The organism is Oribacterium sp. HCP3S3_B9, from assembly GCF_052064255.1.
GTDB lineage: Bacteria > Bacillota > Clostridia > Lachnospirales > Lachnospiraceae > Oribacterium.
In genome coordinates, this window is the sequence record NZ_JBQHVY010000018.1 from 1 (window position 1) to 57671 (window position 57671).

At 51.4% G+C, this 57671-nt stretch carries 45 protein-coding genes, 5 tRNA genes, 1 other RNA gene and 1 pseudogene (1 of these 52 running past the window's edge); 6 read left to right on the plus strand and 46 right to left on the minus strand.

From position 1 onward, the window contains the following. Positions 1 to 405: 405 nt before the first annotated feature. The 13 genes from ACTNC3_RS08970 to ACTNC3_RS09030 form a co-directional block, all read right to left on the minus strand. The gene (locus ACTNC3_RS08970; protein WP_441227202.1) at positions 406 to 5835 is read right to left on the minus strand and encodes a SpaA isopeptide-forming pilin-related protein; all 5430 of its coding nucleotides are present in this window, start codon (positions 5833 to 5835) and stop codon (positions 406 to 408) included. A 336-nt stretch (positions 5836 to 6171) separates the two neighbouring features. Further along, positions 6172 to 7176 (minus strand): type II toxin-antitoxin system HipA family toxin, encoded by a 1005-nt coding sequence (locus ACTNC3_RS08975; protein ID WP_441227203.1) that lies wholly within the window; start codon positions 7174 to 7176, stop codon positions 6172 to 6174. After that, on the minus strand, positions 7173 to 7505 hold the full coding sequence (locus ACTNC3_RS08980; protein WP_441227204.1) for a HipA N-terminal domain-containing protein: 333 nt from the start codon (positions 7503 to 7505) through the stop codon (positions 7173 to 7175). The genes ACTNC3_RS08975 and ACTNC3_RS08980 overlap by 4 nt, the downstream gene beginning before the upstream one ends. After that, a complete protein-coding gene (locus ACTNC3_RS08985) occupies positions 7505 to 7708 on the minus strand; it encodes a helix-turn-helix domain-containing protein (protein ID WP_410042224.1) in 204 nt (67 codons plus the stop codon). Before ACTNC3_RS08985 ends, ACTNC3_RS08980 begins: the two co-directional genes overlap by 1 nt. Before the next feature lie 226 nt (positions 7709 to 7934). Then, on the minus strand, positions 7935 to 16847 hold the full coding sequence (locus ACTNC3_RS08990; RefSeq protein ID WP_441227205.1) for a Calx-beta domain-containing protein: 8913 nt from the start codon (positions 16845 to 16847) through the stop codon (positions 7935 to 7937). A gap of 325 nt (positions 16848 to 17172) precedes the next feature. After that, the gene (locus ACTNC3_RS08995) at positions 17173 to 19680 is read right to left on the minus strand and encodes an excinuclease ABC subunit UvrA (protein WP_441227206.1); all 2508 of its coding nucleotides are present in this window, start codon (positions 19678 to 19680) and stop codon (positions 17173 to 17175) included. A 150-nt stretch (positions 19681 to 19830) separates the two neighbouring features. Next, positions 19831 to 20211, minus strand: a complete 381-nt coding sequence (locus ACTNC3_RS09000; RefSeq protein ID WP_410042217.1) for a hypothetical protein — start codon at positions 20209 to 20211, stop codon at positions 19831 to 19833. Between the two features lie 11 nt (positions 20212 to 20222). Beyond that, positions 20223 to 20462: a hypothetical protein gene (locus tag ACTNC3_RS09005; protein WP_410042216.1), complete on the minus strand. Its 240-nt coding sequence runs from the start codon at positions 20460 to 20462 to the stop codon at positions 20223 to 20225. Positions 20463 to 20891: 429 nt separating this feature from the next. Beyond that, positions 20892 to 21257: a winged helix-turn-helix domain-containing protein gene (locus ACTNC3_RS09010; RefSeq protein ID WP_317313357.1), complete on the minus strand. Its 366-nt coding sequence runs from the start codon at positions 21255 to 21257 to the stop codon at positions 20892 to 20894. Then, positions 21238 to 22248 (minus strand): LacI family DNA-binding transcriptional regulator, encoded by a 1011-nt coding sequence (locus ACTNC3_RS09015; RefSeq protein ID WP_441227207.1) that lies wholly within the window; start codon positions 22246 to 22248, stop codon positions 21238 to 21240. Before ACTNC3_RS09015 ends, ACTNC3_RS09010 begins: the two co-directional genes overlap by 20 nt. A gap of 12 nt (positions 22249 to 22260) precedes the next feature. Then, the gene (locus ACTNC3_RS09020) at positions 22261 to 23586 is read right to left on the minus strand and encodes an MATE family efflux transporter (RefSeq protein ID WP_441227208.1); all 1326 of its coding nucleotides are present in this window, start codon (positions 23584 to 23586) and stop codon (positions 22261 to 22263) included. A 173-nt stretch (positions 23587 to 23759) separates the two neighbouring features. After that, a complete protein-coding gene (locus tag ACTNC3_RS09025; RefSeq protein WP_441227209.1) occupies positions 23760 to 24512 on the minus strand; it encodes a YhfC family intramembrane metalloprotease in 753 nt (250 codons plus the stop codon). 27 nt (positions 24513 to 24539) lie between these two features. Then, a complete protein-coding gene (locus ACTNC3_RS09030; RefSeq protein WP_441227210.1) occupies positions 24540 to 25130 on the minus strand; it encodes a TetR/AcrR family transcriptional regulator in 591 nt (196 codons plus the stop codon). 186 nt (positions 25131 to 25316) lie between these two features. Between ACTNC3_RS09030 and ACTNC3_RS09035 the strand changes: the two genes are divergently transcribed. Then, complete coding sequence (locus ACTNC3_RS09035) at positions 25317 to 25730, plus strand: hypothetical protein (protein ID WP_441227211.1); 414 nt, start codon at positions 25317 to 25319, stop codon at positions 25728 to 25730. Between the two features lies 1 nt (position 25731). After that, a complete protein-coding gene (locus tag ACTNC3_RS09040; RefSeq protein WP_274939910.1) occupies positions 25732 to 25941 on the plus strand; it encodes a helix-turn-helix transcriptional regulator in 210 nt (69 codons plus the stop codon). 100 nt (positions 25942 to 26041) lie between these two features. Here ACTNC3_RS09040 and ACTNC3_RS09045 read toward each other — a convergent pair whose 3' ends face one another. The 6 genes from ACTNC3_RS09045 to ACTNC3_RS09070 all read right to left on the minus strand — a co-directional run bounded on the left by ACTNC3_RS09045 (position 26042) and on the right by ACTNC3_RS09070 (position 31588). After that, positions 26042 to 27586, minus strand: a complete 1545-nt coding sequence (locus ACTNC3_RS09045; protein ID WP_441227212.1) for a MobA/MobL family protein — start codon at positions 27584 to 27586, stop codon at positions 26042 to 26044. A 370-nt stretch (positions 27587 to 27956) separates the two neighbouring features. Continuing rightward, a complete protein-coding gene (locus ACTNC3_RS09050; RefSeq protein WP_441227235.1) occupies positions 27957 to 29282 on the minus strand; it encodes a VapE domain-containing protein in 1326 nt (441 codons plus the stop codon). Beyond that, positions 29266 to 30000: a CHC2 zinc finger domain-containing protein gene (locus ACTNC3_RS09055; protein WP_441227213.1), complete on the minus strand. Its 735-nt coding sequence runs from the start codon at positions 29998 to 30000 to the stop codon at positions 29266 to 29268. Before ACTNC3_RS09055 ends, ACTNC3_RS09050 begins: the two co-directional genes overlap by 17 nt. After that, positions 29987 to 30358 (minus strand): plasmid mobilization protein, encoded by a 372-nt coding sequence (locus ACTNC3_RS09060; RefSeq protein WP_441227214.1) that lies wholly within the window; start codon positions 30356 to 30358, stop codon positions 29987 to 29989. Before ACTNC3_RS09060 ends, ACTNC3_RS09055 begins: the two co-directional genes overlap by 14 nt. Then, positions 30330 to 31394, minus strand: coding sequence for a tyrosine-type recombinase/integrase (locus ACTNC3_RS09065; protein WP_441227215.1), 1065 nt, complete (start codon positions 31392 to 31394; stop codon positions 30330 to 30332). The genes ACTNC3_RS09060 and ACTNC3_RS09065 overlap by 29 nt, the downstream gene beginning before the upstream one ends. After that, the gene (locus ACTNC3_RS09070) at positions 31394 to 31588 is read right to left on the minus strand and encodes a helix-turn-helix domain-containing protein (protein WP_441227216.1); all 195 of its coding nucleotides are present in this window, start codon (positions 31586 to 31588) and stop codon (positions 31394 to 31396) included. Before ACTNC3_RS09070 ends, ACTNC3_RS09065 begins: the two co-directional genes overlap by 1 nt. A gap of 202 nt (positions 31589 to 31790) precedes the next feature. On the opposite strand from ACTNC3_RS09070, the gene ACTNC3_RS09075 reads away from it, so the two are divergent. Beyond that, positions 31791 to 32432: a helix-turn-helix domain-containing protein gene (locus ACTNC3_RS09075; RefSeq protein WP_441227217.1), complete on the plus strand. Its 642-nt coding sequence runs from the start codon at positions 31791 to 31793 to the stop codon at positions 32430 to 32432. A gap of 88 nt (positions 32433 to 32520) precedes the next feature. Here the strand turns inward: ACTNC3_RS09075 and guaA are convergent, their stop codons facing one another. The 3 genes from guaA to ACTNC3_RS09090 all read right to left on the minus strand — a co-directional run bounded on the left by guaA (position 32521) and on the right by ACTNC3_RS09090 (position 37356). After that, positions 32521 to 34062, minus strand: a complete 1542-nt coding sequence (gene guaA, locus ACTNC3_RS09080; protein WP_441227218.1) for a glutamine-hydrolyzing GMP synthase — start codon at positions 34060 to 34062, stop codon at positions 32521 to 32523. 113 nt (positions 34063 to 34175) lie between these two features. Beyond that, on the minus strand, positions 34176 to 35570 hold the full coding sequence (gene mgtE / locus ACTNC3_RS09085; RefSeq protein WP_441227219.1) for a magnesium transporter: 1395 nt from the start codon (positions 35568 to 35570) through the stop codon (positions 34176 to 34178). A 421-nt stretch (positions 35571 to 35991) separates the two neighbouring features. Beyond that, a complete protein-coding gene (locus tag ACTNC3_RS09090; RefSeq protein WP_441227220.1) occupies positions 35992 to 37356 on the minus strand; it encodes an NCS2 family permease in 1365 nt (454 codons plus the stop codon). A gap of 440 nt (positions 37357 to 37796) precedes the next feature. Between ACTNC3_RS09090 and ssrA the strand changes: the two genes are divergently transcribed. Continuing rightward, positions 37797 to 38142, plus strand: a transfer-messenger RNA (tmRNA) gene (gene ssrA, locus ACTNC3_RS09095). 373 nt (positions 38143 to 38515) lie between these two features. Beyond that, positions 38516 to 39037 carry a helix-turn-helix domain-containing protein gene (locus ACTNC3_RS09100; protein ID WP_441227221.1) on the plus strand — a complete coding sequence of 174 codons (522 nt, stop codon included), beginning with the start codon at positions 38516 to 38518 and terminating at the stop codon, positions 39035 to 39037. Between the two features lie 13 nt (positions 39038 to 39050). Here ACTNC3_RS09100 and uvrA read toward each other — a convergent pair whose 3' ends face one another. The 24 genes and pseudogenes from uvrA to uxuA form a co-directional block, all read right to left on the minus strand. Next, positions 39051 to 41882 carry an excinuclease ABC subunit UvrA gene (uvrA, locus tag ACTNC3_RS09105; protein WP_441227222.1) on the minus strand — a complete coding sequence of 944 codons (2832 nt, stop codon included), beginning with the start codon at positions 41880 to 41882 and terminating at the stop codon, positions 39051 to 39053. Between the two features lie 72 nt (positions 41883 to 41954). Next, the gene (locus ACTNC3_RS09110; protein WP_441227223.1) at positions 41955 to 42455 is read right to left on the minus strand and encodes a Gx transporter family protein; all 501 of its coding nucleotides are present in this window, start codon (positions 42453 to 42455) and stop codon (positions 41955 to 41957) included. A 176-nt stretch (positions 42456 to 42631) separates the two neighbouring features. Further along, positions 42632 to 42829 (minus strand): cold-shock protein, encoded by a 198-nt coding sequence (locus tag ACTNC3_RS09115; protein ID WP_410042208.1) that lies wholly within the window; start codon positions 42827 to 42829, stop codon positions 42632 to 42634. Between the two features lie 188 nt (positions 42830 to 43017). Next, positions 43018 to 43569, minus strand: a complete 552-nt coding sequence (locus tag ACTNC3_RS09120) for an SEC-C metal-binding domain-containing protein (protein ID WP_441227224.1) — start codon at positions 43567 to 43569, stop codon at positions 43018 to 43020. Between the two features lie 151 nt (positions 43570 to 43720). Continuing rightward, positions 43721 to 44566 carry a 5-dehydro-4-deoxy-D-glucuronate isomerase gene (gene kduI / locus ACTNC3_RS09125; protein ID WP_410042206.1) on the minus strand — a complete coding sequence of 282 codons (846 nt, stop codon included), beginning with the start codon at positions 44564 to 44566 and terminating at the stop codon, positions 43721 to 43723. Between the two features lie 364 nt (positions 44567 to 44930). Next, complete coding sequence (locus ACTNC3_RS09130; RefSeq protein ID WP_441227225.1) at positions 44931 to 46310, minus strand: AI-2E family transporter; 1380 nt, start codon at positions 46308 to 46310, stop codon at positions 44931 to 44933. A gap of 539 nt (positions 46311 to 46849) precedes the next feature. Continuing rightward, positions 46850 to 47605, minus strand: coding sequence for a thiamine diphosphokinase (locus ACTNC3_RS09135; RefSeq protein WP_441227226.1), 756 nt, complete (start codon positions 47603 to 47605; stop codon positions 46850 to 46852). An 8-nt stretch (positions 47606 to 47613) separates the two neighbouring features. Further along, the gene (locus tag ACTNC3_RS09140) at positions 47614 to 48180 is read right to left on the minus strand and encodes a nucleoside deaminase (RefSeq protein ID WP_441227227.1); all 567 of its coding nucleotides are present in this window, start codon (positions 48178 to 48180) and stop codon (positions 47614 to 47616) included. Between the two features lie 77 nt (positions 48181 to 48257). Continuing rightward, positions 48258 to 49037, minus strand: a complete 780-nt coding sequence (gene udp / locus ACTNC3_RS09145; protein WP_441227228.1) for a uridine phosphorylase — start codon at positions 49035 to 49037, stop codon at positions 48258 to 48260. A gap of 143 nt (positions 49038 to 49180) precedes the next feature. Continuing rightward, positions 49181 to 49882, minus strand: a complete 702-nt coding sequence (gene deoD / locus ACTNC3_RS09150) for a purine-nucleoside phosphorylase (protein ID WP_441227229.1) — start codon at positions 49880 to 49882, stop codon at positions 49181 to 49183. A 77-nt stretch (positions 49883 to 49959) separates the two neighbouring features. After that, on the minus strand, positions 49960 to 50388 hold the full coding sequence (locus ACTNC3_RS09155; RefSeq protein WP_441227230.1) for a cytidine deaminase: 429 nt from the start codon (positions 50386 to 50388) through the stop codon (positions 49960 to 49962). 170 nt (positions 50389 to 50558) lie between these two features. Beyond that, positions 50559 to 50639, minus strand: a tRNA-Leu gene (locus tag ACTNC3_RS09160). A 179-nt stretch (positions 50640 to 50818) separates the two neighbouring features. After that, positions 50819 to 50947, minus strand: a complete 129-nt coding sequence (locus ACTNC3_RS09165) for a hypothetical protein (RefSeq protein WP_410044235.1) — start codon at positions 50945 to 50947, stop codon at positions 50819 to 50821. A 117-nt stretch (positions 50948 to 51064) separates the two neighbouring features. Next, positions 51065 to 51370 (minus strand): hypothetical protein, encoded by a 306-nt coding sequence (locus ACTNC3_RS09170; RefSeq protein WP_441227231.1) that lies wholly within the window; start codon positions 51368 to 51370, stop codon positions 51065 to 51067. Positions 51371 to 51422: 52 nt separating this feature from the next. Then, complete coding sequence (locus tag ACTNC3_RS09175) at positions 51423 to 51605, minus strand: hypothetical protein (RefSeq protein ID WP_441227232.1); 183 nt, start codon at positions 51603 to 51605, stop codon at positions 51423 to 51425. A 17-nt stretch (positions 51606 to 51622) separates the two neighbouring features. Then, positions 51623 to 51904 (minus strand): annotated as a pseudogene (locus ACTNC3_RS09180) (DUF2500 domain-containing protein); the annotation flags it as partial. 114 nt (positions 51905 to 52018) lie between these two features. Next, positions 52019 to 52091, minus strand: a tRNA-Lys gene (locus ACTNC3_RS09185). Positions 52092 to 52097: 6 nt separating this feature from the next. Further along, positions 52098 to 52169: transfer RNA gene (locus ACTNC3_RS09190), tRNA-Gln, on the minus strand. Positions 52170 to 52189: 20 nt separating this feature from the next. Next, positions 52190 to 52263: transfer RNA gene (locus ACTNC3_RS09195), tRNA-His, on the minus strand. A gap of 58 nt (positions 52264 to 52321) precedes the next feature. After that, positions 52322 to 52395: transfer RNA gene (locus tag ACTNC3_RS09200), tRNA-Arg, on the minus strand. A 318-nt stretch (positions 52396 to 52713) separates the two neighbouring features. Further along, positions 52714 to 53352 carry a bifunctional 4-hydroxy-2-oxoglutarate aldolase/2-dehydro-3-deoxy-phosphogluconate aldolase gene (locus ACTNC3_RS09205; RefSeq protein ID WP_410044166.1) on the minus strand — a complete coding sequence of 213 codons (639 nt, stop codon included), beginning with the start codon at positions 53350 to 53352 and terminating at the stop codon, positions 52714 to 52716. A gap of 107 nt (positions 53353 to 53459) precedes the next feature. Beyond that, complete coding sequence (rdgB, locus tag ACTNC3_RS09210; protein ID WP_410044165.1) at positions 53460 to 54644, minus strand: RdgB/HAM1 family non-canonical purine NTP pyrophosphatase; 1185 nt, start codon at positions 54642 to 54644, stop codon at positions 53460 to 53462. A gap of 41 nt (positions 54645 to 54685) precedes the next feature. Continuing rightward, complete coding sequence (locus ACTNC3_RS09215) at positions 54686 to 56296, minus strand: mannitol dehydrogenase family protein (RefSeq protein WP_410044164.1); 1611 nt, start codon at positions 56294 to 56296, stop codon at positions 54686 to 54688. Continuing rightward, complete coding sequence (gene uxuA, locus ACTNC3_RS09220) at positions 56293 to 57402, minus strand: mannonate dehydratase (RefSeq protein ID WP_410044163.1); 1110 nt, start codon at positions 57400 to 57402, stop codon at positions 56293 to 56295. The genes ACTNC3_RS09215 and uxuA overlap by 4 nt, the downstream gene beginning before the upstream one ends. A gap of 258 nt (positions 57403 to 57660) precedes the next feature. Here uxuA and ACTNC3_RS09225 point away from each other — a divergent pair, with 258 nt between their 5' ends. Continuing rightward, positions 57661 to 57671, plus strand: the beginning of a protein-coding gene (locus ACTNC3_RS09225) for a GntR family transcriptional regulator (RefSeq protein WP_441227233.1). The gene runs 784 nt beyond the window's last position; the window shows 11 of its 795 coding nt (coding positions 1–11); the start codon lies at positions 57661 to 57663; its stop codon lies off the right edge, out of view.

Consider the following 57671-nt stretch of genomic DNA (forward strand, 5'->3'; position numbering starts at 1 on the left):
AGATGGCTGAAGGCCGGAACCACTATAATGCTCTGGGGCATTGTGCCGGCAAACTCGTCAGAATCCTTTTTAAGATGCTGACGGATGATGTGGCATTCAATCTTGAGTAAGTTCTAACTCGAGATCATAGTAGATTTTGAAAAGCACCCTTTGGGGAGCTCTGTTAGAGTTACCCTTTTATAGCCACTGATAAAAAAGATAATTTTCTGCTAATCTATGCTTGACTTTTCATAGCTGGTCTCCCTTTCTGTCCTCTTCAGACATGGTGTGGTGTTCGTCCTTCTGTTTAAACCACAGATGGTTTTCTTTTGATTCTCTCCTCCGGTCTCTGCCGGAGGAGAGATAAATTCATGTTCCTTCACGTTCTTTCTGGCGCTTCAGTTCTCCAGTGTAGAGGTTTCAATGTTAATTCAAACCGCCTTTCTCCCTGCGTTTCACGAGGATGAGATATCCTAAAGCGATCAGCATGAGTGCCATACCGCTCATCGTCGTCATCAGTGTGCCCATGCCGCCGGTCTCCGGAAGCTGGATTCCCGCCGTGTTGAAAATGGTGATGGTCGTACCGTCTGCACCAAATGCAACAACTCCATTTACATTATTTTTGTCTGTTTCTTGCAGCTTTCCATGAGTAATGGTGAAGCTGATCTTCTGCGTCAGAAGATTGTATCCGCCCGGAGCTATGATCTCTGTGAGCTCGTACTTACCATCCGGAAGGTGTGTTAATGTGGTGCCCTCGCTGGAAACCTCAAACTGCCCTTCTCCATCGGTGATATCGCCAAAGTTTGCAAGCTTTGATTCATCCTTCGTAATTTTGAACGTTGCCTTGATAGATTTTGTATCGTTGTTGGCGTCCTTCTTTTTGAAGATGATCTGCGTCGGTGTATTGGTAATGGCTGTCTTATCGTCAGCTAACGTCGTAACACCCTTTTCTCCGGTGATGGTTACCTTGCCGTCCGCTGCAATAGCTGCTTTGAAAACCGTATCGCTTAATACATATCCAGACGGTGCCTTCGTCTCCTTGATGTAGTAGCTTGTCGTTCCATCCGTTTTGTACGGAAGCTTCTCGAACTTAACCACTCCATTATCATCCGATATTGCGGTCACATCTTTATCCTTCACCTTATAAGCATTCTGTGCCTTTATGTCGGTATACAGACCAAATACTGCACCAGCAAGTCGGTTATCCGAATTTGTCGAATCCACCTTGGTAAATTCCACATCCACAGATGGAGAATTATATTCATTTATGAAGGTCACTGTATTGTCATGATACTGCTGCTCTCCACTAACCTCCTGTAATGTGATATCTCCAGACGCCAATAACGTCTTTCCAGATGTTGTATCAGGATTACATTTTGTCGAAGATATATCACTGCCAATCATGTAACTTGTACTGCTATACGGTGTTGTGTCGTTGCTTCCACCATCGGTTGCTTCGGTGATTTCCTCTACAACTCGATATGTTTTTGTCGGATCAAGCTGCGTAAAGGTTAAAGATTTACTGTTTCCGGTTGAGACTGGGAAAGAAGAATAATGGTTTTCAGAACTCAGGTTTAAATATGTACCATCACTCTGCTTTTCCTGAAGTATGAAATTAGCATTATCAAATTCCGAACTATTCGGCGCATTCGTTGTCTCTTTACCATTAATCAGGAACTTTTTCACAACCTTTAAGGATTTTGTGGCGTTCTCTGCATTATTGGTAACCTCAACCTTTACATGCCCTGCTGAAGTTACTGTTGCATTTTTATCAGCAGATAACGCTGTTCCAGTAGAGTCGTATGCCTGATAACTTACTTCATATATCTTTCCTTGATTCAGCTCCTCAACCTTGACTTCTGTATTTGCCGGGATCTGAGAGAAAACCGCAACCTCATCCGCATGAATCGTAAATTCGCCATTATCATATGTTGTTGCTTCCTGGCCGCTCACTGTATATGACTGATTTGCAGCTGCTTGCCATGAATTATTTCCCGTCTTCGTCGAAAGCTTTAAAGTATACTCTTCCTTTTTCGCCTGCGCTGCATTCAGACCTACGACTTTCTTCTGAATGTTTACACTGCCATCCGGAATCGGAGGAATATTTACTTTAATTTTCAGATTCGAAGCACCTGCGCCTCGTTCCATATAGAACATCTGGAGCTTATGGCTCGTACCATCTGCAAATACCTCTCTCTTTTCAGTCTTACCATCCGGCTTTGTCACCTGGATTTCTTTCCAGCTAGTAGATGTAGACTTTTCCGCCAAGTTGTACTGCTTCTTGATAGTTGTATAGTTCCAATTAACTGCATTACCTGTTGTCTGGTTCGTGTATCCAACCACGCCAGTTGCGAAATTGATGTATCCGCTCTGTGCATCATGGATACCGCCGAGATCCAATACGAGAACGCCATCGATGTATACCACCATGTCGTCATCACCGGTGAATTCAAAAATCATATCCTCACCGTTTACCTGACCTCCTACCGGCTGGTAGAACTCTGCTACACCATACATACCGAAGTAGAATTCATTTCCTTCATTAAATCCATAAAGTGCTTCATTATATCGCGGATCTGACTCAGACAGCCGGGTACCCTGATCATCATATAAATTACGACTCAGGATTTTCCCTGTGTTCAAGCTATTATATGGCATGAAATTACCACGCTTGTAATAGAAGCGATCTTCATCAGAAGGTGTGCCCAGCTGATTGTAAACCGTAAATCTTTTTGGTTTTTCTTCGTTCGTATTCTTTAATGTTGCAAAGTTTTCTGCGCTGTTGTAGTAGAAGTATCCGGTCTCATCATATACGGACTGTAAGAACAGATGATTAACTTCCGCCTTTTCGTTTGCCGGGAACCAGTCTGCGATAGATTTATTGTTATTTCTCGTCAGTGTCGGATAATCGCCGCTTGTAACCCGGGAATAGAGTCCTTGTGTAATCGACCCGTGATTCTCACCGTAGCTTCCGCCACCGATATCTGCCGGATTTCTATAGTTCTTCATATAAAGGTGGAAACCCTTCGCTGCACTATCTACGGTTTCAACTGTTGTAAGCTCAATTTTATTATTGTAGACTACATAAATCGTATCGCCATTTTGGATTAATCCTTCCCGCTTTTTACTTCCCTCCGTCTTCTCTTTGATCGTATACTGCCACTTCTTCTCTCCAGAAGTCTTCTCTCCAGAAGTATCTGTGACTGTGATAACCTTCAGTTTATTATCGATAGCGATAGCTTTCGTTTGGCCATTTTGTAATAACTCAACATGGTTGAACGTATACTCATTCTCTTCATACTTGCCTTTCCTATTCTTTACATAATCTGCTGCATATTTGCTGAGATCCAGTTCATTTGTACTGTCGTTATTCGCACTTATTACTGTCGGAAGACTGGCGTTTGTAGTTATATTTTCATATTTACCTTTACTATTAATTTTAACAAATTTAACTGTTGCGCTCTCTTTATTCGTCCCAAATGTAATGGTGAAGCTTGAGAAGCTGTTTACGGTGAAGGTACTTTCAACTGCAACGGCTTCTTCCGGGAGAACCTTCTTCGATTCTGTCGCGGTTTCTGCGATAGCTGAGGTTTCTTCGTCTGCGTTCTCTGCATCTACGGTCTGGAGCTCGGTAATCTTACCGTCTCCGTCAACCGGCTTGATTGTTCCGTGGTCGGATGCAGCGTCTTCGCGATATTCTGCGACGGTGTCGACATTGACCGCGTCCGTGCTCTTCTCGTCGAGGTGGCGGATCGCCATGGTACTGATGTCCGCATCCTCCGGGAGGGCTTCCTTGTAAACCTTGATTCTTACCTTGACTGCGCTGGAAGGCTCGACTTCCTCGCCGGCTGCGTTTACGAAGCGGATGTCCAGGGACTGAGAGTTCTCATAGACGCCGTCGGCCTTGAGGGCTTCGACCTGCTTCTCCGTGAGGGTATCCTCACCGACGGCCAGGCTGCCATCCTCGGCTTCTTCCGGCTTCGCGAGTTCCTTCAGTTCGAGCTCGACGGCCTCGGTAAATGCGGTATCTTCTGCGAATACATTGACTTCGTAACGATCGGTGATCTCTGCGGACCAGAAGGACTTCGAGAGGTCATCGAGGGTGTACTGGAGGACACGTGCGCTGGCTACGGAGCCATCTACGAGGTCGGCGGCTCTGGTCTCTCTCAAGAGGGCCTTACGATCGTGCTCGAGTGCGATGTCCATGTCGGTCTTCACCGCTGCGGTGGTTTCGATTTCCGCCGCTGCCGTGGTTTTCTCGGTCTTCGGAGCTTCGATTCCGCTATCTGCTGCCGGGGTCTCTTCCGGCTTCGGCGCTTCGTTCTCGGTACCCGCTGCCGGGGTCTCTGCCGGCTTCAGGGTCTCGATTCCGGTTCCTGCTGCCGGAATTTCTTCCGGCTTCGGAGCTTCGTTCTCGGTGCCCGCTGCCGGGGTCTCTGCCGGCTTCTGGACTTCGTTCTCAATGCCTGCTGCCGGGGTCTCTGCCGGCTTCGGGGCTTCGTTCTCAGTGCCTGCTGCTGGGATCTCTTCCTGCTTCGGGGCTTCGGTCTTGGTGCCTGCTGCCGTAGCTTCCTCGGACTTCGGAGTTTCTACGACTGCCTCATCGTTCTCTGCCGCTTCTGCACGGATGACGCCGAGTCTGCGCTCGATCTTCATCATCGTCGCATTTGCATTCTCTGTGATGGTCTCGATGACTTCCTTTATAGTTTCAACGATGCCTGTATTTTCTGCTGCCGCGGTGGTCTTCTCTGTCGCCGGCTGCTCGGTGTTTTCTGTGGATGTCTGTCCTTCCGCCGGGAGCCCGGTCTCAGCATTGGCCTCGTCCTGGGACGGCTGTGCTGCTGCGCTGGTCTCCACTGCTACGGATGTCTCGGTCTCGCCACTCTCGGCTGTCGCACCAGTCTCCGGAAGGATCACGATTGACTCGCCTGCAGTCCCGCTCGCCTCTGTGCTCGGCTCGATCGCGGTCTCAGTGGACGGCTGCGCTGCGGCTTCTTCAGAAGGCTGCGCTGCGGCTTCACTGGACGGCTCGGTCACGGCTGCGGAGGTCTCCGGTGCCGGGGTCTCGAGGGTCTCTTCGATACCGCTCACATCGAGGGTGCTCATCACGCCCTTGATGACGCTCTCGGCCTTCGCGACCTTGATGCCCTTCTCGATGGACTCGCCGTTCAGCTCGAGGTTGAAGGTGCGTCCGGCATCTGCGTGATTTATAAATAAGAAGGTAAGCTTCTCGTCACCGCTCAACTCGTAGGTACTCGGATCCGCGGATGCGATCTCCTTCTCGCTTGCGTTCATCAGCTGATTCGAGAACTGATCGTAGAAGCCTGCGAAGAGGGAATCTGGCTGATAGAGCAGGATTTCCTTTCCTTCGTCCTTCGACGGATCGAAGAACTCGACCTTCGTGCTGGAGCGCTCGATCTCACTCGCGGTCGCCGGCATGAGATTGCCAGCAGCCTCGGCCTGCTTCTGATCCATCTGGATCAGGGCGACGATCTCGACCCCAGCATCCTCGAGTGCCTGCAGCTCTCCATCTGAGAAAAGCGCCAGCTCGTAGAGTGGATTCGAACCATCGGTCAGGGCGCGGTACGCCGCCTGGGTCTTCGCATCCTTGCTGACCGCGATATACGTATCGTCGTAAACATTGGCCTCTGCAAGCGCAGCGCGGGCAGCCTCCATCAGGCTGCCGCCGTTCAGGTTGAGGGTGACCTTCTTTCCGTCCACCTTCACCCCGCCGACCTCGACGCGGTTATCTGCAAAAGCGATTCCCTGTACGTTTGACAGGCACATGCTGACTGTAAGTAAGCCAACAAGACCTCTCTTGGCTATGTCTTTCATTCTTCTTGTCTGTCTTTTCATTGCTTCCTCCGAACCACGCGCGTTGCGTTATGCTTCTAAACTGTATCCAGCAACATTTATCTGAACTACCAACGTTCTGGTGACGTCCTCATGCTTATATTCAGGAGTCGTCGTTTCAGTCTCGATGTAAGTATCTCGTTGGTGATGATTGTATTTTATAACAAAAGACAGGCCTTCGTGAGAATCTCGACACAAGATGTAGAAATCACGACACAAGATGTAAAAAATCGAAATTTGGTTATGGCTGGCATGTTCAGTCATAAAAAAATCCCGGCACGGTGTTTAACCATGCTGGGATTTTAATAATATAAGGGTGAACGGAGGGGGGCGCTGAGGTCAGTCCATATGCTCCAGAGTTTCTGCAGAGGCAGCATCCGGAGTCTTTCGATCTCTCGGCGACAGCATACTGCAACGTTCCTCGATCAGTGCACAGATCTCTTCTTTCATGTGTTCCGGGAGGAAGGATGCAGCGCACAGCTCCAAAAATTTCGGTTTCATGCGCAGGAGCCGGGCAATCATTTTCTCTGCGGCTTTTTCGGGGATTCCGCAGGCAGCTGCGAAGACCAGGAAATCTTTTCGACGAAGGTTCCGCTTCTTCCCATTCATCGTCAGCGCAAACTGCTCCTTATCTTCCGGCATGATGACATTGACAGGAAGAAGATCATACGCCTGCGACAGATGGTAGTCCTCGCTCCCCGCCTCGCTTTCAATCAGCGAAAAGTTCTTAAGATGCATGTCCGAATTTCCGACGATAAACGAGAATACCAGTCGTATAAAGAGTTCACTCATGTCCAGACCGCGCTGCGTGGAGTAGCGTTCGATCACCTTCGCACAGCGCTCATAGGAGCCTCGGTACTTGTCCTGCGTTAGTCGGAGATCCAGCTGGCAGAAATCTTCCATCGCGATCTTACGGATTTTCGCCCTGTCGATGATACGGTCGATGCGCTTCGTGATATATGCAAACTGCCCGTTTGCTCTGATCAGGGCATGTGGCACCGTCGCGATGCGGGCTGCATCTGCCATGCACATGACGAGCTGCTCCGCTTCGGGCAATGCTTCAAACTCCTGGACCTGTGGCTTCAGAATGTACCCATTCGGATAGTTGACCAGTGTCAGCCTCGGCTGCTTTTCATCTGAAAAGAGATGCAGGGACAGTTTCTTCTGCACACCAGTGACCGTGTATCCGTTTTCGGTATTTTCCTTTGTGATCTGCCGGAGTGTTTCTTCATCGAGCCGGATTTCCGGCAGCGTACGTGTGCCGAAAAAACGTCTGATACAGGCCGTATGCCATCCATTCTGATCTTTTTCACGAAGCGGTTTCCCGCAGCATAAACAGTTCATACTCTGGTCTCCATGATCGATACATTTCCAATCGGGTCCTTGCACGCTTTCAGCAGCAGGCCGAAACGATCCGTCGGGAGGAGCTTCCAGTTCCGGCTGATGACATTGAGCAGCCATCCTTCCGGTATCAGGCCGTCAAAAAAGGAGAACAGCGTGCTGGATCTGTAGGGCTCTTCGCGCAGCGGAAGGGTCAGGGAAACCGCCGTGGCGTCAGCGCGCAGCATATACGCGCGGTCATACGAAAAGGTATATCCGCTGTCTGTCTCACTTAAGACGCCGGCATAGGTATCCCGCACGTATACATATGCTTTTCTGAATGTCTCCTCCATCAGGCTTCATCCTTTCTTCCGGGTACGGCTTCCATATCGAACATCGCGAGGGCGACATTCACCTTATCCATGCGGACCGTTTCCTTCCCCTGCTCCAGATCACGCACGAAGCGTAAGCCCAGCCCGGAGCGAATCGCGAACTCCTCCTGCGTAAGCCCTGCCGCACGCCGACTCTTCTTCACAAATTCTGCTATTTTATTCATGTGTGTTTACCTATGCTCTCCCTGATAAAGTTATGCAGACACGTGATAGTCCGCATTCTGCACGCCGTGTTAAAATCATTTTATACCTTTAAGGGTATAATGTCGATAGTTAACGGTGCATTTATACCTTATAGGGTATAAAGTATGAAATGCGGATGCGTTTTATACCCTATAAGGTATAAAGAGTCAATAAAAAGAGACGCCCGGCAAAGGCGTCTCTTTTTTGTTACTGTCCGGTCCAGGCGCCGGTCTCGTCGACGTGGTAGCCGTCCGGTGTGATGGTGTTCCGGAGGAGGGCACCCATGGTGCCGCTGCCTTCGTCCTTCGAGAAGTAGTACCACTTTCCGTCGATCTGCTGCCAGCCGATGAGCATCATGCCGCGGGTGCCGTCCGAGGCAGGATTCAGGTAGTAGATGTTTCCATCGGCATCGGTCACCCAGCCGGTCAGCATCCTGCCGTCCGGTCCGAACTTGAACCAGCCGTAGCGCTTCTGGCGTCTGCGCTCGTCGGCGTACGGATTATAGATACATACCCAGCGATTCGTCATCGGGCTGGTGCCGGTCTGGTAGCTCCAGCTGCCATCCGCATTCTGGATCCAGCGTCCGCCGGTTTCCACCCAGGTCGGGAGGCCGGACGCATAGAGCTCGGAGGCCCGGTCCGCCGCGGTCTTTCGGCTGGAGGATCCAGAGCCACCGCTATGACTGCCGCTTCCCTGGCTGCCACCGCTGACATGGACCGTGATCTCATCCTTCAGCATCAGCTTCGGGCTGTAGACCTCGATCGTACAGCTGCCGTTTCCGACGGCGGTCACCGTACCATTCTCGTCCACGGTCGCCACGCGACTGTCGGAGCTCCGGTAGCGAAGATCCGTACACAGCGCGCCCCACGGTGCACACTTAACCTGCAGCGTCTGCTGCGCCTTCGCCGTGAGGTTCAGGCTTTCCGCGCCGTCCTCGATCTCGAGCACGACCGGCTCCGCGCTGTAGAGGTCGCCGTACGCCGACGCGACACTCGCACCGTCCTGCACGGCCACGAGCTCCAGGCTGATCCGTCCGAAGCCGTCCCAGTCCTCCGTCTCCGGTGTGAAGCGAAGTGTATCCTCCACGGAAGCGCCGGATCCCAGTGCACCGAGGCCAATGCTTCCGACGGCACGTTGTCTCTCCGCGCCATCGAGTACATAGGCCACGATTTCGCCCGCTGACGACGCCGCGTTGCCGATGTTTTCGATTTCAAATGGGATGATCCCCTCCTTTCCGTCAAATGTCAGCTCGCCCATGTCGAGGCGCAGCCGCGCTTCCGACTTCAGCTCGATCTCTGCCGTCGTCTCCGAAGCGGTTGCAGTATCCTTCTCGACGACGCTCAGCAGAATCGATTTTCCGTCGAGGTCCCCGGTCGGCACCGTCCATGGAATCTGCACGGTAGTTTCCTCGTTCGTATCGAGGAGACGGTCGACCTCGCCGCTGTACAGCAGCGTTCTCACGCCGTTTTCCATCAGATATGCCTCGATCGAGAAGCCCTTCGCCTCCAGCAGTCCGGCATTCCGTACATCGAAGCGGATCGTCGAGGTCTCACCGGCGATCATGCTGCTGTCCATATCGATGGACAGCGGGTCGATCTCCAGCGATCCTCCGCGCGCGAAGTCGATCGCCGCGAGGGCGTTCTGACTGAACTGAATCTTCCCGTCCTCGTCGATCCACTGCTCATAGTAATCTGACAGGAGTCGGATGCTGCCATCCGTCGCCATCGTGAGCGTGAAATCATCGATGACCTTTCCGGCATTCGGGTGCGAGGAACCCTTGATCAGCTTATCAAGATTCGTGATGCGGACCGCATCGGTGAAGCCCCATGCGCTGTTGGAGTGATGGCCGTTGCCCTTACTTCCATCTGGGCCGGTCTCTTCATCGCCAGCTGCACTGCCATTTGTGCCGGTGCCTGCATTGCTACCTTCACCGCCGGTCGTGCCGGTGCCTGCATTGCCGCCTTCACCGCCGATCGTGCCGGTGCCTGCATTGCTACCTTCACCGCCGGTCGTGCCGGTGGATGTACCGCCGGTCGCGCCGCTTGTTCCACTGCCGGTGCTTCCGCTCGTATCCTTCGCCATCCGGTAGCGTCGGCCATAGAGCTCGACCGTCGCCTTCTCGATCTCCGGTCCGAAATCCGTATAGAATACATACAGATCGCGGCCATCCCCGGTGATCGTGTAATCATCGATGGAGCTGCTGTGGTCCTCGTCTTCCTTGATGCGGGTCTCTACCGTTCGGAAATCGCCCTGGGCGATCGCCTCGTAGTAGCTGCCTATATATCCAGGTGTGGAACTTTCGTCCGGTACTGTCTCCGGAAGTCCAAGCTCCGCTGCCGATTTCTTATACCAGTCGTAATCCGACGGTCCGCCCTTCACATAGTAAGCACCCTCCTTATTATAAGCGTCACGGATCTTTGTGCTATTATGGAACAGTGCCTCGATCAGTCCGCTGACGTCGAGGAGCTCGAGCAGCTCGCCATCCTCGGTCCAGCTCAGCACGAGATGTCCATTCACCTTCGTGAGCTTCGGCACGGCCTGACACTTATCATCGCTGCCGATCCGGATCGGATAGTAATTCCGGGAATGCGTCACATCGCCGAGTCCGAGGTACAGCTTCCGGTCACCGGTCGTGAGGTCCCCATCCTGATCGAGTGTGTACGCCGTCACGAGGTAATCGGTACCCTCGATCCGGATGCCCTCGGTCTGGTAATCCGTCACGAGCGGATCGATCTTCTTGCCGTCTCGAATCACTACATATTCGTTCTTCACGTTGACCGGGTCAGTGCTTACATCCAGTGTCGCCCGTACAGCCGTGGAATAACCCTTTTTGAGATCCGCCATATCCTCCAACTTCGTCACATCCTTGATATCCCGTGCAACATAGGTGCAGTACACCTTATCGCCTGCGGTGCAGAGCGACGGGGCCTGAAGATAGAACTCATCAAGATTCGATCCGGAAATCCGGAATTCGTCTCCCAGCTTACCATTCCCAGCATCGTACACTCTGCCGTTGATCCTGAATGCGTTAAACTTCTTTCTGTACGCATCCATCGTCTCTTCGTCATTCGTGCCCTCAATCTTGTGCGACGCATCCATCCATGCGATGACGACCTTGTCTCCCACGACGGTCAGCGACGGCATGGAGTCATAGCTTCCATCTTCGTCCAGGGCCACCGGCACGCTCCATGTGCCCACCTTATCACCGATCGTGTAGTAGAGGCGGGAGTTATCGCCGTCATTCGAAGCGGCGATAAAAACTGCAAACGCACGTCCATCCGGAAGCTCGACCATTTCCGGACGCGTCCGTTCCGCCGCATGTTCCAGGAGTAGCTTCATCCTTACCGGCACCGGCTGTGCATTGACGCCACCGGATCTCCGCAGGGACGTTTCCTCGCCGAAGCTGCTCATATCCGCCGAGCCCATGTCGTAGCGCTGGAAGGAGATTTCATCCTCGCCCAGGCCGGCATACGCCTCCTCGTAGGCGTCATTCAGTGAAAATGCAGCGGCCACGTCATCCTCTTCGGCCGCCTCGTCCAGTATCGCACGGAGCGGGAACGTGCCTGTCGCCGATTCTTCGTCATCTGTTCCAGCGTTCAGCGCGAACGCGTGATCATCCACGTCGTCTGCTGAGGCCGCGTTCAGCGGCAGAGTATCGCCATACTCCTTCGTGATGGCGTTGTTGAAGAACTCGACCTTCGTCTGACCGGCATAGTTTCCCCAGCCCTGCTCGATCTTTGCGACATCGAAATTCACTTTGAGGAGGACGAGGTCGAAGCCGAGGCCGCCGGCTGCGTTCAGGATGATGCCATACGGATCGCCGGAGACATTGTCCTTCACCAGCTGCAGCTTCATCTGAATACTGACATAGCCGCGCGCACTCAATACGCCGCACAGACCGGCGCCCACCTGCACCTTCGCCTTCACGACAGAATCCAGCTCGATCAGGAAATCACTTCCCGAGAAGATGTTCTGTACATTTCCGCTGTAGGCGTTAAAATCGCCTTCGCTAAACGCCGCCTTCCCGGCCGCACAGACGCCGCCCATCGTGAGATCGACCTCGACACCACCGGACAGATTCAGGAAGCACGGCACATACCCGACCATCGTATAGAAGGTTTTCGATGCATCCACGGCACCGCCGACGGTGACAGCGGTCGTCGCGAGCACATACTCGTTCTGCACCGGATCCAGCAGGAATTCGAAGCTCAGGTTGAAGATCGCACGCACATCGATGTAACCCTGTGCCTTCGTCATACTCGCCCGTTCGTTCGACGCTTCCGTCATCTTCCGCTCACGAAGCGCTTCGCTCTCTGCTTTCCTCACCTCGTAGTCATTGAGATCTCTCAGCTCCTGCTCCGTAAGCTCCCGGTCTTCCCATATCCTGCTGCGGATCTGATCTGCGCTTTCGCCGGCATTGGCTGCGTCCTCTCCGGCTGCGATGGCTTCCTTTTTCGCCGCCTGCGCTCTCTTGGCAGACGCATGATAGTTTTTCACAGCGTCTGTCTTCTGCTGATTCGTCTTCAAGGAGCCGTCCTTCAGCATCATATCGAAGTTGATGTTCAGCGAGTAACCGCTTTTATCCGGATAGTCGAGACGAGAGAAGTTCAGGATACCACTCTGTGCGGTGCTCTTCGCCGCACCCAGAAGCGGAATGTTTACATCGCCCATCGCCCCGTCGATATTAAATTCCTTCGGTGCGATCTTCTCGTTTTCCACATAACTCACGAGACCGGTGTCGACCGTCGGATAGTTGATTGGGATCGATTGTGCTGTATCGCCCACCGTCACACTGCGCTTTTCCTTATCCACGATATATACCGTGATCCGGTCACCGTTGTGAAGATTTGTGAGCATCGACGGAATCTCCGCCGTGAAGATGTTCGAGCCTTCCAGCGTCGCACGGCCATCGTAATCCGCTGTTGAACCGGTGACCGTCCGCACGGTGAATACCAGCTTCTCGATGCTCCGGCCCTTCGTATCCACGACCGCCGTCAGCTTCAGATTATCATCGAAGCAGCGCACCTGGTTCTTCCGAAGATCCGTCTTCTGACGACTCTCCGACTTATCATAATCATAGGAAATCGACGTCACCACCGGTGCCGTAATCGGGTATTGCACCTCGAGCATGCCGGCATCCACACTATACACCTGTGTGATGCGGTCGAGCGTACCGCTACCGAATACGAAATCCGCCACCTGTGCATCATCGATGCCGTTATCGATCAGGAGACTGACGCGGTCGCCTTCCTTCGCCCTGAGTCCGGCCAGGCTGATGATACCGCTGTCATCCGCCGTCGATGACTGAAGCTGTACGTGACGGCTTCCGTTCATCACGAATTCACCGTTCGCCAGTGAAACAGCATACCCCTCTGCCGGATTCGTCTTCGCCTCCAGCGCGGTTTCACGTATGGACTTTACACGCGTCACGACGGTTCCGCTGAGGCTGTACTCCCTGAGATCGCTCTTCTTCACCTTCTCGATGTCGAGCTTCAGGAGATTATCCGCGGTGTTGCTGCGGAGGATGAAGCTGTAGCCCTGGGTCTGATAGGTCCTGCCCGTCATCTGATCGGTGATCACCGGGCGGTATACATAATTGCTGTCGGAAGGCGTACCGTTCACCAGTACCCGAACGGTGCATGCGGCACCGATCGCCGGCTTCATCATCTCTGCCCATCCGCTCTTTTCCGGATTCAGATTCAGGACATTCTTTCCCTTCAGATAGCTGCCCCCCAGCTGATCCTGCGGAATCAGATTTTCGATGCTGAGATTCTTTCTGGCTTCGTCGGAAGCGAACACGATCTCCACATGGTTATCATTCTTCGCCAGCAGCGGACGAATCACATAGTTCTTCCCTGAACGCAGCGTATAGGACCGGGTATCCCGGATACTGTTGAAGTGTACGCCGCCGTCCTCGGAGATTTCGAAGCCGGTGACGCGGTAATTTGGATCCTCGGTTTTCGCACTGAGATCCAGCGTATCACCTGCGTGGAAGGTCCCGGAAGCGCCAGCCTTCGGAAGCTTAGTGGAGGTAAAGACTGCCTGCGTGCTTCCGCCGCTCGCATCCGGTGGCACCACACTGACCTTGACATCCGTGTACGCTACGGTCGGCTTAAAGTTCAGCTTCTGGTAATAGGATGCGCTCGACAGCACACCGCTCTCCGTATAGGTTTTCTTCTGAAGGCTCTCGATCCAGTTCACGAAATACTTATCCATGACGATGGTGTCGAGATGTGCCGTCGCACGCTCCTTCACCGTCTTCACCGCATCCTTCGAAAGATCGATGGCGTCACTGTTCACACTCTTTCCGGTCATGCGGTCGAGGTAGCTGAGATAATCCTCCGGATAGCTGGCGGTGACCTTCTTATCCTTATCATCTGCAGAGATGGTGATCGTATAACCGGTGATGGTACCGAAATAGCCATCTACACCATTGACCGTGCTTTTATCCAGGGTGAAGACGATGTTCGCATCGTCTGTATCGACATTTGTAAAGATATTCCGGCTGTCGGTTTTTCCCGCTTCGATGATCTGCGCGCCGCACTCCATCTTTACCTGCATCGGCACGGTGTCGGTCGTTCCGAGGAAGCTCATCTTCTCCGGATTCGTCACACTGACCTCATACTTTTTATACATCGCCGCGACACCATAGAAGCGCATATAGCTCTTCGGCGTCTGGGTCTTCGAAGCATCCACTGCATAGACGATGGCCTCGATATTATCGGCGACGTTCTGTACCTTGATCGCTGCACCGCTCGAAAGCTCCGGGGTATCAAATTTACCATTCCTGTCCTTCTGCTCGAGGTCCTTTCCGGCGCCCAGCGCATGCAGCTTGAAGCGGAGCTTATTGCCTCCGCCGTAGCTGCTGATCTGCTTCCAGTGTGGAATCAGATACTGATAGTAGAGTCCGTTGATGGTCGGGCGGCCGGCCGGCGGATTTTCGTTCGAGCTCCATACGGAGCCGGTACACCCGGTGGTCGTATGGAGGTATTCCAGCTTGCCCTCACCCTTATGGAAGTCCGTTTCTCCCTTCGGAAGCAGATAGCAGTTCTGGAGCGTGCCGAGCCCGTTCGGCTTGCTTCCGTGGCGCTGATCCTTTCCATAGGAAAAGATACCGCCGACGTTGGTGCTGGCGGAGAAGAAATACTGTCCGACCTCCAGTGCCGGCTGATAGCTTTCATCGTAGATGTCCGCTACGACATCGCCCTTTTTATACTTTACCTTGTAGGCTTTTCCACCGATCGTGATGTCGAAGGAAAGATCGTCGGAACCATTTGCGACTGCGCCGTTGGAAGCATTGGCCTCCTCGTCCTCATCTGAAAGCACAGCAACGCTGGAGAAGAGCGTCGTTTCCTCTTCCCCGTCGATGACGATCGCGTTCGCCTCCGTCGTGGTGCCGGCCTGCGCAGCCAGGTAATCGCTGAGATACAGTGTGCTGTCCTTCGTGAGGGCGAGCTCCACTTCCTTTTCGGTTTCGTATGGTGCGAAGACGACGGTGCCGTAGACCTGCTCCGCGCCGCTTTCTGCGTCCTTGCCGCGAATGTTCGCAGACGCCATCGAGTATTCGGCGCCCTCGCGCTGCAGGGTCACGAGCGCCTTTCCGTCCTCGACGGTAAATTCGTCGTCTGCGAAGGAAAGCGCCGACTGCTCCGACGCCTCGTCGTCCGTGATGATGACGGAGAGGGAGGTGACCTTGTACGGCTCCATGTTTTCGGCGCTGGTGATCATCACCGAGAACGCCTCGGTGCCCTCGGACCGGTCATCATCGCAGATACGGAACCGGAGGTACTGCACATCTTCGCCAGGTGCGAAGTAAATCGTCTGCTCCGCGGAATGCGGGATCGCCGCGACCTGCTCCGGCAGGATCTGGGAGAGGATTGCATCGGTCAGACTGCCGCTGACACCGCTCGAGCCCTCTTCACGCGTCGGCTCACCCGTCGCCGCCTCCTTCAGCATCGCGAGACGGCTCTTCGTCGAGCTCACCGCATCGCTCCCGGCAACGGACAGCACGGAGGCTGAGGCGACGGAGTCGAGATCGGAAGCATTGACCTCCTCGTCGTCGAGGTCGGCATCGACTGCGTCGTCTTCGTCGAAATCGGCGGCGTTTGAATCATCGTCATCGAGATCGGCGTTTAAATCATCATCGTTGAGATCGACATCGCTGGAATCATCATCGAGATCGGCATCTTCATCTGCGGCGTTGAAATCCTGATCTGCTGATGAATTCTCATCTTTATCGTCCTCCGATGGGTCATTTTCGGCGAATGCTTCATCCTCGTCATCGTCATTCAGTTCGGACGGAGAGGCCTTCTTTACTCTTCTGGCATGTGAAGATACTTCGATATCAGCCTTTGCCATCTCGTTTGTATCTTCATCTGTATGTTCATCCTCATCTATGTCCTCGGATGCCTCGGCATCTTCGGCTTCATCTGCATGCTCGATTTTCTCGGTATCCTCGGCTTCACCTGCGTCTGCTTCTGACTGTGCTGCCTGCGCAACCCACTCGAGAACCTCCTCCGGACTCGTCTTTCCGGTCTCACCGATCAGATTACCGTCCGCATCGAAGCGGTACTCCGTGCCCTGCGGCGCACGTTCATCACTGTCGGAGATTTCGCTACCTTTGCTTGCGATCTCGCTGCCGCTCGCGATGGCATCACTGTCAACATCTGTATCCTCACTGCCACTGGACGAGCCTTGATCGTCGGTGTCCCCGACTTCGCTTTCATCGTCTGTCTCTTCTCTGCCACGGTCGGCGACCTGCTGCAGAAGCGTTTTTCCGCTCTCGAGCTCCGTGATGTCGTCGCCCAGCAGCTGATAGTCCTCGTTATAAAGTGCGGAGATGTCGAGGGTATGAACCGTCACCGACGCTTCCTGATCGAGATTGCCTTCACGGTAGATCGCGATCTCATAGCTGTCTGTGGCCTCCTTCAACGTCAGTCCGGACACGCCGAAATAGACCAGCTCCCCTTCCGTAAGCTGGTCTTCACTTAACCTCGCGCCCGCGATCACCGTCGGACTCTCTTGCGGTATCTCCGCAAGAGAGCACAGCGGCTGCAGAAGAACCATCTGCAGACCCAGAAGAATCGACGTGATGCGTTTCGCAGGCGTTCGGTGTTTCATATATGTACCTCCGTAGATATGGACAGATGCGGATGAAAAGAACTGCACACCACAGAACGGATGATGTTACAGACATGTCCGGGCGGGTGCACAGTTGGAACATTGGCCCATTTTTATGCAATATGAACAATGCTTCCAGAATCACAACTTTATTTTACAGCAAAAGTCCTCCCTATTGAGAAAAATCGACACAAGATGTAAAAATCGCTGCATAAGATGCGGACCATCTTAAGAATTTCGCAAAGAATTCTTAATGGGGTCTGACCCCATTAAATTTTTCTAAAGACGAATTCAGGGCATATATTACGCAAGATTTATTTATCTTTTATATGTAATGCCCGGTGATACTTTCATCTATCTGTTTGATTTCATCTGGTGTCCCGCAGGCAACGATTCGGCCGCCTTCCTTTCCGCCGCCCGGCCCCATGTCGATGATGTAATCAGCATTTTTAATGACATCAAGGTCATGCTCGATGACAACGACCGTCGCTCCATGATCGATCAACGTCTGAAAAACAAGCAGCAGCGTCTTCACATCCTGCGGATGCAGACCGATCGTCGGTTCATCAAAAACAAACACAGCGTCGCTCTGGCCTTTTCCCATCTCGCTGGCAAGCTTTAAGCGCTGCGCTTCACCGCCGGAAAGTCCCGGTGTTTCCTCTCCAAGGGTCAGATAGCCGAGCCCTAAGCTGTGCAGCACCTGCAGCCGCTGCTGCACGAGTTTCAGTCCGCCGAGGGCGTGCATCACCTGATCCACGCTCATATTCATGAGTTCCGGCAGACTGTATTCCTTCCCGTCCTTTGCCTTTCTGCGGATATCAAAAGCGTCTCTGCTGTACCGGGAGCCCCGGCAGTCCGGGCATGGAATCTTCACATCGGGCAGAAACTGAACATCCAGCGAGATATCCCCTGTGCCATCACAGGTCGGGCAGCGGAGTTTCCCCGTATTATAAGAGAAATCTCCGGCCTTGAAGGCGCGGTCCTTTGCGTCTTTTGTTTTTGCGTACACCTTTCTGAGTTCGTCGTGGACATTGGCGTACGTCGCAACCGTCGAACGGACATTGATACCGATCGGCGTCGCGTCGATCAGTTTGACCTGTGTGATGCCCTCCGCTTCGATGTTTTTCACATGGCCCGGCAGATTCTGTCCGCTGATCTTTGCCTTCAGCGCCGGAATCAGGCTTTCGAGCACCATCGTCGTCTTGCCTGAACCGGAAACGCCCGTCACGACGGTAAGCCGCCCCATTGGTATCCGCACATCCAGAGGGTGCACCGTATGAATCGTCCCTGTTTCCAGATGTATACTGCCTTTCTCAAACATGGAAGCCGTCTGCAAAACCGGACGGATTCGTGCTTCATACTGATCGGAAAGGAACGGCCCGATGACAGACTGCGGATTCTTAGAAATATCTTCGATGGTTCCCTCGGAAATCACCGTCCCGCCGTCTGCGCCGGCTCCTTTTCCCATCTCGATCATCCAGTCAGCGTGCTTCAAAACCTGCGTGTCATGATCGACAATGATGACGGAATTCCCATCTGCACGCAGATCGTCCATGACACCGGTCAGTCCTTTGAGATTGTAAGGGTGCAAACCGATCGACGGCTCATCGAGAACATAGAGTACGCCGGTCGTCCGGTTGCGGACGGCTCTTGCGAGCTGCACCCGCTGACGTTCACCCGTAGAAAGTGTGGCAGCCGCACGGTCAAGGGACAGATAGCCAAGTCCCAAATCCATCAACCGCTTAGAAACGTCCATAAAGGATTCGCAGATATTTTCCGCCATGGGACGCATCTCTTCCGGAAGAGATGCCGGTACCCCCTGCACCCAGGGAATCAGTTCCGAAAGTGTCATTGCTGTCGCCTCATCCAGGCCGATCCCCCGAAGCCGTGGCGCGCGGGCCGCATCCGAGAGCCGTGATCCATGGCAGTCCGGGCAGACGTCTTCTTCCAGATATTTTTCGAGACGCTTCATTCCCTTCTCGTCCTTGACCTTGGCAAGGGAATTCTTCACGGAATTAACTGCGCTGTAATAAGTAAAGTCCATCTCCGTGGGTTCCAGCGTGTTCGGATTGACATAGTGGATGTGATGCTTTTTCAGCTCGCCGTGGTAAACAATTTCCTTTTCCTCCGGCGTGAGGTCACGGAACGGCACGTCGGTCCGCACGCCCATCGTCCGCACGATATCCTTCATCAGCGACCACATGAGCGTTCCCCAGACGACCACTGCACCTTCGTCGATTGTCTTGGTATCATCCGTCACCAGTGCAGCCTCGTTCACGGTCTGAACGACGCCTGTTCCGCCGCAGGTCTTGCAGGCACCGGTACTGTTAAAGGCCAGCTCCTCGGCTCCGGGGCCGTAGAATTTCGCCCCACAGACAGGGCAGGTGATTTCCTGCATAGCCGCAACCGAAAGAGACGGCGGGCAGTAATGCCCGTTGGGGCAGCGATGACTCGCAATCCGGGAAAACATCAGCCGCAGGCTGTTCAGCAGCTCCGAAAGTGTCCCGAACGTACTGCGGATGCCGGGCACTCCCGGTCGTTGGCGCAGCGCAAGCGCCGCCGGTACGTACCGAACCTCCTCCACATCCGCCCGTTCCGCCTGCGTCATCCGCCGGCGCGTATAAGTGGAGAGCGATTCCAGATATCTGCGGGATCCCTCCGCATGCAGCACACCAAGTGCAAGCGAGGATTTTCCCGAGCCGGAGACACCGGCAATCGCTACGATTTCATGCAGCGGAATATCTACATCTATATTTTTCAGGTTATGAACCTTTGCACTGCGTACCTCGATATATCTGGGCAGCATCTTTCTCTGTCTGATTTCACTGGACATAACTCTTACCTCTTCTCCGTACATTTTACCCAGCGGATATGAAAAACCCCTGTAAACCTTGTCCTTTCAAGACTTACAGGGATTCGTGTGTTTATTCGAGTTCGACATGTAACCAGTATAGCATAGAGTTGGATATTCAGGTAACGAAAATTACTCAAGTGGAGGCAGTTCTGAAAGCGCTATTCGAGTATAAGCACCATTTTTCTTATCTTCCGGATGCGGCTCAAGCCCGATAATTGTTATAGACTCTTGATCCGGTCCATATACCCAATAGATCCGCATCGCTCCACTTGTTTTATTTTCTAGATAAGACTGCCAGACACGTTCCCCGTAGCGATTCGTCAATTCCGGAATATCATGTGTCTGTAAGCCTGGATGTCTTGGATTCTCGGCCAGAAGTTTCAACGTCTTTCCTAACTTTTTATAGAGTGAAGCATCCATCTTACTGATTGTCCCCGCTCTATGCTCTTTCTGCAGTCTCGACCATAAAGCCTCCATTTCCGGTAGGCCCATTCTGATATTAAACTTCATCCCACCATACCTCAGAAATCAGAAAGGTCCACGGGATCCGATACCTGACCGAGCTTAAAGTTGCGAATTGCCTGATCCATGCCAGAAAGGGTTCTGGATGAAATCTCTTCTGGAATAGCCAGTTCGCGAGGTTCCAGCATAATGCATCCATTATCATATTCTTTGACATTGTAATACTGATATCTAGCCCCACGGAGAGTTACCCGTTTTTTGCTGTCGATATGTACATCATAATTTTTAACTGCTTCCATAATGATTACCTCCAGATGTAGTGGGATATCCCACCACCAGCATAACATTTTTCATAAGTTTGTCAATCTTGACCGATTGTCATTTTATCCGCAATACCCCGAGTCAAGGATGGTATCCTTTTTATCCGGTTGTCATTTGGTTGTCACCGAACAAAAAAAGAGGCTGAAACCCGCGAAAATCCGTGGGTTTCAGCCTCTGAGAAATTATTCGAGTTCGAGTCTCCATAAAGAAATCTGCGTAATTTGTGTAGCGTCTGTGCTACTTTTCTTCGGTTTTATCACTTCTTTGGATCACGCTAATTTATATCGCACTCAAAGTGTACTCAAAATGTACTCACGGCTTCAAACTGCTTCGCAGCTGGTGTCCCCAATTTGTACCCACTGACTTCTTTGCCTGAATCAGTCGCCCTATCGTCATCTTGCTCGAAGTCAATATTGATCATGCCTGATCTCCCAATGTCCGTGATTTCCGCTTCCAACGTAATGTAATTCATCCATTTTGTTAATTATCCTTCGAAGAGAACGGAGACTGATGGATAACTTTTCCGCCATTTCTTTCCGGGTAATTCTGTTATTTGACTTCACCATTGAGAGAATGCCAGATTCATAGGATTCTCTTATTTTTTCTTCATCGTGAGTACCATCGTAAGTGCCACCGTGAATGACATTGGCACTCAAGCCTGTCCCCCAGCCTTCTCCGCAGCGACGGTGGAATCTTACCGTAAATCCATCATCGTCCCCACGATATTCCACTTTGCAGCCGGCTTTATTCCTTTCAATATGATCTTCTTCCACAGCTCATCCGCGGAACGAACTGTACCGGATTTTTGTCCGTTACAGAATAGCTTCTGTCTGTTTTCATCCGATCCAGATACTCCACTGCTTTTCCCGCGCGCAAAAACACATCCTGCCGGACGGATGATAACTGCGGCATGACATTTCTACATAACTCCATGTCGTCAAATCCCACAACCCAGATATCTTCCGGGACGCGTACCCCCGCGTGAATCAAAAAGTACATGATTTCAACCGCATAATAATCCGATGCGGCAAACACCGAATCATAATCCCGAAATACCGGTAAGATATCCCGATAATGTGCCTGTCTTTCTTTTTTACTCATAGGTACTTCCATAAAATTCACTTTTCTTCCGTACCCGGAGCAAAGTCCCTCATATCTGTCAAAATCCGGTTGCAGCCGATTATCCGCTATAAATAATATCTTCTCTCTCCCGTTTTCTCTGAAAAACGCACCGACCTGCCTTCCTCCGTCATAATCATCCAGCATCAGGTTGCAGATGTTTCTGTCATTCTGGAAAAAACCGTCATATACAACAAATGGTATCCTGATGCGGTCACGAAGCTTCTGATACTCATCTTCACAGAACCCCATGATTACCATTCCATCCATATTCCACATGGATGCAAAGGGGACAATATCCATAATGTCACTTGTCTTCTTCAGCATTAAAAAATAGCCATGGCTTTCCAGTGCGTCCGATAACGCATTGACCGCACTGCTGATGTACGGGTCTTCCAGAACATGTCCTTCATATTTCGGATGATTATTTATGACCACTCCGACAATCCGCGAATTGTTCTGCGAAAGGAGCGTCGCGGCCATATTCGGAATATATCCCCTTTCAACGAGTTTTTCCTGTACCCGTCTGACAGTTGCGTCGGATATCTTTTTTGTTTTGCCGTGGATGACATTGGAAACAGTCGCTGTACTGACGCCCAATTCATCCGCAATATCAATAATCCGGATCTTCTTTTCATCCCACATATTCATCACCAGTTATTGTAGCGTATGCATCCATTTTCTGCTTCTGAACATAAAAACAGATACGATCAGACGGACCAGTTCTTCCTGCGATAAAACAAAATAGACCCAGATAACCGGAATCTTAAAATACAATCCTGTAAGCAGCGCCAGAGGTACGCCGATCAGCCAGGTTCCCATCATGTCAATCATCATGACGTACTTTGTTTTTCCGCCGCTTCGGATGATTCCGCCTCCCAGTATCATATTCTGTACCTTCACAGGCATCAGGATCGCAAATGCTGCCATAATATCTGCGCCAATTCCGCGAACATCTCCTGATACGTTGAACAGCTGAACATACGGATTTCTGATCAAAATCAATAACAGCGTGAAGACCAGTGATCCGGCCACTCCAAGACAGCATAGCTTTTTGGAATCCTCATAAGCAGCATCATATTCCCTGCTGCCCAGCCTTTTGCCGATCAGAATCCCGGCTGCCTGAGACAGGCCGCTTAATGCTCCCATGGTCAGGCCTTGAACAGCGCCCGTCAACGACATTCCTGCCAGTTCATTAGTCCCCATATGCCCATAAACATATGTGTATACGCTTTGTCCCACGGACCAGAAAAACTCATTCAAAACAATCGGCAGAAGCATCAGAAAGTACTGCGAATATCCTGCCTTTCCAAGGCTTAACGAAATACGAATCCGCCCATATAATCTGCAAAAACACAGGATGGAAATCAGTGCTCCTGCTGCCTGGGATATGACACTCGCATATGCGGCGCCTGCTATTCCAAGACGCGGCGCGCCAAAATTTCCAAATATAAAGCAGTAGTTTAAAACTGTATTGAGCAAAGCAGAAAAAATGCCGATATAAAGCGGCCAGGTTGATTTGTCCCGGCATCGCAGGGCTGTCCCCAGAATGTTACAGATCCCCAGCGGAATGAATGTCCATGAGATAATCCCGAGATATGTGCTGCCCTCTGCGATTACCTGCTCTTCTTCCGTAAACATTCCCACGAACGGATTCTGGAAAAGACTGAAAACAGATAGAAAGGTAAGCCCGGTTAATATCATCACCAGAAAATTGATACAGATGCTCTTTTCCTCTGCTTCTCTGTTATGGTTGCCAATGTACTGCGAGATCATGATTCCTGTGATCGTACTGATTGCTCCAATGACGAACGCATAAATAAAACCGGGCTTTCCGGCAATTTCAACTGCAGCAACACCTTTATCTCCAAGCTGACCGACCATGATCTGATCGACCATGGAAAAGGAAGACTGCAGCATGGATTGTAATGCCACGGGTATGGAGATGCGCAGCACATCTTGTAAGAATTTTTTATCTGACATGGGATGCTCCTTTACGCTTTTGTTCTATAGTATTAAAAAATGCCCATGTCACAATAGATTAATCGCGTAACCCATGTCAGTATAAGACGTAAAAAAGAGCACTGTCTGACTTACGTTCTGTAAATCAGATAATGCTCCTCCAGGTTTTCTTTGCTAACCCTGATATACTCCATCTAAGCTTCCCCTCTTCTCAATGCACGTATTCCCGCCAACAGGCAGATCAGCCCGATCGCGAAAGCCCCTCCTTCTACCATAGCCAGAGACGATACCGCTTTGTACTGGTACAAAGCCGCCGGCACATCGGCTATGGCGTGAAGCACGATCGCAACCGGATAAAGCCAGAAGGACTTGCGGCTTCGTGCCGCCGTAAAAACAAGCATGGACAGTCCGACATGAATCATCATGGCAGAAATCCTCTCAAACATCGCGATCCCCGCTCCTGCCATCGTAATACTCTGCGCATTTGCTGCAATCAGTGCCGTTGTTGCTGCATCGCCCACGTTCACCCCGGCAATGGCAAGAAGCATGGTCAGATAGGATACGCCCAGTATCAGGATCACTTCGATTCCACCGTGCCCGATACCGTATGCGACCGCACAGGAATAATCATTCTTTCTGCGCAGAAGGACCTTGAATCCGAATAGTCTCCCGGTTTCTTCGAAGATCCCTGCCGCAAAAGCTGTATACAGTGTATATAGAACCGGTGAGGCCAGAATTTTTGCAGAGATTGCATTGTTTTGACCTAAACATACCTGATGCAGCAGATTTTCCAGCACCATAGCAAATAGGACAAAACAGATCGCACCTGCAGCAAATGACCAGATCGATTCTCCCGTATGCTTCTTCCACCAGATCAAAAGTGCTGCCGGAAATGCAATGGCGAAAATAAAAGTAACAATAAGCACAACGTTATTTCCTATAATCATGATGCCCCCTTTGTTCTTCCACACGGATTATGCGTCATATTCTGCTGTAAACTGGTCGATAAATGCTTTTAGCTTTTCCATTGCCTCAGATTCCCTTGCCGGCTCACGGTCACAAAGATGAATCAGTGCCGTAATCGGCGAAGTATAGGAAAAGGCCAGTATAGCCGGATCGCATCTTTTGATGATTCCCTTCTCCATCATCCCGGAAAAGATTTTTGTAAACATCGATTCTGTTCCGTAGAGAAAATAGTAGTTTGCCAGATCACGGACCCTTTCATCGTGAAACTGCTCCGCCAGCAGGAGTTTTCTGCTTTGAATGATTCTTTCGTCGTGAACGGTAAAATTCACCATTTTCATCGTAAGCTGCTTCAACTCCTCCATGCTATCCGGTACGGGCGGCATTCTACTGGTCGAACCCATATTTTCTTCATAGTAGGAAGCCATCATTTCCATAACTGCATCAAAAGCTTCTTCTTTACTGGCAAAATGCCGGTAAAAAGCAGACTTTACAATTCCTACCGCATCGGAAATGTCCTTGACATTCGTTGCCGCATAACCGTTTTTTGCAAAAAGCTCAAGTGACGCTTCTAGAATTCTGTTCCTCGTATCCTTTGCCATGTCCGCTCCTTCTACCAGTATAATGTGACCCAAAGTTCACTCCCATTATAGTGAACTTTGGGTCACACAGCAAGTTGTAAATTCACATCCGCAAAGTGAATTATTTATCACATTTATTGTTGACAAGTAATTTTAGTGTGATATATTTATAACATCAGGTGACAAATATATCACACAGGAGGCATTATGAATAAAAAAGTCAGTATTACAGAATTGATGACAGAAACTGCAGTTCTTACCATTGGTTTAACATTCTACTATTGGTGCTGGGTAAGAACGGATTGGAAAGAATCCTACACGTATATTCAAAATGCTGTCGCAGGAGGGATCATCTGTTTTATTTTCCTGATATCATACAGAATCCGGAAATTTCACAAAGAACCCATCGATGAGCTTGCAAGAGCAAATTTAAAAAGATGTGACTCCATCTGTCTGAAAATATTTGCAGTAGTAATGGTTTTGACTGCATTTATTGACGGCACATTGGGGCATGTAGCTAATACTGCATCTTTCATGGGCTGGGTTATTATGATTTCGCTGATCATCATTTCCATACTGCGAATTATCATTTTCAAGGTAATGGATCAGAAGGGAGTATGAGGTGGCACTTGTTACAAAAATAAAAGAATTCCGTGAAAAAGCAGGATTAACGCAGGCGGATCTTGCGGAGAAAGTTGGTGCCCGGAGGGAGACAATTGTTCATCTGGAAAACGGTAAATATAATCCCTCATTAAAGCTGGCAATGGATATCGCAAGAGTATTTGACGTTACTGTCGAGGAATTATTCACCTTCACAGACGGAGGTAAATAGGTGGTTCCGTTTTCAGGCAAAAAGCAAAGTATAGTTTATTTGATTCTATCCCCTCCCCCGATATTTCGGCATTATATTTCTTTTCTGCCGATTAGAAATTTTATTTATGCATACTAATAAATAGACTTGCCTCTTTTCCAGATAATTTCTTATCTGCATGGTTCATGTTGCGTCTAGGGGCTTCTGTTGTCATTGCCGCAAGTTGCTTCAGTACACTTGTTTTCTGCTCCTTCATCCGCTGCTTTTGCAGCTCATGAATATCCTTATCCAGCAGGGTAGTTCCATTCCATTCTTCCTGTACCCTGCGGGCCTGTTCCAGTGCCCTCTTTGCCAGCCGGTATTCCTGCTCCGCTTCCTTTATGCTTCCGTACCCGTTGGCATCCACAATCAGGAATAACTGATTCCTACATAACCTGATCTGGCGCTCCAGTCCGTCAACCCGCTCCTGCAGTTCCTTCCGCTCTTTGTGATGAAAGATGGATTTCGGTGTATGATCCAGCGCCAGCCGGACCGTTTCTCTTTGTTTCTGCAGTGCATAGAGCTTGCGGTTGGTCTTATTGAGCTGCCGGTGAACCGATTCGATCCGCATGAACCGAAACTCCGCTTCACGGGAATCCGGGCGCTCAGCCTTCTGCTTCCCCGGCAATACAGATTCCGGCCTGTCAGAGCTTTCCCTTATACCGCCAGCGTCTGTTTCTTCCTTTACGGGCTGCATCAGAAGATCCAGAAATTCCTTAAGTATTGTGATGGCTCTCCTTAAAATCTCCGCCAGAAGCCCCGGCTGCACACCATGCGTCTTTACAGATTCCGATACCCTCTGGACGACTTCCTCCTGCTTGAACTCCGTCACTTCCTCCTGGCTGCCGCCAGCAATCAGAATCTGATCTACAGTCTGATTCCATTCCTGACGGAGCTGATTGTCGCTGCGGATTTCTTCCTCTTTCGGATTATTTTTCCCGATCTTCTTTGTGGCAAGATAGGGGCCGGATGCATCAAAGATCTGCAGTTTGTCTTCCTCCCGGTCCACGACCTTGTTGATCAGATCCGTGTACATCACCTTTACATCATCGAGAAAGTTCCGGTTCTTGAACACGTCCTTTCTTCCGGAGAACCACTTGATGTCATAGATCTCGCCTTTCGCCAGGATCCGGCATCCCGGTCTGACATTGCCGTCCACATCTAAAATTTCCTTTTTCGTCCGAACATGACGTCCTGCTTCATCGAAAAACATGTTCCGGCCTGCCCGCTTCACGTCTGTCTTCTCAAGCATTTCCCGGTCCGCAAAGACTAAGTGGATGTGATAGTTGGTCATTGCCTTATTGTGGTGAAGCGCTGCTGTACACTGCACGCCGTATTTCTGCCGGAACGTCTCTGCAAACAACTGGAGCAGAAGCTCCGGATCTTTTTCTCGCAGGCTTTCCGGAAGGGCGATGATCAGCTCCCGCCCTTCAATACACTTGCCCGTCTTTTGATTGCTCTTCCAGAAATCGTGCTGCGCCTGTTCCGACAGATACTGCCAGAACTCCGACTTTACTGTGGTGTAGACGGCATACAGATGTTCCTGTCTTTTCGGATTGCTGATATAGTCCACACGTCCCTTCACGTCGGTCAGCTTTGTCATCCTGATGAAGGAATGTCTTGGCATGGATTTCTCTCCTCTCGCTATTGCGAGCCCCCGGAGGGCCTCCGGAGGACGAAACCCTTTGTATAAACCGCAGGTTTGTGCAAAGGGAGTATTTCGCTCTCAGTCGCCGAGGGCTCTTCTGATTTGTTTCCTGTGTGAGTTTTGAAATGTTTCTGATCTGAGCTTGCATGATTTTTTCTTTCGGCTGTTGCCGGATTATCGCCTTATCCGGCGTGAATTTTGATTTCTGATTGCCGTTTCCGGCATTGCTTTTTTCTTTGCATCTGTTCGTCTGCTTCTTCAATCAGATTTGTAAACGTAAACTGTAAACGAAGCAAAAAACATTTATTTTATCTCGTTTACGTTTACTCGTTTACAATTTCATCGTCTCTCAGAAAGGAATGTCTGCATTATCCGGCACCTGCATGAATCCTTCTTCCTCTGTCAGTCTGATCCATGCTCTCTGTGTCCCATAATTCGCAAATCTGTGGGATTTTGTTTTCGTGCTCCAGCCCGGCATACCTGCATTCATCGTATTGGAAATTGGCTGCAGAACGCTGCGGTTTCTCGGATCATAGGTCTGGCCAAATGCCTCTTCATAGATCTGAATGGCACACACTTCGTTTCCGCTGAATGTGTCAAGAAAATGTTGAATCACACCGAATGTGGAATCGTCCGGCATATATTCCATCTGCATAGCCCTGACGGTTTCCTCCATCTCCTTCGGAAATGTCAGCTTGAAATCTCCGCTTCGATAAATGGTCATTGCCTCTGCCCAGCAGTCGATAATATACTGACGGCATTCCTGTTCATTTTCGAGCGGATGATGTTCCGCACGACTCGCATCAATCTGCACTGGGGCAAATCGCCGGTTTCCTGTCTTGTCGTACGGTAGGAAATTCACGTTGTTGGATGTCCCTAGAAAGACACACTGCCGTGGCCGGTCTTCCGGATGAACCTCGTACGGAATCTTATATGTTTCTTTTGTCCTGCTCAGAAATGATTTGATGAGTTCAATGCTCTTGGCGCTGGTGGTCGCCAGCATTTCCGCCATCTCGATGAACCAGTGACCCTGCCTTTTCCGATAGACATTGTCATCATCCAGTCTCCGAAGATCATCGGTGAACCATTCGTCACGAATTGCCAGGAATCTAAGAAGCGTTGACTTTCCAGCTCCCTGCCCGCCGACGAGACACAACATGATTTCAAATTTACAGCCGGGACGAAATGCTCTGCTGATTGCTCCGAGCATCATCAGCTTTGTCATTTCATAGACGTAATCACTTTCCTCTGCACCAAGGTATTTCGGAAGCAGATGACGGATCCGTTCCACGCCATCCCATTCCAATGTGTTCAGATAGTCCCGGATCGGATGAAAGGAATTCTCACTGCTGACAATGTCCAGTGCTGCACGGATCTGCTTTTCCCTCGTCAGTCCGTAATGGTTTTCCAGATAAAGTCGGATCTGATTGACATCTGTATCTGTGATTGCTTCTCCCCGGCGTTTCCAGCCGACATTCTTTACGATCTCTATCTTGTCGGTCAGCTCGTTCCGGCGGATACTGCCAGCAAGAATCGGATCCTTCTGAAGCACAGTCACACAGTTCTGAATAGATTGCCTTGGCAGTCCCTTTTCGGTCTGTTCCAGTTCCTTTGTGACATCTTCCACAGATAGTCTCCCCGCATTCCGCAGTTCCTGATCAAGCAGGTCTTCCATCTGCAGATTCTCTGTTCCATTTTTGTTCTCGTCTTTCAAGATTTCTGATGACCTCCTTCATTTCAAGAAAGAATCCTCTCTGTTCCGCATCTGATCCGTAATAGAGAACGTCCAGAAAATAGTTATATGCGTCGAGATTGCTGAGGGATTCCATGAACAGCGGATTCCACTCCTCCGATTCGGATTTCGGGGCAAACCGTTCTTTCCAACCCTGCATACTGTTCACATACATCGTCAAGACACTGATCGCCCAGGACCGCCACCTTTCGAATTTCTCATTGACTCTGCAATCAGTCTGTCTTTGCTTTGCCGCCGGGGATCGTATTGGCCGAAATGTTTTTTCTGATATGTGAATTTCAAAATCTCCTGCCAGTTTTCTGGCTGCCTCAATATTTGTCAGATGAAACAGCTTTGCCGCGTAGTCAATCACATCGCCATCTGCTCCGCATCCGAAACAGTGAAACCGTTCATCCACCTTCAAACTTGGATTACGATCCGGATGAAACGGGCAGCACGCCATCCCGTTTCTTCCAACCTTCAGCCCGTAAAATTCTGCCGCCTCTCTTGTGGTTATTTTGTTTTTTATTGTCTGAAAAATATTGTCGCTGCTTCTTTGGTTCGCTATACTATGAATGTCATTTTTTGATTGGAACCGCCCCTCAGCTGTGCCACCAGCTGATTTCGGGGCAGTTCTTTTTACTTTTTCAGGATTTCCCATGCGAATTATCCTTGTCCGGTGTTTTGGTACTGATGCGGATCATTTCTTCCACAAGAGCACTGCACCTTTCAACTGCGTCACGTATTTCTTCCAGATCCGATACCTTCTCCAGTGCTGTCCGGAGTTTTTTCAGTTCCACAGCCAGACGGTCACTCTGATACTTGCCTGCGCGGATCACAACCGTCTCTCCATAGAGCATCCTGATGAAGTAATCACCCTTGGCCTGTCCGCTGACTGCGACTTTTGCATCAATCAGGCGAAGTTCCTCTTCCGAAACCCGAAAATTCAGAATCCGGTTTCTTTTTCTGTCCTTGTTTTCACAGCTCTTTTTATTCCTCCTCCCTGCCGAATCGGTCAAGCCTTTCCGCGATTTTCGCCTGCTTGTTGGGATACAGATGGGAATACGTATTCAGTGTCGTTTCGATCTTTTCATGTCCGAGCCGGTCCGCAATCTCCTTTGGTGAGAAACCAAGTTCAATCAGAAGACTTGCGTGGCTGTGCCGCAAATCATGAATCCGGATCTTCTTGACTCCGCTGACCTTGATCCCGCGCTGCAGCTCCTTCTCCAGAAAGGTCTTGGTAACAGGAATCAGTGGTTCATCCGGATCCGGATCATAACGGTCTTCCAGATAATCGCGGATATCCTCTACCAGGAATTCAGGGATTGTGATGTCACGGATGCTCTTCGGTGTCTTAGGCGGTGTAATAATGTCTTTTCCTCTTAGCCGTTGATAGGATTTGGTAACAGAGATCACTCTGGTCTGCAGATTTACATCATTGATTTCCAGCGCCAGCAGTTCCCCGATCCGCATCCCGGTCCAGAACAGAATCTGAAATGCCAGCCAGGATTCCCGCTTATCGATAACGCAGTCGGCAAATGCATTGAATTCCTCTTTGGTCCAGAAGCTCATCTCATCAGCTTTGCTTTTTCCCATACTGCCCGCGGTCCTGCACGGATTGTTCTTCAGTCCATAATAGCGGACCGCGTAATTAAAAATTGCGCTGAGCTGGTTATTGATGGTCTTCCGATACGTCTTGGAATATCCCTTGTTGATGAGTTCCGTCTGCCATTTGCGAATATCAGCCGGAGTTATCTCATTCATTTTCTTTTCTCCGAAATACGGAAGCACCTTGTCATCCATAATGTAGTGCTTATTGATCATGGTGTGCTCCCTGAGCCGCGCTTCCATATCCTTGAAGTACAGATCCGCGAAGTCCTTAAACCTCATGTCGAAATCGCTCTGTTGCTTCAGCAGGAAATTCCGAAGCCATTCCTCGGCTTCCCTTCTCGTGTTAAATCCCCTCTTCATGCTCTTTCTGAGCTTTCCCGTCCAGTCACGATAGCGATATTGAATCAGCCATTTTCCTGTCTTCTTGTCTTTTTCAGGTTTCATCAGGTGGTCACCTCCTCGATTCCATAGCATCGTTTTTCCAGATACTTGCGGGGCACTCTTCCGGATACTGTCAGGAATCCTTTGGTCTGCAGTTCTTCATTCAGCTCGTGAATAATCTTGTAGGCGTGCCCTTTGGAAATTCCCATTATCTCTGCGAGCTGTTCCGCTGTCACAAAATTCATTTCCGATCTCATGTGTTTCCTCCTCCTGTTGTTTTGTAGCTTACTAGCTACATTCATTATATTGTAGCGTTCTCGCTACGTCAATGTCTTAACGGAAATTTTGTAGCCAAGTCGCTATGTTTGTGATATGTTTTATGTAGTGACAGATATCTCCCGAGCCTATATGGACCAGGCATATGTACGGAATACGAAGAGAAGAGGGGAATTACATACGATGACAATCGGCGAAAAAATAAAATATTTCCGCAAACAGCGGGGTATTACACAGGGAGAACTTGCAGAATTGACAGGAATCCATCCTGTTTCCATCCGAAAATACGAGACAAATAAAATGCAGCCGCTCCCTCCTCAGGTCGAGAAGATTGCAGCTGCATTGAACGTAAACTTCAGTGCGATCTATGGAATGGATCAGAGCGCTTTCCGTCTGGAAACACGCGGAGATCTGATGGGATTATTGATGACTGCTTATAAAGCCGGACTGATTCAGGTTGATGGTCCGAAAGACAGATATGGTGCCTTCAAAGAAGAGCAATGCTGCATCCGCCTGTCCCCGGTACTCTCGCAGTATTTTGCTGTGGCTGGCCAGGAAGATGAGAATAGGAATATGCTGCCAGCACTAAAAGTGACAGATTCATCTGTCCTGTCTGATTTTATTCGTTGGGAAGGTTTATACCGTGAAGGATATCTGAAGGATCAGGAGCTGCTGACAAAAGGAAATTCTTCTGAAGATGAGAAATATGTCGCTGATGATTTTCGTGAGATGCTGGAGCAGATCGAGCTAGACCTGCAGGCGTCTCAGAAGAAACTGGATAAGACCTGTGATCACGGCGATGATGCCGACTCTGAAACGGAATAATTTTGAAAAGTGTACTCAAAATGTACTCACGAGACATAGAAAAAGTCCGGAAGCCCAGTGTTTATGCTGGTTTCCGGACTTTCAACATTTATTCCAGCTCGATGGTTCCAGGCGGTTTGCTCGTAAGATCGTAGAATACGCGGTTTACGCCCTTTACTTCGTTGATGATGCGGTTCATGCACTTCTTGAGTACTTCGAACGGGATGTTCGTCACTTCTGCGGTCATGAAATCGTCGGTTTCGACGGCACGCAGTACGACGGCATAGTCGTAGGTACGGAAGTCACCCATGACGCCGACGGAGCGGACGTTCGTGAGCGCTGCGAAGTACTGGTTGATCTGACGATCGAGACCGGCCTTCGCGATCTCCTCACGGTAGATGGCGTCGGCGTCCTGTACGATGCGCACCTTCTCCGGGGTGACCTCTCCGATGATACGTACGCCGAGACCTGGGCCTGGGAACGGCTGACGGTATACGAGATACTCCGGCAGTCCGAGCTCGAGGCCGACACGACGAACCTCGTCCTTGAAGAGGAGGCGTAACGGCTCGATGATCTCCTTGAACTCGACATCCTTTGGCAGGCCACCGACATTGTGATGTGACTTGATGACAGCACCCTTACCGAGGCCGGACTCTACGACGTCCGGATAGATCGTTCCCTGGCAGAGGAAATCGACGGCACCTATCTTCTTCGCCTCACGCTCGAAGACACGGATAAACTGCTCACCGATGATCTTCCGCTTCTGCTCCGGCTCGGTCACGCCGGCGAGCTTCTCGAAATACTCCGGTCCGGCATTCACACGGATGAAATTGAGGTCATACTGGCCGTTCGGTCCGAAGATGGACTCGACCTCGTCGCCCTCGTTCTTACGAAGCAGACCGTGATCAACGAATACACAGGTCAGCTGCTTACCGATGGCCTTTGCCATCAGGGTCGCGGCTACAGAGGAATCGACACCGCCGCTCAGTGCGAGCAGTACCTTACCATCCTTTACGGTCTCGCGGATCTCCTGGATCTTATCCTGTACGAAGGTCTCCATCTTCCAGTCGCCTGCGCACTTGCAGACATCATACAGGAAGTTATGGAAGAGCTTGTGTCCCTCGACGGAGTGCTGTACCTCCGGGTGGAACTGTACGGCGTAGATCTGACGTGCCGGATCTTCCATGCCGGCCACCGGACAGTCTGCGGTATGGGCGATGATATGGAAGCCCTCCGGTACCTCGGCGATGTAATCCGTGTGGGACATCCACATCGTGGTCTCATCGGAGATGCCCTGCAGTACGGAATCCTGACGATCGACGAGCACCTTCGTGTGTCCATACTCGGAAACCGGTGCGGTCTTAACGACGCCGCCGAGCTCATACGCGATCAGCTGTGCACCGTAGCAGATGCCGAGGATCGGGATTCCCATCGAGAAGATGGCCGGGTCGATATGCTGGGACTCTTCCTTATACACGGACTGCGGTCCGCCGGTAAAGATGATTCCCTTCGGGTTCAGAGCCTTCAACTGATCGAGGCCCATGGAAGACGGATGCACCTCGGCATAGACACCGAGATCACGAATTCGTCTTGCGATTAGCTGGTTGTACTGTCCACCGAAGTCCAGTACGACGACGAGTTCTTTTGCCATAACGCTCCTTTGCTAGCATACATTCTTCTATTTAAAACATCAAAACGGAAGATTTTTTGTCATTAAATTATTATATGCGACGCTACTTTCATGCGCAAGATACGAATTATATTTTATACAATATGCAGCATCTCGATGAGGAGAAGCCATGCGAGACCATAATAAGTCACAACCGCCACGAGGTCGTTTACCGTCGTGATGAGCGGACCGGACGCCACCGCCGGGTCCACCTTCACCTTATGGAAGAACATCGGGACCAGGGTGCCGACCAGGCTTGAGATCACGATCGCCACCAGCAGGGAAATGCCTACGCATCCGGAGATCAGCATTGCCCTTCCAAAGGTATAGCCCTTAAACAGCGCGATGTACACGCCGAGGAAGAGCACGGCCAGCACACCGAGCAGGGTGCCGTTGCAGAAGCCGACCTTCATCTCCTTCGCAATCAGATGCCACTTATCCTTCGCATCGAGGTTCTCGTCCATGAGCACACGGATCGTCACCGCGAGCGACTGGGTGCCGACGTTACCGGCCATGTCGAGGATCAGCGACTGGAAGCAGATGACGATCGGGAGGATCGCCACGACGCCCTCGAAGGCACCGACCACCGACGACACCACCATGCCGAGGAAGAGCAGGATGACGAGCCATGGCAGACGCTTCTTCACACTCTCCTGCGTGGTCTCGTTCAGGTCCTCCTCGGAGGAGAGACCTGCCAGCTTTGCGTAGTCCTCACTGATCTCGTCGTCGACGGCCTCGGTGACATCCTGCGCCGTGATGATACCGACGATCCGGTGATCCTGGTTCAGCACCGGGAGGGAATCCTCCGCGTAGTCCTTGATCTTCTCGATGCTCTCCGAGATCTTCTCGTGGTCCTTCAGGTACGGATAGGAATCACTGATGATCGACTCGAGCGGCACGTTGTCACGGGCAATGATGAGGTCCTTCAGGCTGATGGCGCCGCAGAAACGCTTGCGGTCATCCACCACATAGATGGTGGAGATATTGTCATTATCACCGGCCTGCTGGATGAGCTCGTGCATCGCCTGGCGGATCGTGAGATTCCGGCGGATGCGGATATAATTCGTCGTGATGAGACTTCCGATCTCATCGTCGTCGTAGGAATTGATGAGGCGGATTTCGGTCTTCGTCTCGTCGTCGATCATCGGACGAAGCTTGACGCGCACGCTCTCGTCGATATCCTCCCAGAGATCGATCGCATCATCCGCGTCCATCTCGTTGATGATCTCCGCGAGCTTCACGATCCCGATCTCCCCGATGTACTCGGACGGATTATCCAGATAGGAGATAACCTCTGCGAGCCACTCCGCGTCAAGCGCCGTATAAAGCAGATTCCGCTCCGCGCGGTTCAGGAGCTCGAAGCTCTGCGCGATATCGTTCTCATGGTAGCCGCGGAGCTCCTCGCGCATCTCATCCAGGGAGTGCGATGAGCGTACGATGTTTACGATCTCCTCGGTAAATACAGGTTCCTTTAAAACTTCCTTCATCATGATGAAGCCTCCTTTCTCCCCCGAAAAAAGGGCACAAAAAATCCACCGTCACGAAAGCTGTGCACAATCAAAAGTTGTGAATTCAGTCTCAACGATGGATGAAGGCTTCTATCCTATATAAGGGCGCATCAATCAATGGATGTTTACAGCTGCTCCGCCTCCGACATACAAAAGGCATACCAGGCTGTTCATCATCAATCAGCGACCGATTCGGTACGAATCACTCAAGACGCCTGCAAAAGAGGCCTAAGTGCTCTGCGTTCACATAGTATACAAGCCCGAATCCATCATCGTGTGTACTTCGACTTCCACTATCACAACTGTCCATATACTTATCCTCCTTTGTTCAGTTTTTTACATAGTAACTATAACATCAAAAAACCGCCGGGGCAAGCCGCCCCGGCGGTGGTAAAACGAAGGTTTACAGCATAGCGTACTTCAGTACGAAGAGGATCGCCAGTACATACATCAGCGGTGTAACCGACTTGCCCTTTCCGGACAGTACGTGAAGCAGTACATAAGAGATGATACCCAGGGAGATACCCTCGGAGATGGAGTACAGGAACGGCATCGCGAAGATCGCGATGTATGCCGGGATCGCCTCGAGAAGGTCATCCCACTCTACCTTTACGACCTGCTGGATCATCAGGAATCCGACGATGACCAGTGCCGGAGCGGTCGCGAAGCTCGGGATCGCCAGGAAGATCGGGGAGAAGAACAGTGCAAGCAGGAAGAAGAGACCAGAAACGACCGCGGTGAGACCGGAACGGCCACCCTCTGCGATACCGGAGCTGGACTCAACGAAGGTCGTGATGGTGGAAGTACCGAGGCAGGCACCTACCATGGTACCGATGGAGTCTGCGAGCAGTGCGCCCTTGATCTCCGGAAGCTTGCCATCCTCATCGAGCATGTCTGCCTTGGAAGCACAGCCGATCAGGGTGCCGAGTGTATCGAAGATATCGACGAACAGGAATGCGAACAGTACCGAGAAGAAGTCAAGCGGATGCTCTGCGATGATGGAGAAATCAAACTTGAACAGGGTCGGTGCAATCGATGCCGGCATGGAAACGACACCGGACGGGATCAGGCTGTAGAAGCCGGCATCCGGATTCGGTACGTAGATGCCTGCCAGCTGGCAGAGAATACCGAGGATCCAGGTCACGAAGATACCGATCAGGATGTTACCCTTTACACCCTTGATCACGAGGTAGCCGGTGATGATGATACCGATCAGTGCCAGCAGTACGGTGATACCCTCTGAGTTAAAGGTACCAGCCTTTACAGACTGTGAAAAGCTGAAGATGGTCACAAGTGTGGCAGAATCCACTGCGATGTGGGCGTTCTGAAGACCGATGAAGCAGATGAACAGACCGATACCGACGGAAACACCATACTTCAGTGTCTGCGGAATCGCGTTGAAGATCGCCTCACGAACGTTCGTCAGTGACAGAAGGATGAAGACGAGACCCTCTGCAAATACAGCGGTCAGCGCAACCTCCCAGGAGTAGCCCATGCCCAGAACGACGGTGTACGCGAAGTACGCATTGAGTCCCATACCTGCTGACAGTACAAACGGAAGGTTTGCGAGAAATGCCATGCAGAACGACGCGATCGCCGAAGCCAATGCTGTCGCCGTGAAGATCGCACCGGAGTCCATGCCAGTGGCTCCGAGGATGCTCGGGTTAACGGCCAGAATATAGGCCATGGTCATGAATGTCGTGATACCGGCAATCATCTCGGTACGTACATCCGTACCTTTTTCTTTCAGCTTGAAAAACTTTTCCATACGAAATAGCCTCCTTGTTTTAAACGGCACAGAGCTGATTCTGCGCCATCCACAGGTTACATTTGACCAGTGCTGGTAGTTTGGCAATTAAAACAGCACTCGTCACCCCCTTAAAAAAGAACAGAATCTAGTTTAACACAGTACGACAGAAAAATGTCAGAAATCTGAAAGCGTTTTCGAATTTTCGCTGCTTTTCGTCGATATAACTCAATTTTATGTGTAGCATCACAGAAATATATGAACTATTCATAATCACATTCAGGCCAACGGAGATCCAGCAGCTCTGCACGATGCGCTGAAGCCACACGCTGAACTGTTAAATATCTGTGAAATCAACCAGCGGTTTATTTACAAAGCGGATACAATTCGATAGAATGTGTTTGAAAGCAAGGAAGTCACTACGGTTTTCCTTTGCTCAACGCACTTTGATAAGTGAATATGGGCTAGTACCGGTTTCGACGGGGATGATGCAGCTTTAGAAGCTATCCGAAAGACAGTCGCGTTAAACTTCAAACCTAAATATAAACGCTAACAATAACGAATTAGCATACGCAGCCTAAGTGCTGTGTGGTCAGCCTCGATGCACTCACACATCGAGAATCTGGCCTCATCTATGTGAGAAACGACGTTAAGAGTTTCTCCTCTTAACGGGTGTATCCAGAGAATACCGGCCACCAAAGGACGTGCACATCCTTTGATGGTGGGGAATCTTTAAAGTGTACTACGATAGTAGAAGGAGAGGGAATTCATTTTCGGACACGGGTTCGACTCCCGTCTGGTCCACTTAATAGTGCATATCCGAACTCATCAGAAGGTCAGGATATGCATTTTTATGTTTACATAAAAAGACTCGAGGACACGATTTTTTACGATGCGTGTTTTCGAGTCTTTTTTTGCTTCCTGAATAAAGCATTCATCCACTCCTCTGTCCGTTATCGAAAGATTTTCTAAGGAGCACTGAACTTTATCACGGCACCATGCTATAGCTTCGATGCAAAGTTAATCTGTCTTCTTCTGCTGTCTGCTATAGAATTTTTGCGGGAACTATACTTCATAGCTATAGTTCCATACCGCGTAGCAAGTTACTTTATCCGAGCACAGCTTATAAAATTCTGATAGAAAGCACCATGATTGCTCGAAGCAAGGAGTACTGTACGCTATGGCTATGAAAAAGACTGCACCTCGTGCAAAGCATAAGAAAAATACTGTATATACGGAGGATCCAATCTATAACAACCGGGATTATCACTTCGACTGGGGCATCTTCGGCCAGACGCTGAAACGGCTTCGCCTCGAAGCGGATCTGACGCAGGATGATCTTTCGGCGATCACCGGTATTCCGAGCGCGATGATCTCGCAGTTTGAAACCGCCTATAAAAGCAGGTTTCAGAACACGCCGAAGCACCCGAATCAGGACCAGCTGGTCTGTCTCCTTCGGGCGCTGAATGTCGATGCCAACACACTCTTCGCAGCGAACCTGGCCATGCCGGTCATGTCTGAGCGCGACCGGGCCGTCGAAGTGCTCGTAGAGGGCTTTCGTACCCTGTTGAAACGCTCCGAGCTCTATGCCCATTATGACGAAGCACCTGGAAAAGACATGATAGAGAAAATCGAGAACAGTAGGCTTTACTTCGAGCCCTGGGCGGAGACCTCCGTCGCGGAGAAAAAGCCGGAGAACTGAATTCTCCGGTTTTTTATTTTTTCAGGTACTGTCGGATGTAGTGACCCGTGTAGGATTCCTTCACCTTCGAAACCTCTTCCGGTGTACCCTCTGCGATCACTGTACCGCCACGGTCACCGCCTTCCGGACCGATATCGATGATATAGTCCGCACACTTGATGACATCGAGGTTATGCTCGATGACGATGACGGTGTTCCCGTTTTCCGCGAGACGGTCGAGCATGACGACGAGCTTATGCACATCCGCGAAGTGCAGTCCGGTGGTCGGCTCATCCAGCACATAGATGGTCTTTCCAGTCGGACGACGGCTGAGCTCAGTCGCGAGCTTGATTCGCTGCGCCTCACCACCGGAAAGCTCGGTGCTCGGCTGCCCCAGCTTCACATAGCCGAGGCCGACATCATAGAGTGTCTGAATCTTACGGGTGATGCTCGGCACATTCTTAAAGAAATCCAGCGCCTCCTCGACGGTCATCTCGAGGATATCATAGATGTTCTTCCCCTTATACTTCACCTCCAGGGTTTCACGGTTGAAACGCTTTCCGTTACATACCTCACACGGCACATATACATCCGGCAGGAAGTTCATCTCGATCTTCACGATACCATCCCCCTGGCAGGCCTCGCAGCGTCCACCGCGTACGTTAAAGGAGAAGCGGCCCTTACTGTAGCCACGTGCCTTCGCATCCGGTGTACCCGCAAAGAGGTCCCGGATCATATCGAAGACGCCGGTATAGGTCGCCGGATTCGAGCGCGGTGTACGTCCGATCGGCGACTGATCGATCGCGATGATCTTATCTAGCTGCTCCACGCCCTCGATCGACTTATAGCGGCCCGGAATCGTCCGCGCACGATTCAGCTTCTTCGCCAGGGTCTTATAGAGGATCTCATTCACGAGCGAGGACTTACCGGAACCGGATACACCGGTTACACAGGTGAAGACACCGAGCGGGAAGCGAACATCGATGTTTTTCAGATTATGCTCGCTGGCACCCTTCACAGTGATCCAGCCGTTCGGCTTCCGACGCGTCTTCGGCACCTCGATCTTCAGCTTACCGCTGAGGTACATTCCGGTGATACTGCGCGGATTCTGCATGATCTCCTCCGCCGTACCGGTCGCGACGACCTCACCACCCTCCGAACCGGCGCCCGGTCCGATGTCGACGATGTAATCGGCGGCACGCATGGTATCCTCATCATGTTCGACGACGATCACGGTATTCCCGAGGTCACGAAGGTGCTTCAGCGTCGCAATCAGACGATCGTTATCCCGCTGATGCAGGCCGATACTCGGCTCATCGAGGATGTAGGCGACCCCGACGAGACCGGAGCCGATCTGTGTCGCGAGGCGGATACGCTGCGCCTCACCACCGGAAAGGGTACCGGCGGCACGGCTCAGGGTCAGGTAATCGAGGCCGACATCCAGCATGAACTTAATGCGGCTCCGGATCTCCTTCACGACCTCATCCGCGATCTGATGCTGCATCGGCGTCAGCCGGATCTCTTCGATCCAGTGATAGAAGTGCTCGATGGAGAGCTCCGTCGCCTGGTAGATATTGAGATCAGCGATCGTTACGGCGAGACTCGAGGCCTTCAGACGTGCGCCATGGCAGAGTGCACATGGGGTGATCCGCATGTACTGCTCATAGTCCGCACGCATACGCTCGGAAAAGCACTCACGGTAACGGCGGTTTACATTGGCCAGCAGGCCCTCGAAGGCCACCTGATGCACATTACCCTTTCCAAACTGGGACGCATAGTGCACCGTCACCTTCTCGCCCTTCGTGCCGTCCAGGATGATCGAGCGGATCTCCGGCGGGTAGTCCTGAAATGGCGTGTCGAGGCTGAAATGATAGGCCTCACTGAGTGCCACCAGCATCGCATGCGTGAAGCTGCCCTCATCCTTCGAGTTCATCCAGCCTGGAACGGTGATCGCTCCTTCGTTCAGACTCAGGCTCTCGTCCGGAATCATCAGTGCCAGATCAAACTCCATCTTATAGCCGATCCCGCTGCACTCCGGGCAGGCACCGAAGGGGTTGTTAAAGGAGAAACTGCGCGGCTCGATCTCGTCGATGGAAACGCCACAGTCCGGGCAGGCGAAGCTCGTCGAGAAGTTCACCGGCTCACCGCCGATCACGTCGACGGTCATCTGACCGCCGGTCAGGCCCATGACCTGTTCGATGGACTCCGTGAGACGTGCCTCGATTCCCTCGCGGATCACGAGACGATCGACCACGATCTCGATGGTATGGCGGATGTTCTTATCGAGGCTGATATCCTCCGAAAGCTCATACATGTTTCCGTCCACACGTACACGCACATAGCCGGAGCGGCGGGCCGAGTCGAGCACCTTCTCATGCATGCCCTTCTTGCCGCGGACAATCGGTGCCAGCAGCTGAATCCGGGTGCCCTCCGGCATCAGAAGCAGTTGATCCACGATCTCATCCACCGTCTGGCGCTTGATCTCGCGTCCGCACTTCGGACAGTGCGGCGTGCCGACGCGTGCGTACAGAAGACGCATATAATCATAAATCTCCGTGACGGTACCGACCGTCGAACGCGGATTCCGGTTCGTCGACTTCTGATCGATCGAAATCGCCGGGCTGAGACCCTCGATGAGGTCCACCGCCGGCTTCTCCATCTGGCCCAGAAACTGACGCGCATAGGATGACAGGGACTGCATATACCGACGCTGTCCCTCTGCATAGATCGTATCAAAGGCGAGGGAGGACTTTCCGGAGCCGGAGAGGCCGGTCATCACGACCAGCTCATCGCGCGGGATATCCACATCCACATGCTTCAGATTGTGCTCACTGGCACCTCGAATTTTTATATAGTTCTTACCCATAAGAAATATCCTCAAAAATAATCCGGCAAACAAACGTTTGTCGGATTATTTTACCACGCTTTAAAATAATATTCAAGAGTTCCGAAGAAACAGCTGGATCCGCTCGGTGATGAGTCCGGCCACGAGGCCGATCAGCGCACCGGCGATCACCCCGGCCACCATCAGTACCGGCAGATAGTAAAACAGCACCTGACTGTGCAGCAACGCCACAGCCGCCAGCAGCTGTCCGACGTTATGCATCACACCGCCACTGACGCTCACGACGGTACGGTGAAAGCCACCTGCCTTCCGCATCAGAAGCATTGTCCCAAAACTCAGTGCAAAGCCGGCGATCGAGTACGCGAGTGTCATCGTGTTTCCGAACATGAAGCTGACGAGGAGGATGCGGAGGAAGCTGATCACAAGCGTCGGCAGCGCACCGATCGAGTAGAGGCCGATCACCGTCACGATGTTCGGAAGGCCCAGCTTCACGCCCGGCACGCCGATGTTGATCGGGATCATGGCCTCAACGTAGCTCAGCACCATCGCAAGCGCCAGCAGCATCCCATATAAACTTGTTTTTCGTGCATTCATAAATCACCCTTTTCGCATGTTTTCGGGGCGAATCCCCACGCTCATGCCGCCGATTATAACGGAGATCTCGCCAAAAGAAAAGACGGCACCCAAATGGATACCGTCATTGCTTCTTTTAGTTCAAAATACTATTCTTGTAACGATATATGCTTACAATTAAGGTACTTGGAAAAAAATTAAAGCTTTACTACGTTGACTGCCTGAGGTCCCTTAGCGCCGTCCTGAACGTCGAACTCTACCTTCTGGCCCTCATCGAGAGACTTGAAACCGTCTCCAGCGAGTCCTGAATAGTGAACGAAAACGTCCTTGCCATTCTCATCAGAGATGAAGCCGTAGCCCTTCTGATTGTTGAACCACTTAACTGTACCCTTCATTGTGTCTACCTCCATAAAATCTGCAGCCTTATCGCTGCACGAATTTCATCTTAGCATAATCAAAATTCTGCGTCAATCGAATGTTCACGCGTCTCGATCTGCGTTTTCGGACATAGCCTTCGGGTCAGAAACACAGCGTCCACAGGCCGTCGCCAATGTCTCCATCAGCGTGCCTGCCCAGGCAGGGATCAGTTCGCGGAAGCAAATGCCTTCAGCTCGTTCTCCTGATCGATGCGCATGTGGCACTTCTTATACTTCTTGCCGGATCCGCATGGGCAGAGGTCGTTCGGGTAGATTTTCTTGCCTTCACGACGGATGGTGTTGGATGCCTTCTGCTTGCGGTAGAGCTCGTGACGCTTCTCCTCGGAAAGGATCGCATCCCACTCAGGAAGACCGTAGAGCCAACTTGCCTTCGCCTCGACCATGTTGTAGTACAGGGTCTCCGGATCGATCTCGATCTTCACCTGTGTATCCTCATCCATGGTGTCGATCGGGTTGTGATAGCCCTTTAAGGAATCATCGATACCATCGAGCACACCTGTGAAGTGGAAAACGTCGATGCCGAAGTGATCCGCGAGCTCCTTGACCGTGCCCTCATATACGTGGCTCGGATCCTTCAGAACTTCCTCATAGAAGCCCTTCTCCAGAGCGAAATACTCTTGCCAGAGTGTCTCCTGCTCGGCCTTGGAAAGACCATCGCCGTATGCCTTCGTTCTCCAGTTTTCAAGTAATGTTGCCATAAATTCTCCTCACCCATCACGGGTTCTTTCTATATAAATTCATCTGTGGCCGTCTTCCCGCAGGATACACAGGCACACAAAAAGGTCCGTGGACCACACAGAACTTTATAGTACCACGGACCTCTGGAAATATCAATTTTTTATGCTCTAATTATCTGAGATCCGGAGTATAGATGGTATCCATATCATCGAACTCCTGGTTCTCGCCGCCCATCGCCCAGATGAAGGTATAGTTGTGTGTACCTGCAGCGCTGTGGATAGACCATGACGGAGAAATCACAGCATCATAGTTATGCATCACGATGTGTCTGGTCTCGGTCGGCTCACCCATCAGGTGGAAGACAACCTGATCCTCCGGCACCTCGAAGTAGGTGTAGATCTCCATACGACGCTCATGCGTATGTGACGGCATCGTGTTCCATACAGAACCCGGCTGAAGCTCGGTCATACCCATGCTGAGCTGCGCGGTCTTGAGAACATCCGGGTGGATGAACTGGTTGATCACACGAGCATTGGCCAGCTCAGGCTCGCCACATGGACGATGATTTGCCTCGGCCATGGTGATCAGCTTCGTCTCGTAGCTTACGTGTGCCGGTGCGGAAACCATGTAGAACTTCGCCGGCTTCTCTGCGTCGTCAGAGGAGAAGAGCACTTCCTTCGCACCCTTCGTGATGTAGAGGCAGTCCTTGTAGCCGAGCTTGTACTCTGTACCATCAACGACGATCTTACCAGCGCCATCGCCGATGTTGAAGATACCGATCTCGCGGCGCTCGAGGATGTAGTGTGTACCGAAGTTTGCCCAGCAGTCGATGCCCTTATCGAGGGAAACGACCTCGTGTACCGGCATACATCCGAAGGTCACCATACGGTCAACGTGTGAGTATACCGCAACGACCTCATCCGGCTTGTAAAGACCGGTGATCAGGAACTCATCCCGAAGCTCCTGTGTTGTGTACCGCTTCACATCTCTCTGGTTTGCACTGTAACGAATATCCATAAAAACCTCCTGTATCTGGCTGTGCGCCACGTGTTTTGTATCTGTTTCAAGCATCTCTAGTATACTCTAGTTAACCGGTTTTGCAAACGGTTTTTCGACAGTTCAGCGAATTACCTCAGAAGACCTGCAACAGAAGCACAGTACTCCGAGACCGGTTCAATCTAAGCCGGGGACCCTAAGCGGCACTAGGCCCTCTGCAATCGCTGAGTTTTCTTTATGAAAACTCAGCGTTGCTAGAGGGTTCCAGGGAGAGATAACACCAAGTGCCGCTAAGGGGACCCGACTTGATTTCACACGTTCTCTACGTATGGCTTCTGTTGCAGGTCTTCCGAGGCACCTAAGCGGCACTGTCAGCTGATTATGACTATTTTTCAAATCGAGTAAGCTCGTCTCCGGAAATGTAATCGGCAGCGTCTGTCGGGAGGCCCTTCTTCCGAAGCAGGTAGCTGCTCACACGCTGTACGAAATTGAGGATGACGGCCCAGATCGGGACCGCGACGATCATTCCGACGAAGCCGAAGAGGCCGCCGAACAGGAGGATCGAGAACAGTACCCAGAAGCTGCTGAGACCGGTCGAGTCGCCGAGGATGCGCGGGCCGAGGATATTGCCGTCGAACTGCTGCAGAACCAGGACGAAGATGAGAAAGTATACACTCTGCATCGGGCTCGTCAGCAGAATCAGGATGAAGGATGGGATCGCACCGATGAACGGACCGAAGAACGGAATCACGTTCGTTACGCCGACGATGACGGAAACGAGCATCGTGTACGGCATCTTCATAAAGCTCAGGCAGAAGAAGCAGAGCCAGCCGATGATGAGGGAGTCGATGATCTTACCGACGATGAATCCGCCGAAGACCCGGTTGATGTAGGCGAACTCCTGCACCACAAGCTCTGCCCACTTCTTCGGAAGCAGCGCGAAGGTCAGCTTCCTGGATTCTCCCAGCATGGACTCCTTGATGTTCAGAAGGTAGATCATCACGATGAGGCCGATAAAGATGTTCTTAAACCAGTTGACCACTGACCAGATACCGATACCGAGCGACGCCACGATGCTCTGCATGTTCGGCATCAGATGATTCTGCAGGAAATTCATGATGTACTCATACGCGATGTTGTAGTACTGCTGCACGGCTTCCCGTACCTCTGGATAATCCTGAAGGTAGTTCATGATGTTCCGGTAGGTCTGCGACAGATCCTGCGGCAGCGTCGCGATCAGATTCGCGACGGAGCTGTAGAGCTGCGGGATGATCATCGACACGAGGCCGACAGCCAGTACCAGTACGGTCAGAAGCGCCACCAGGGTGCCTGCCGCACGTGCGATCATGCGAGGTGCAGCACTCGTGGCCGGCTTCGCCGCCGTTTCTCTGCCTGGCGCAGCTGCAGTATCCGAAGCTGCCGCTGTGGGGGTTGATCCGGCTTTCTCCGGATCCGCCGGTTCGCTCGTGTCCGTCGGTGCTTCTGCTGACGACGAAGCCGAAGCTGCCTTCAGTGACGGGGCTGCAGCTTTTCGTCCTCCCAGCAGATTGTAGACGAAGTGATAGACATGATTATAGATCGGTGCGGTAATGTATGCGATCACCGCACCATAAATGATCGGTGCCAGAATCGACACCAGCGTGCCGCCAAACGCACGGATCTTTCCGAAATTTATCAGAATCGTCGCCACGAGTACGCTCGCCGCGATCACCAGAAAGGCGGTGATGCCCCAACGAATCTGCTGCTCCCACTGTTCTCTCTTCAACGGACTGCACTCCTAAAATAGATTAAAACAAATGAAATCAATACTACACATCTATGATACACAAAAGGCTATGTAAATGCGATGGTTTCACAGAAATTTCACGGGAGGCAAAACGGGTCAAGTAGCTTTGCCAACGCAAAGCTCTGAATACGCTCGCCGCTAAGGCCTCCTAAGGAAACCTTAGGAGCTTTGTCTCGCCGCCCGGGGCATCCATGCGCCGCTCCGCGCTACGCGCGGCCCTCTCATGGATATGTACAAAAAAACCGACAGGCATGTTGCCTGTCGGTCCAAATCATAAGATTTTCGGAGTAACACCAGAACGCCGTACTACACGCTTGACTCCTAGCTCTCTTGCTAGGTGGGAAACCTCACGTATGCCACTATAGTCCTCGGCCCGAAGGGAGGCGTTATATTATGCATACAGATATTGGAGCCCCGTAGGTCGTATTTGTAGGTTCAATATGTGCAGCCTCGTACGTCCCAGCTCTTTACTTCTATCGGAATTATAGCAAAGCAAAAAACTTCAATCAAGTATCGATTTACTTCCAGTCATAAATCAGCAGCAGTGTGCCGTCTTTCACCGAGATCTCCGCCTCTGTACCGACGAATTCGTTGCTGAGTCCGGTCGGCATCATGTTACTGAGGGTCACATCCGTAACGATGTACTTAAAACCACGCTCGGTGACACCGTGGCACTCGTCGCTCAGCGAGAGCGCCGAGAAGTAACCCTGCATTTCCTTCGGGAAACACACGCTTTCGTTCCGAATCGCACGCACCAGCTGATGCTCAGCATAGAGATAGCCATGCATCCCCTGCTGCGCGATGAAGCCGAGGATCTGCAGATTTGCGATGGAGTGATCGATCCGCTTCCCCGTGCCGCCGATGAGATGGAAGGAACGAAAGCCTCGCTCCATGCCGATCCGTACACAGGCCAGCATATCCGGGTCGTTTTTGATCGGATCGATGACCCGTGTCTCGACGCCGTCCAGCTCGATGAGCTGCAGATGGTGGATATACTCGGCCTTCTCCGCATCCGCGAAGATATCGAGGTCCTTCACCGGTCCGGTGACGCCCTTCACGCCCTCCACCTCCATCGAGTCGAAATCGCCCACCACGAGGTCCGGGACGATGCCTACGGCCTTCAGATTCTCATACCCCGCATCGGCTGCGATCACGTAGTCCTCTTCCGCCGGCTGAAACGGCATCCCGAAGAAATCGCCAGCCCCCACGATGATACAGCGGCCCCGCTTCTCATCATCGTCTACGCTTTCATCCCAAAATAATTTCCTACACATGAGCTGCCTCACTCGTTTTCCAGCTTCTTCAGCTTCTGCTCCCGGAGCGCTGCGAAGAAATCACTCATGAGGGCTGCGCAGGCATCCTTCTCTACATCCGTCCGGACCTCACAGCGGTGATTGAAGCGCTTCTCATGCAGCATGTCCAGCACGGAGCCGCAGCAGCCCGCCTTCGGGTTCATGGAGCCGATCACGACGCGCGGAACACGGGCCTGCACGATCGCCCCGGCGCACATCGGGCAGGGCTCGAGGGTCACATACATCGTACAGTCCTCGACCCGCCAGTCCTCGAGAGCCCTGCACGCCTGCCGGATGGCGATCACCTCCGCATGCATCAGTGCACTCCGATCCTTGTTTCGCCGGTTGTAGCCGCGCCCAAGGATGGTGCCCGGCTCGATACCGAGGGAGGCCGCATGCTGGTCCGCCTTGCTCGCGGGATTCGTCCCATCATAAACGATGATGCACCCAATGGGTACATCATCGTGCTTCAGCGCCTTCCGGGCTTCCCGGATCGCCAGATTCATATAGTATTCATCGCGCTCCGGATCTGCTGCCGGAATCTTCACTGTTTTCATTCTTTTTCTGATCCTTCCAGATATCTGTTCGACTGAAGCTCACCGTCATAGATTTTCCTGTCCACGTCGTGCCCGTCTCACGCCTTCTGCTGATCTCTCTTGATCAGAATCCGAATCGCCTCGATCGCCGTGCGGATCGCCTTATCGGTGTCATGCTCGATCTCGTTACTGAGTCCCTTCTTCGCGCGCTCCTGGTTCGACATGATGAAGAGCACCGCACCTGCACGCACATGCAGGTAGGAAGCCACGGTAAAGAGTGCCGCTGACTCCATCTCGGACGCCTTGCAGCCGAGCTTCAGCCAGGCCTGCCACTTATTGAGGAGCTCATAGCTCACCGGCAGGTCCTCCGGCTTATGCTGCCCATAAAAGGCATCCTTACACTCGACCACGCCCACATGATGACGCAGTCCGAGATTTCCGGCTGCCTGGTACAGCGCCATCTCGACCTCGAAATCGGATACCGCCGGCCACTCGATCGGCGCATACTCCTTCGAGGTGCCCTCCATACGGACCGCACCACTCGCGATCACGACATCGCCGGACTGCACATCGAGGTCCATACCGCCCGCTGTACCGACACGGATGAAGGTGTCCGCCCCGCACATATGCAGCTCCTCGACCGCAATCGACGCCGACGGCCCGCCGATACCGGTGGAGGTCACGGAAACCGGAACGCCGTCCAGCGTACCCGTATAGGTCACATACTCCCGATGATCCGCTACAAATACCGGATCATCGAAATACTTCGCGATCTTCTCACAGCGCTTCGGGTCGCCCGGCAGGATCACGTACCGTCCGACCTGCCCCGGTGCCACACCGATGTGATACATCGTCTTATCTTTTGAATAATTAATCATATTTCTATCCTCTACGATCCTGGGCCGATGCTGACCGCTCTACGTCGGACCCACCCACCCGGGATCCTTCACCACAGATTCCTGTGTAAAAACCGATTTCCGGGCATACACCCGGAAATCTTCCTTCACGATTCTGATGATGCTCAGGCGAGCTCCAGTGCCACACGCATCATCTGGTCAAAGCCGACCTGTCGCTCATCCGGGCTCAGGGACTCGCCGCGAAGCAGCTGATCGGAAACGGTCAGCAGGCAGAGTGCATGCTTATGTGCATACGCTGCGTTCATATAGAGTGCGGCGGCCTCCATCTCGGCGGCCATGATGCCCATACGTGCCCAGCGCTGATTCACATCCGGACGGGCATCGTAGAAGATATCCGAAGAGAGGATGTTCCCGACCTTGACATTGATCCCGAGCTTCTCTGCCGCTTCCACTGCCTTCTTGAGGAGGCCGTAATCTGCGATCGCAGAGAAGGTGCCCGGAAGCTCGAACTGCTTTCCATAGTTCGAATCCGTGCAGGCGCCCATGCCGATGATAACATCCTTCAGATTGACCTCTGGCTGGATGGCACCCGCGGAGCCGATACGGATGATGTTATCGACGTCGTAGGTATGAAACAGCTCGTAGGAGTAGATACCGATGGACGGCATGCCCATGCCACTGCCCATCACCGTGATCTTCTTACCCTTGTAAGTTCCGGTGAAGCCCAGCATGTTTCGAACGGTGTTGAAGCAGACCGGATTCTCGAGATAGGTTTCTGCGATAAACTTCGCGCGGAGCGGATCGCCCGGCATCAGAACGGTTTTCGCGATATCGCCAAGCGCTGCTTTGTTGTGAGGTGTAGACATAGTGATTCTCCTTTCGATTTTGTTCAAAGTATTCACTCATCAGATTTTCAGATCCGATTTCGATGATGTTCAAAATATTAGTTTGTCAGGTTTTCAGGTCCGAAGCTCTCTGGAAGCAACTGCTCGAGCGTGTAGCTTCGGTAGTCCTCCGTCGACTTCGCGAGGATGATCTCGAAGCTCTTTGGATCACAGAACTCACGCAGTGCCTGCCGACAGATGCCACACGGAGCGCAGAACTGAAGCTCACCCTCCTCCGGTCCTCCGGTGATGACGATGCGGTCAAACTCCTTCACGCCCTCGCTGACGGCATGAAAGAGCGCCGTACGCTCGGCACAGTTCGATACGCCATAGCTCGCGTTTTCGATGTTGCAGCCACCGTATACCTTTCCGTTTTTTGCGAGGAGTGCAACGCCCACATGGAAATGGGAGTACGGAACATAGCTGTAGTTCCGCATATCCAGCGCCTTCTCGATCAGGCTTTTCAAATCTGTATTTTCTATATTCATGTACTATCCTTTCAAAATCCGCAGGTTATGAAATCATGGCCCGCTTTGTTGCTTCATTATACCATATTCTTCCCATATATCCGATAGACAGAAAAAAACATCTGTCCGAAAATTCGGGCAATAAAAAATGACGTTTTCCAAAAAGCCTCAAAAAACGTCATGTACGCTCGTGCGGCTCACGGGACTTGAACCCGCACATCAGAGATACAGGAACCTAAATCCTGCGCGTCTGCCAATTCCGCCAAAGCCGCATCTCAACTCATTGCATTATAAAGTATGGATAAGCGAAATGCAAGAAGGGAAGCGCTGATTGATCGCGGCCAGCATTGGCCCAGGGCCTTTTGTTATGCCAAATCCAAGGTTGTATATCCTCGTTCTCTCGCCTGAACTTTTGTCGGAAAAACCGATAGAAGTCTGTATCTGAAATCGCTCACTTTCTTGTCGTACCGATATAATTAACCCCTTCACCATCCAGGGCATCCGTGCCAATGAATTCCTTTTCTAACATGTCCTCCTGCACAAGTGTCTGAAGTTTCCCAGTGTCTTCTTCCACCAGCATTCTACTGACTGCTTCACTCTAACAACTCGCATTTTTTGCGTGTTGTTATTTTATCACTCAACACGCGTATAGAGCCTCACCAGGCCATTTTCTTTCGTGACTTTAAGCACTGCCTGATCACCATATTTCAGAGTACAGATATAATCCGCCCAGCACCATCACCAGTACCAGTACAATGCTGTGAACGCGGCTCACCATCTTCCAAGCATTTTCTTCTTCAACACGTAACTCGCCGTTCTCTGAATCTTTGTCTTCGATATACGTCCGCTTGTTTGATAAAACATACCAGCCGAACCAGATGGCGTATATAGCCGCAAGCGTTAAAAGAGTGATCAAGACCGCACGAAGATCATCCGTCAACGGGCAAAACATTGACAGAAGCGCGGCAGGTAAAAGCAGCGCAATCGGTACATCCGAGGCCACATAGGCGAATCTTCCAAACAGCTTACGATACAGCCGCTTTGTCCGCCGTTGCTCACGGCTCTTCCTCTTCGTAGGCTGCCGGTGAAAAGGCGACATATAATCCTCTTACGGATATGTACCCAATCACGATGATTATCGGCAGATTCGAGAGATCTCTGAAATAAATCAGCTTCATCGCGACAAAAGCACATCCCAGTAAGGATTCCAATGCTGTCTTCGGACTGATCAGTTTCATAACCGCCACCTCCAGAATCACGCGCGCTCAAATGACAAGTATCTCGTTCCCTGAAAAGTTAGTTTTCCGATATCTCCTTCCGCCAGCATTCCATATTCTCTTCCTGAAACCTGTAGTTCCATCCGGTCACCGCTCTCTACCTGAAACGTGACATAGTAGCTGGTACTTGAAGTCGAATGAAATCCATGAGCTCCAGACAGGTCACCCGCATTTGCATGGTTATAATGTGTGATATTTTCTCGCTTTGCGACGATGGTTGCACTCACCGACAAACGCGGTGACTGATTGTTTTTATGCCATCCCGGAATCAAACACAAAATATAGGAATCCGGTCGGTTTTCGTCTTTTTTATTAAGTTTACGTACGCAAAAAGACCTGTAAGTTTTTCAACTTACAGGTCTGAAAAATCAAGATGAGGCTGACGGGATTCGAACTCGCGACAACTTGATTAAAAGTCAAGTGCTCTACCGACTGAGCTACAGCCTCGCAAAACAGGGCCAGTTGGATTCGAACCAACGAGTGCAGGCGTCAAAGGCCTGTGCCTTACCGCTTGGCGATAGCCCCTCGATAAGCCTGCTGGCTAGGGTGGGTAATGGAATTCGAATCCATGATCTCCAGAACCACAATCTGGCGCGATAACCAACTACGCTATACCCACCATATTACGGCTGCTTTTCAGCAAACCAGTATGTAAATCTCTCGAGATGTCTCGAGAATGAGCCCGGGGGGATTCGAACCCCCGACCCACGGCTTAGAAGGCCGTTGCTCTATCCAGCTGAGCTACGGACTCAGACAACTCTTTATGAGCGACTCGTATATATTAACGAATAAGCTTCATTTTGTCAACCATAATTTCACTCATCGGAAAATAATTTGTACAAGTCACTTGAAGCACAGAGCTTCGTGCGTCTGTTTTCTGTTCTTCTTATTACCGTGCTTTCCTAGAATACAAAAAAAAGCACCGGAATGCAAGTCTTCATTTCGATGTTGCTTCTACTTCGTTTCTTCATCTCCGGCCCATCTTCAATAAAAATCCGAAGGCCTTCTTTCGAAGTCCTCCGGATTTTCCGTTCATATATATGATTTTGATATACAGAGATTGATGCGCTTATGCCTTATGTGTAAGGTCGTACGCTTCCTGGCAGAGCTTGGTGATACCAGCCCAGTCCTTATTTACAAGCATATCCTTCTTGCATACCCATGTTCCACCTACACCGATAATCTTATCGAAGGCAAGATACTCGAGCACGTTGTCGAGGTTAACGCCACCGGTAGGCATGAACTTGAGCTGTGGGAATACAGGAGAAAGTGCCTTCAGGGTCTTGAGTCCGCCGTATGCAGCCGCCGGGAAGAACTTTACCATCGGAAGGTTGTAACGAAGTGCGTTTGTGATATCGGTCGGTGTGCAGGTACCTGGGCAGTAAGCTACGCCGTGGCCGAGTGCGCACTGCGCAACCTCATCTGAGAAAGACGGGGAAACGATGAACTGAGCACCAGCGTTGATCGCACGTGTGCACTGCTCACGATCGAGAACAGTACCAGCACCAACAACGACATTCGGGCACTCCTTTACCATCGCTGCGATCGCATCTGCAGCAGCTGCTGTACGGAAGGTAACCTCCGCCATCGGAAGATGACCAGCCTCGAGCGCCTGTGCGAGAGGAACGGCATCCTCCACGTGATCGATAACTACGACTGGACAAACCTTAATCTCGGCAAGCTTCTCCATGAAATCTTTCTGTGTCATATCAAATCTCCTTTGAATATTATCAAGCCCGAAGGAATTTCAGGCTTTGTAAACGCTTACAGTCTTTATTATATATGATTTATTTTTCACATACAAGAGTGAATCGCCTAGTCTTTTATGTAAACCTGGCGGAACTCGAAATCTCCCTCTTCGCTGACGTCGATCACCATATAGGATGGACGACGGTCGACCTGGCGCGGATAGCTGATGGAACCCGGATTCAGGCAGGTCACGCCATCGACCGTTTTCAGGAACGGCTTATGCGTATGACCGAACATCACGACATCACAGTCGCGGTTCTTCGCTTCATCGACGATGCCGGATACGCCCATATTTACCCCGTAGTAGTGGCCATGGGTCAGAAGGCAGCGATGCTTTCCGATCTTCACGACGATCTCCTTCGGAAGCGAAGTGAAGAAGTCGTTGTTTCCCTGCACGAAGTAGCACTTCACGCCATCACCGGCATACTGCTGGATCATCCCCTCCGAGCCCTCGGCATCGCCGAGATGGATGAGGATATCGATCATCCCGATGCGGCTCAGTACATCCTTCAGGTTCGCGTCGTTCCGGTGGGAATCACTTACGACGAGGACGGTCTGAAAGGGGCGGACAAGTCCGCTTTCCTCCCGGGCCTCTGCCCCGTCTTCCGACGTCGTGCCGCGTCTCGCGGCATCCTTTTCCAGGACATCCTTCAGAAGCTCACGCATCGCACGGAGTGCCTTGCCGCGATGAGAAATCGCATTCTTTTCCTCCGGCGTCAGCTCCGCAGAGGTCTTGCCATACTCCGGAAGGTAGAGAATCGGATCATATCCGAAACCATGCGCCCCCTTCGGTTCATGGGCGATCAGGCCCTCGAAGATGCCTTCTGCGTGGAGGACACGTCCGTCTGCAAATGCAGCGCAGATATCGCAGGTGAAGTGTGCCGCGCGTTCATCTCCCTCCGCATAGCGAAGCTCATGGATGATGCGTGCATTCTTTACATCATACGAGGTATCCTCACCGAGGTAGCGGGCACTGTAGATGCCCGGCAGTCCCAGCATGTAATTAACACAAAGGCCGGAGTCGTCCGACATGATGATGTCATCGTCCTCCAGCATATGATGTGCAAGCATATAGCTGCGAATGCCGACGGCCTTCAGCTCTGCGTTCTCCGCAAAGGTCTTACCGGTCTCGACGGGCTCGAAATCGATTCCGAGCTCACTCTTCGCAACGATATCGGTGGCCAGATCCCCCAGGATCTGGCGCACCTCTATCATTTTATTTTTATTATGGGTAGCAAATATGATTCGCATGCTTCACTCGTCTCTTTCTGCCCATATGCCTGATTTAAAGATCAGTCAAGGTACTTCTTGAGGGTGGCTCTCACGGCACCAGGGCCTGCCAGCTCCTCCTTAAAGAGATCCTCGATCAGATCGCCGATACCAGCCTCATAAAGGTCAGAGCCGAAAATGTTCACGTTGCTGAGGATCGGACGAACCTTGTCGCCGACACTCTCTGGATGTCCGAGAGTGATGCCTTCCATCTGCTGAGACAGCGTCTCCAGCATCGGATCTGCGGAACGCTCGAAAGCCTGACCCTCATCATCCACACCAAGAAGATAACGCAGCCAGCCTGCGATTGCAAGCGGAATCGCCTTCAGCTTCTTCGCATCGCCATACTTCGCAACATAGCTCTTGATAGTCTCGCCGTAACGAATGCCGACCTTCTGAGAGGTATCGGTCGCGATACGCTGTGGCGTATCCGGCATGAACGGGTTCGGGATACGAACATTGATAACCTCGTCAACGAACGCCTCCGGAGAAAGAATGCCAGGGTTCGTCACAACCGGCATACCCTCCACCGGGCCGATCTCATGAACGAGCTTGTTGAGCTCGGTGTCCTTCATCTCATCTGCGATCAGCGTGTAGCCGAGTACACAGCCGTATACAGCCAGTGCCGTGTGCAGCGGGTTGAGGCAGGTGGTGACCTTCATACGCTCTACCTTATTGACAGTATCACGGTCAGTCATGTATACACCAGCGTCCTCAAGCTTCGGTCTGCCGTTCGGGAATTTGTCCTCGATGACGAGATACTGAGGGCCCTCTGCATTGACGAAAGGTGCGATGTAGGTATGCTTTGAGGTGATGACCGGCGCCATATCCTCGATGCCGAGTGCCTCGAGTTCCTTCTCTACAGACTCTGCCGGACGCGGGGTGATCTTATCGATCATGGACCACGGGAAGCCGACCTTGTTCTCATCCTTCAGATACTCTACGAAGGCTGCCGGAACGAAGCCCTTCTTCTCCCACTCCTCGGCCATGGTCACGATGGAGCTCATGAGCTTCTCACCGTTGTGTGAGCAGTTATCACAGGAAACAATCGCTACCGGATACTGTCCTGCCTTGAAACGCTCGAACAGAAGTGCAGTGACGATGGCCATCGCAGCGCCCGGCTTCTCCGGACCGTTATCGATGTCTGCCTGTACGAACGGGAAGTACTGGCCGTCTGCATTCTTCAGTGCATAGCCCTTCTCGGTGATGGTGAAGGTTGCCATCTGGAAATCCGGATTTGTGAAGATCTCCTTGAGGCGGTTCCACTCCTCCGGAACAGCGGACTGTGCCTTGATCGCCTCGGTCAGCGAGCCGATGACGCGCTTCTCAGTATTGCCGTCTGCCTTCAGGGTGACACCCAGTACGAGGTTGTCGTATGGCTTGTAGATCTTATCAACAACATCGAAGTCGAAGGTCTCGACACAGGTGATGCCCTTATCGAGCTCACCCTTCTCGATCAGTGTATCTGCGATGCTTCCGAGGAAGATACGGAAGATGTTACCGATACCGAAGTGTACCCAGCGTGGGGACTTCTTCGTATTCTCTGCAAGTGCAGTCACATCATAGGATGGAAGTGTTACACCGGCCTGTGCCCATGCAGCTGTATCCTTTAAACCCTCAAGTGTTAATTTCATTTTGCAAACTCCTTTCTCGTCTCAGCCTTCTCGATGGCCTCCCAGAGACCCTGGATGTACGTTGCACCAAGTGCACGATCATAGAGACCATATCCTGGGATAACGCCTGGCTTATCAACCTCATCCCAGATCATGCGGCCGTGATCCGGACGGATCGGTCCATCGAAGCCAGTCTCATAGAGTGCACGAACGATCTCGTACATATCGAAGTTACCATCCTTGGAAATGTGGCAAGCCTCCTGGAAATCATAATTCTCACGAGAGGTATCGTTGAAACGAAGGTTACGTACATGTGCAAAATGAATTCTGCCCTTCAGTACACGGATCATGTGCGGAAGATCATTCTCGAGGTTGGTGCCGTAGGAACCAGAGCAGAAGGTCACGCCGTTATGTACATCGTCGACAGCATTCATCAGACGAAGGATACCTGCCTCGGAGTTGATGATTCTGGTGAGACCGAAGACGGACCATGCCGGATCATCCGGGTGGATCGCCATCTTGATGTCATACTTGTTGCAGACCGGCATGATGGCCTTCAGGAAGTATACGAGGTTCTGGAACAGCTTCTCGCCGTCAACATCCTTATACATCTCGAAGAGCTCCTTGATCTTCGCCATACGCTCCGGCTCCCAGCCTGGCATAACCGCGCCGTTTGACATCTTCTCCATAGAAGCAGCGAGGTTATCCGGATCGATGGCATCGATGGCCTTCTGATTATAAGCAAGTACTGTAGAGCCATCCGGGTTCTTACGTGCCAGCTCGGTTCTGGTCCAGTCAAATACAGGCATGAAGTTGTAGCATACGAGGTGGATGTCCTCCTTACCGAGGTTCTCAAGTGTCTCGATGTAGTTTGCGATGTACTTATCACGGTTCTCATCGCCGACCTTGATGGAGTCGCAGACATTGACAGACTCGATACCGCTCAGGCGAAGACCTGCAGCCTCGATCTCTTCCTTTAATGCATGGATTCTCTCCTGTGACCATACCTCACCCGGGGTGGTGTCATACAGTGTAGAGATAACTCCTGTTACGCCCGGAATCTGGCGGATCTGCTGTAAAGTTACGGTATCAAACTTAGAGCCGTACCAACGTAATGTCATTTCCATTATTATACCCTCCGTACAAAATGTATACTAGTTTCTGTAGTTCCTAGAATAACCCGCTCTACTTTATCTGTCAACGAGATTTCAAAGAAAAGCCGAATTTTATCAATTTCAATGTCTCTTTGTGTATAATTTCACAAGTCTTTCTTCATTCCGTCTCCATTTTCGTTTATTTTACCTCTCCGTCGTGAATGTATACTAGATTTTCAGGGCTTTTCGAGTATAATGAAGCTATAACTATTTAATTTTCAGGAGTCCCTCATGAACGAGAA

What these genes read in the sequence shown, in the direction of transcription:
- ACTNC3_RS09155 (WP_441227230.1), bottom strand. Translation starts at nt 50,388, where the DNA reads ATGAATATAGAAAATACAGATTTGAAAAGCCTGATCGAGAAGGCGCTG.
- ACTNC3_RS09035 (WP_441227211.1), top strand. Translation starts at nt 25,317, where the DNA reads ATGAATAAAAAAGTCAGTATTACAGAATTGATGACAGAAACTGCAGTT.
- guaA (WP_441227218.1), bottom strand. Translation starts at nt 34,062, where the DNA reads ATGGCAAAAGAACTCGTCGTCGTACTGGACTTCGGTGGACAGTACAAC.
- ACTNC3_RS09120 (WP_441227224.1), bottom strand. Translation starts at nt 43,569, where the DNA reads ATGGCAACATTACTTGAAAACTGGAGAACGAAGGCATACGGCGATGGT.
- ACTNC3_RS09025 (WP_441227209.1), bottom strand. Translation starts at nt 24,512, where the DNA reads ATGATTATAGGAAATAACGTTGTGCTTATTGTTACTTTTATTTTCGCC.
- ACTNC3_RS09005 (WP_410042216.1), bottom strand. Translation starts at nt 20,462, where the DNA reads ATGGAAGCAGTTAAAAATTATGATGTACATATCGACAGCAAAAAACGG.
- ACTNC3_RS09030 (WP_441227210.1), bottom strand. Translation starts at nt 25,130, where the DNA reads ATGGCAAAGGATACGAGGAACAGAATTCTAGAAGCGTCACTTGAGCTT.
- ACTNC3_RS09205 (WP_410044166.1), bottom strand. Translation starts at nt 53,352, where the DNA reads ATGACACAGAAAGATTTCATGGAGAAGCTTGCCGAGATTAAGGTTTGT.
- udp (WP_441227228.1), bottom strand. Translation starts at nt 49,037, where the DNA reads ATGATTAATTATTCAAAAGATAAGACGATGTATCACATCGGTGTGGCA.
- ACTNC3_RS09015 (WP_441227207.1), bottom strand. Translation starts at nt 22,248, where the DNA reads ATGTGGGATGAAAAGAAGATCCGGATTATTGATATTGCGGATGAATTG.
- ACTNC3_RS09055 (WP_441227213.1), bottom strand. Translation starts at nt 30,000, where the DNA reads ATGGGAAATCCTGAAAAAGTAAAAAGAACTGCCCCGAAATCAGCTGGT.
- rdgB (WP_410044165.1), bottom strand. Translation starts at nt 54,644, where the DNA reads ATGCGAATCATATTTGCTACCCATAATAAAAATAAAATGATAGAGGTG.
- ACTNC3_RS09215 (WP_410044164.1), bottom strand. Translation starts at nt 56,296, where the DNA reads ATGAAATTAACACTTGAGGGTTTAAAGGATACAGCTGCATGGGCACAG.
- ACTNC3_RS09100 (WP_441227221.1), top strand. Translation starts at nt 38,516, where the DNA reads ATGGCTATGAAAAAGACTGCACCTCGTGCAAAGCATAAGAAAAATACT.
- deoD (WP_441227229.1), bottom strand. Translation starts at nt 49,882, where the DNA reads ATGTCTACACCTCACAACAAAGCAGCGCTTGGCGATATCGCGAAAACC.
- kduI (WP_410042206.1), bottom strand. Translation starts at nt 44,566, where the DNA reads ATGGATATTCGTTACAGTGCAAACCAGAGAGATGTGAAGCGGTACACA.
- ACTNC3_RS08995 (WP_441227206.1), bottom strand. Translation starts at nt 19,680, where the DNA reads ATGTCCAGTGAAATCAGACAGAGAAAGATGCTGCCCAGATATATCGAG.
- ACTNC3_RS09000 (WP_410042217.1), bottom strand. Translation starts at nt 20,211, where the DNA reads ATGAAGTTTAATATCAGAATGGGCCTACCGGAAATGGAGGCTTTATGG.
- ACTNC3_RS08975 (WP_441227203.1), bottom strand. Translation starts at nt 7,176, where the DNA reads ATGAACTGTTTATGCTGCGGGAAACCGCTTCGTGAAAAAGATCAGAAT.
- ACTNC3_RS08980 (WP_441227204.1), bottom strand. Translation starts at nt 7,505, where the DNA reads ATGGAGGAGACATTCAGAAAAGCATATGTATACGTGCGGGATACCTAT.
- mgtE (WP_441227219.1), bottom strand. Translation starts at nt 35,570, where the DNA reads ATGATGAAGGAAGTTTTAAAGGAACCTGTATTTACCGAGGAGATCGTA.
- ACTNC3_RS09140 (WP_441227227.1), bottom strand. Translation starts at nt 48,180, where the DNA reads ATGAAAACAGTGAAGATTCCGGCAGCAGATCCGGAGCGCGATGAATAC.
- ACTNC3_RS09050 (WP_441227235.1), bottom strand. Translation starts at nt 29,282, where the DNA reads ATGGAAGACCTGCTTGATCAGGAACTGCGGAATGCGGGGAGACTATCT.
- ACTNC3_RS09135 (WP_441227226.1), bottom strand. Translation starts at nt 47,605, where the DNA reads ATGTGTAGGAAATTATTTTGGGATGAAAGCGTAGACGATGATGAGAAG.
- ACTNC3_RS09070 (WP_441227216.1), bottom strand. Translation starts at nt 31,588, where the DNA reads ATGAGATCGGAAATGAATTTTGTGACAGCGGAACAGCTCGCAGAGATA.
- uvrA (WP_441227222.1), bottom strand. Translation starts at nt 41,882, where the DNA reads ATGGGTAAGAACTATATAAAAATTCGAGGTGCCAGTGAGCACAATCTG.
- ACTNC3_RS09165 (WP_410044235.1), bottom strand. Translation starts at nt 50,947, where the DNA reads ATGCTGGTGGAAGAAGACACTGGGAAACTTCAGACACTTGTGCAGGAG.
- ACTNC3_RS09065 (WP_441227215.1), bottom strand. Translation starts at nt 31,394, where the DNA reads ATGAAACCTGAAAAAGACAAGAAGACAGGAAAATGGCTGATTCAATAT.
- ACTNC3_RS09020 (WP_441227208.1), bottom strand. Translation starts at nt 23,586, where the DNA reads ATGTCAGATAAAAAATTCTTACAAGATGTGCTGCGCATCTCCATACCC.
- ACTNC3_RS08985 (WP_410042224.1), bottom strand. Translation starts at nt 7,708, where the DNA reads ATGAATAAAATAGCAGAATTTGTGAAGAAGAGTCGGCGTGCGGCAGGG.
- ACTNC3_RS09110 (WP_441227223.1), bottom strand. Translation starts at nt 42,455, where the DNA reads ATGAATGCACGAAAAACAAGTTTATATGGGATGCTGCTGGCGCTTGCG.
- ACTNC3_RS09175 (WP_441227232.1), bottom strand. Translation starts at nt 51,605, where the DNA reads ATGAAACTGATCAGTCCGAAGACAGCATTGGAATCCTTACTGGGATGT.
- ACTNC3_RS09090 (WP_441227220.1), bottom strand. Translation starts at nt 37,356, where the DNA reads ATGGAAAAGTTTTTCAAGCTGAAAGAAAAAGGTACGGATGTACGTACC.
- ACTNC3_RS08990 (WP_441227205.1), bottom strand. Translation starts at nt 16,847, where the DNA reads ATGAAACACCGAACGCCTGCGAAACGCATCACGTCGATTCTTCTGGGT.
- ACTNC3_RS09045 (WP_441227212.1), bottom strand. Translation starts at nt 27,586, where the DNA reads ATGCCAAGACATTCCTTCATCAGGATGACAAAGCTGACCGACGTGAAG.
- ACTNC3_RS08970 (WP_441227202.1), bottom strand. Translation starts at nt 5,835, where the DNA reads ATGAAAAGACAGACAAGAAGAATGAAAGACATAGCCAAGAGAGGTCTT.
- uxuA (WP_410044163.1), bottom strand. Translation starts at nt 57,402, where the DNA reads ATGGAAATGACATTACGTTGGTACGGCTCTAAGTTTGATACCGTAACT.
- ACTNC3_RS09075 (WP_441227217.1), top strand. Translation starts at nt 31,791, where the DNA reads ATGACAATCGGCGAAAAAATAAAATATTTCCGCAAACAGCGGGGTATT.
- ACTNC3_RS09115 (WP_410042208.1), bottom strand. Translation starts at nt 42,829, where the DNA reads ATGAAGGGTACAGTTAAGTGGTTCAACAATCAGAAGGGCTACGGCTTC.